The following is a 56050-nucleotide window of genomic DNA, read 5'->3' as shown; positions in this document are numbered from 1 at the left end:
GCACCTGGTGGTAGATCTCCTCGCTGGTACGCATCCGTCCCTCACACCCCGTCCCATTCGGTACCGGGGTCCTCGGTCGCCCCGGCGCCCCGGCCGGCCCGCCGGCGCTCTTCGTTCCCCTCGCCCCGCACGTCACCGCGTTCCCCCGCGTTCCACGCGCCCGGGACGTCCCCGTCGATGCCGCCGGCCCGGTCCGCGACCGTCCCGCCCGGTCCGACGTACCAGGTGCGGTGCGCCCGGCCCGGGTAGGGCGGGGCGTAGCGGCGCAGCTGCCGGTCCAGGACCGCGGCCGGTACCGGATGCGGGCGGCTGCCGTTGCGTCGCACCAGTTCGTCCTCGTCCACCACGGTCACGACCTGCGTGACCAGCGCGTCCCTGCGTCGCGCCGCGTCGAGCACGGGCAGCCGCTGCCGTTCGGTGAGCGAGGTCGCGTCCCACACCACCGTCCCGCCGGCGGCCAGGGCCGCGTCCAGCCGGTCGAGGCCGGCGCGGAGCACCGCCGCGTTCTCGGACTGGTCCGTCCGGTCGCCGCGCGCGGTGCGCAGGTCGTCCAGGGACACGCACACCGCACCGGGAACCGCCCGGGCCAGCGCGGCCGCGACGGTGCTCTTGCCGCTGCCGGCGGGCCCGACCAGCTGCACCAGCCGGGGGAAGGCGCCGTCCCGCCACCGCCACGTGGCCGCCACCGCCTCCTCGGGGGTCGCGATCCGGCCCGCCGCGTACGCCTCCCGGGCCTGGGCCCAGCACCGGTCCGCGGCCGCGCCCGTGACCCCGGCCGCGGCCAGGGCGGTGCGCAGCCCCGTGCGCAGGGGCGCGAGCGGGTCCTCGACCAGCAGGCCCGCGTCCTCCGCGTACAGCGCGGACCACTCCACCTGCTCACGGCCCTCCCCGGAACGACCCGCCGGGACCGCGGCGGCCACGGCGTGCAGCACACCGAGGTCGGCCGCGGCCGCCAGGCGGAGCAGCCCGCAGCGCCGGTCGGCGTCGGGGAAGGGGAGGTGCAGCAGCGGGTGCAGCCCGACGAGGTCGGCCACGCGCCGCCCGAGCGGCAGCCCGAGGGGCCCGGCGGCGAGCCGCGCCAGCAGCGCGCCGCGGGGGAGCCGGTGCAGGGCCGCCGCGAGCACGCCGACGAGCCGGGCGTCCCCGGTGCGCCCGAGCACGTCGAGCCGCCCGGCCGCCTCCCGCGCCCCCGCCTCGGCGGCCTCCTGCTCCGATGCGGACAGCGGGCCGACTCCCCTCCCCGGCACGGACGGTCCGCCGGCCCCCCTTCCCGTCACGGCGGGCCCGCCGACCTCCCCGCCCCGCGGTCCGCCGGTGCCGAGGGCGGCCAGCAGCGCCGGGACGTCGGGTGCGGCGCCGGAGCGGACGGCCCACAGGGGCGCGGCCGGCCCGAGCCCGTTCTCCACGACGGCGGCGTGCATCCAGTGCGTGTCCGTCCGCACGTGCCCGGCGCGCACCCACTTGGCCACCCGCCGCCCGAACTCGGCCTGCGGGAAGCCGTCGACGGTGCGCACCACGTACCCCTCGTGCCGGGCGGTGTCGATCCGCAGCCGGCGCAGCGCGCGCTCGTCGAACGTGCCGCGCCACAGCACGCGCGGTACGGGCACGCCGAGCCGCCGCAGGAAGCGCACGGTCCGGTCCCAGTCGAGGCAGTGCCCGGTGTCGTCCCAGACGGAGAACCCGTAGAACCAGCTGTCCAGGTCGTCGTAGGCGAGCGAGTGCCGGGCGTACATGTTCTCGCCGCACACCCGCCAGCCGGCCGGGATCCCCGCGCCGACGCGCCCCTGGAGGGCCTTGACCCAGGCGCGCGAGGGATGGTGCCCGGAGTCCAGCGAACGGGCGTGCAGCCCGTCCGCGTAGAGCGTGGTGTTCTCGCCGTCGAGCTTCTCCGTGACCACGACCTCGCGCCCGACCAGCCCGCCGAGCTCCGCGCCCGCCCGCACGTCGTCCGAGGTGGCGCCGGGGGACCAGGGCAGGTGAGGGGTCCGGGGATAGTGCGTACGCATGGCATGTCACCCTACGTAACGACCTTCCCCGCGGCGACCGAATAACCCGCCCCTCGACCGGCGCGGTGGCGGGGACGCCGGCCGGCGCCGCGGCTCACGCCCCGGGCCCGTCGCCCGCGATCGTCACCACCGCCTTCCCGCGGTTGTGCCCCTCGCCCAGGCGGCGCAGCGCCTCGGGGACCTCGGCCAGGCCGTACGCGCGGTCGATGACCGGGCGGATCGTGCCCGACGCGGCCAGGGCGGCGAGTTCGCGCAGGTCCGACGCCCGGTCCACGGCCACCAGCGGCCGCAGCCGACCGCCGGAGAAGGACGGCAGCGAGGCGCGCAGCTGCCGGTGCAGGGTGCCGAACACGTGGCCGCCGCCCTCACCTCCGACCACCACCAGCGTGCCGTCCGCGGCGAGCGCACGGCGCAGTTCCGGGAGCGGCCGGCTGCCCGCCATGTCCAGGACGAGGTCGTGGCCGGTGCCGACGGCCGCGAAGTCCTCCCGCGTGTAGTCCACCACGCGGTCCGCGCCCAGGGTGCGGACGAGCTCCGCCTTGCCGGTGCTGCACACCCCGGTCACCTCTGCGCCACCGGCCTTGGCGAGCTGGACGGCGTACGAGCCCACCGCCCCGCCCGCGCCGATCACCAGCACCCGGCGGCCGGGCCGCGGCGGCCCGCCCAGTCGCAGTGCCTGCAGTGCGGTCTGCCCGGACACCGGGAGCGCCGCCGCCTGAGCCCAGCCGACATCGGCCGGCCGGGCGGCGATCCGGTCCTCGCGGGCGCACGCGAACTCGGCGAAGGCCCCCGCGCAGACGCCGAACACCTCGTCCCCGGGCCGGAACCCGGTCACCCGCGCCCCCGCCGCCTCGACCCGCCCCGCGAACTCCAGCCCGCGCACCCGCGCCCGCGGTCTTCGCAGCCCGAGCCCCAGCCGCGCCACCGACGGCAGCCCGGTCATGACGTGCCAGTCCCCGATGTGCACTCCGGCCGCCCGTACCCGGACCAGCACCTCGCGGGGGCCGGGCACCGGTACCGGGACGTCCGCCAGCGCGAGCACCTCGGCCGGTCCGTAGCGGTCCTGCACGATCGCCTGCATGAGGCCGCGCTCCCCTCTTTGCCCGGCTGCCCGCCGTCGCCCGCGTTGCTGTGATGCCGGGTGGATGTGATGCCGTGTGGATGTGATGCGTACGCTACGGCCGCCGCGGCCGCGTCCGGATCGTACGGAGGGACGACGTCGCCCCGGACTTCCAAGGTTGCCCGGGTCGGGGCCTGGTCAGGGAAACCTCGGGGTGCAGGTGCGATTGGGCGGCGCTGCCCCCTGAGCGGCGGTGGTGCGGGGCGTTCCCCAGGCCGGGGGAGCGTCGTTGGGACGGTATGGGTATGGACGCACTGCCCCTCAAGGGCGCTCCCGGCGTGGGGAACCGGGCCGCCGAGCTCGCGGAGGCCGCCTGCCACCTGCACGACGCGGTGGGCGCCGGACCCTGGAGCCACGAGGCGGCCGAGGACGCGGTCGAGGCCGTCGAGACCATCGTGCTCGCCCTCGGCGGGATGCACCGGGAGGCCGAGGCCGTGCTGGCGCCGGTCCACACCGCGCTCGCGGACCTCCGCCGACGGCTCGGCATGCGCCAGCCCGAGCTCCTGACCGGTACCGAGGCCCTCCCCGCCCCCCGCCCCTCCGTCAGCAACCCTCGCCGCTCCCGCCTGACGGGCTGACCCCGCCCCGGCCCGTGCACGCCCAGGCCGGCCCGCTGACCGGGGGTCCCGGCCGGCTGGCCGGCGGACCGCTCGGCCGGCTGACCGGGGGTCCCGCCCCCCTGACCCCCCGGGGACCGCCCGGCATCGTCAGCCGGCGTCGCCGGGGAGGAACTTGGCCGCCTTGAGCTCCAGTTGGGCCTCCAGGTACGCGGCGGCGTCCGGCCGCATCCGGGCGAGCGCCACCATGCCGGTGATCACCACGTCGGCCACCTCGGCGTGCACGTCCTCCCAGGTGTGCGAGTGCCCCTTGCGGGGGTTGGTCCCCTTGGCGCCGATCACCGCCTGCGCCGCCTCGCCGAACTCCTCGCCGATCTTGAGTACTTGGAGGACGTGGCTCTCCTCGGCCCGCATCCCCTGCGCCTCGTCGGCGGCGTCGAAACGGTCGGCCAGGGCGGCGATCGTGCTCCAGGGCCGGCGCGTCAGTGCCGCAAGCGAGCCGGACGCGATCGCCGTACGCAGGGCGCCGGCCGCGCCGGGCGGGAGGAGCTCGACGCCGTCCAGGGCTTCCGGGACGAGCGGTACCTCGACGAGCTCGTACGTGCCGCGGTCGGTTCGGGCGAACTCCGCTCCGCTCCTGGCGTCCCAGTCCCAGCCGGCGACGGTGCACACGTAGAAGTCGTGCCGGCCGCCCTCGCGGGTCGGCTCGGTGTGCAGCAACCCGTGGATCCGGACGCCGTGACCGGCGATCTCCTCGTGGATCTCCCGCAGCAGGGCGGCGCGCGGACCGGGATCGGTGTCCTCGACCCCGCCCCCGACGAAGACGAGGTACGGGTCGACGCCGGGGCGCGTGCGGCGGATGAAGAGCAGGCGCCCCTCGGGGGTGACGAGGACGCCTCGTACGCGGTCGGTCATGCTCGCTCCCTGCACTCGTGCGGTCGTGTCCCGGACATTCGAGCACCTACGCGACGGCGAGCGGGCCCCGGGCCCGCGCCGGCCCACTCGTCCGGGTGGAGGTCGGCGGGGCCGTCTTGGCAAGTGCCCCCGATCCGGGCACGGTTGGGCTGACCGACACCGGAACCGGCAGCACTGCGACGGGAGCAGCCCATGGCAGCGAAGGTCCTCATCGTCACCGGCGACGCGGCGGAGTCGCTCGAAGTCCTCTACCCCTACCAGCGGCTCCGCGAGGAGGGGTACGAGGTCCACATCGCCGCCCCCTCGCGCAAGAAGCTCCGCTTCGTCGTCCACGACTTCGAGGAGGGCTTCGACACCTACACCGAGAAGCCCGGCTACACCTGGCCCGCCGACCTCGCCTTCACCGAGGTCGACCCGGCGCAGTACGCGGCGCTCGTGCTGCCCGGCGGCCGGGCGCCCGAGTACCTGCGCAACGACCCCGAAGTGCGGCGCATCCTCGCGGCCTTCACGGACTCCGACCGGCCGGTGGCGCAGATCTGCCACGGGCCCCTGATCACCGCCGCGATCGGGGCCCTCGGCGGGCGCCGCGTGACGGCCTACCCGGCCCTGGAGACCGACATGCGCACGGCCGGCGCCGCCTACGAGGACTCCGAGGCGGTCGTCGACGGCACGCTCGTGTCGGCCCGCGCCTGGCCGGACCACTCGGCCTGGATGCGGGAGTTCCTCACCGTGCTCCGCAGCAAGGCGCCGCTCGCCTGAGCGGCCCGGCGACCGGAAAGAGGGTGGCGGCGGCGGGCCGTGGCGTGCATATGATCGACTTACGGCATCGCGTGTCGGTCACCGACCGGGTGAGGCATGGAGGTGCCCGTGAGATTGCCCTCTGGAGCACTCCACACATGTCAGTCGAGCTGAACCACACGATCATCCACGCCCACGACAACCACGCCGCCGCCGCGTTCCTCGCGCGGATCCTCGGACTCGAGGTCGGCGCGGAGTGGGGCCCCTTCGTCCCGGTCGCCACCGCCAACGGCGTCACGCTGGACTTCGCGACCGTCCCCGACGGCGTCGAGGTGACGCCGCAGCACTACGCCTTCCTGATCTCGGAGACGGAGTTCGACGCCGCCTTCGGGCGCATCCGCGAGCTCGGCCTCACGTACTGGGCCGACCCGCACGGCCGGCACCCCGGCGAGATCAACCGCAACGACGGCGGTCGCGGACTGTACTTCCGGGACCCCTCCGGACACGGCATGGAGATCATCACCGTGCCGTACGGCGGCTTCCCGGCCCAGGACCGGCCCGCCAGCGCCTGACGACCAGACCCGGCGCCCCGACCTCCCGCGCCATGGAGGTCGGGGCGCCGGTCTTCGCGGTCACCGCGAGGAGACCGGTCGTCCGTCGTCGCCGATGGGCGGGCGGCAGGACCCGGGTGGATCCTGGCGGTGGACCGCGGGGGGCGGCCGCCGGCCCACCGCCTCACCACCGGGAGACCACAGATGAGCAGGATCCTCGCCGTCGTCACCAACCAGGCGACCTACGGACCGGACCCCCACCGGACCGGACTGTGGATCGCGGAGCTCGTGCACTTCCACGCGGGGGCCCGCCGGGCCGGCTTCGAGGTCGACATCGTCAGCCCGGCAGGGGGCCGGGTGCCGCTGGACCCGCGCAGCACCAGATGGGTCGACAAGGAGGTGCGCGGCTACCTGGACGACCGCGCCTTCATGTCCGCCCTGGACAGCACGGACGCCGCGGCAGACGTTGACCCGGACCGCTATGCCGCGATCTTCTACACCGGCGGGCACGGCGTGATGTGGGACTTCCCGTCCAGCGCCGCGCTCCAGCGGGCCGCGCGCCGGATCTACGAGAACGGCGGCGTGGTCTCCTCGGTCTGCCACGGCGCCAGCGCGCTGCTGAACATCACGCTCTCCGACGGCTCCCTGCTCGTCGACGGCCGAACGGTCACCGGGTTCTCCACCGCGGAGGAGCGGGTCGCCCTGGTCAAGAAGCGGGTGCCGTTCCTACTGGAGGACGAACTCCGCAGGCGGGGCGCGCGCTACGTCCGCGGCGCCATCCCGATGACCCCCTTCGCCACCGCCGACGGCAGGCTCGTGACCGGGCAGAACCCGTTTTCCACCAAGGCCGTCACGACGAAGATCATCGAGACGCTGCACCGTCCTTGAAGCCGACCTGACGGTCGTGCCACGGGCCGACGCGGCCCCGAACGAGCCGGCCCACGTCCTTGTGACGCAGGCCACGCACCCCGATGTCACGTCCCGCACCGCCCGCCTGTCCCCTCTACGGCACCGACGGAAGCGAAGGGAACGCACCCGCCGGAACCGACGGAAGACCACGAGGCGACGACGGAGAGGAGCAGGGGCCATGAGGATTCTGTTTGCGGGAGCCAGCGGCGTACTGGGGCAGCGGGCGGTGCGGGAGCTGACCACCGCCGGCCACGAGGTCATCGGTCTCGGCCGGGGTCCGGCCAACGCCCTCCGCGCCGACCTCCTGGACCGCGACGCCGTCCTGCGCGCGGTCGACGGCCGGGCCTTCGACGCGGTGGTCCACGCGGCCACCGCCCTGAACGGCAAGGCCATGCTGCGCCACCGGGACATGGCCGGCACCAACGTGCTGCGCACCAAGGGCACCGAGAACCTCGTCGCCGCCGCCCTCGAGACCGGCGCCCGCCGCTTCGTCGCCGAGTCGATGATGTTCGGCTACGGGTACGGCGACCACGGCGACCGGACCGTCGAGGAGGACCGCGCCCCGTTCGGCCCGCCCGGGGCCGACCGCCACCTGGAGGAGCACGTCGGCGCCATGCGCCGCAAGGAGGAGCTGACCTTCACCACCGGGGGCCTGGACGGCGTCAGCCTGCGCTTCGGCCTCTTCTACGGCGCCGGCGTCACCGACACCACCCTCCTGCCGATGCTGCGCAAGCGCGCCCTGCCCGTGGTCCCCGACCGCGGCCGGGCCCTGTCGTGGGTGGAGGTGGGCGACGCCGCCCGCGCGGTGGTCGCCGCCGTCGAACTCGGCCGCCCCGGCCGGGCGTACAACGTCTGCGACGACCACCCGCTCGCCTGGGGCGAGCACATCCGGACCGCCGCCGAGGCCTTCGGGACCCCCGCCCCGCGGACCGTACCGCAGTGGCTGCTCCGCGCCGCGCCGCTGGCCCGCGCCCTGATGACCACCAACCTGCGCATGTCGAACGCCCGGGCCCGGCGGGAGCTCGACTGGACCCCCACCCACCGCAGCACCGCCGACGGCCTGAGGGCCCTTGCGGCGGGCGCGACCCCGCTGCCACGCTGACCAGAATGATCAACAAGCCATCCGCCGAGCCGGACGTCCTCGCCCCCTTCACCGAGCACCGCCGCCTGCTGTTCGCCACCGCCTACCGCATGCTCGGCAGCGTCGCCGACGCCGAGGACATCCTCCAGGACGCCTGGCTCAAATGGGCCCAGGCGGACCGCGGTTCGGTCCAGAACCCGCGCGCCTACCTCGTCCGCACGGTCACCAACCTCGCCCTGAACCGGCTCACGTCGGCCCGGGCCATCCGCGAGGCGTACGTCGGGCCCTGGCTCCCCGAGCCCCTGCTCACCGAACCCGACGTCGCCGAGGAGGCGGAGTTGGCCGACACCGTCTCCACCGCGATGCTCGTGGTGCTGGAGAGCCTCAGCCCGCTGGAGCGGGCCGTGTTCCTGCTGCGCGAGGTCTTCGGATACTCGTACGCCGAGATCGCGGACGTCCTCGACCGCGCCGAGGCGAGCGTGCGCCAGACCGCGCACCGGGCGCGCGGGCACGTCCAGGCCCGCCGGCCCCGCTTCGACACCGACGCCGAGGAACGGCGCGAGATCACGGAACGCTTCCTGGCCGCCTGCGGCGGCGGGGACCTGAACGCCGTCATGGAGATGCTCGCCCCCGACGTCACGGCCTGGTCCGACGGCGGCGGCAAGGTCTCGGCGGCCCGCCGCCCGCTGCACGGCCCCGACCACGTGGCCCGCTGGCTGCTCGGCGTGCTGGCCAAACCCGTGTCCGCGGACGCCCACGCCCGGCTCGCACAGATCAACGGCGAGCTCGGCCTGCTCTGGTACGTCGGCGACGCCGTCATCGGCGCGGTCACCTTCGACCTCGCCGACGGCCGCATCCAGAACCTGCGCCTCCAGGTCAACCCCGACAAGCTCGCCGGGGTCCAGGAGGGGCACACTGGAGGGACGGAGGCCCCCACGGCGCCCTGACGGGACCGCCGACCGGGGCGGCCCCGGCGCGGCAGGCCCCGCCCGCGGTGGCCACGGTACCCGCGGGGCGCCCCCACCGGCGCCGGACGGCACCGGCGCACCCGGCTCCCGAGACCCGCCTGGGAGGCCCGGTCGTGGCCACGGAACGAGCGGAACAGCAGGTCGGCATCCCCATCGGCGGCGGCCTCGCCGTCGACGGGGACCTGGCCCTGCCTCCCGGCGCCCGCCTCGTGGTCGTCTTCGCGCACGGCAGCGGCAGCTCCCGGCACAGCCCCCGCAACCGCGCCGTCGCGGCCGCCCTGCGCACCGCGCCGCTGGGGACGCTGCTGCTCGACCTGCTCACCCCGGGCGAGGAGGCCGTGGACGACCTGACCGCCGAGCACCGCTTCGACATCCCGCTGCTGGCCGGGCGGCTGGTGGCCGCGGTCGACTGGCTGGCGGCCCGGCCCGGCCTCGCCGACCTGTCCGTCGGGCTGTTCGGGGCCAGTACGGGAGCGGCAGCGGCCCTCCGGGCGGCGGCCGACCGGCCCGACCGGATCCGGGCCGTCGTCTCCCGCGGCGGCCGGCCCGACCTGGCCGGCGACGAGGCACTGGAGCGGGTCCGGGCCCCCGTCCTGCTGCTCGTCGGCGGCCTCGACACCGAGGTGCTGCGGCTCAACCGGGCCGCGGCCGGCCGCCTCACCGCCCCGCACACCGTGACCGTGGTGCCGGGAGCCACCCACCTCTTCCCGGAGCCGGGAGCCCTGGAGCGGGTGGCGGACGCGGCCCGCGCGTGGTTCCTGCGACCGGGCGGCACGGCGGCGGAGGAGCGGCCCAGGAGGACACCATGACCACACGGTTCACCAACCGGCACGAGGCCGGCCGCCTGCTCGGCGACCGGGTGGCCGAGCTGGCCGCCGCACAGCACTGGAAGCACCCCCTCGTCCTCGGCCTGCCGCGCGGCGGGGTCCCGGTCGCCGGGCCCGTCGCCGAGGCCCTGGGCGCCCCCCTCGACGTCCTCGTCGTCCGCAAGATCGGCGTGCCGGGCCGCCCCGAGGTCGGCATCGGTGCCCTGGTCGGCGACGGCCCGCCGCTCTTCGACCGGCACGCCCTGGAGTACCTCGGCCTCACCGAGGACGAGCTCGCCGAGGACGTGGCGCGCGAGCGCGCGGAGCTGCACCGCCGCGAGACCCTCTACCGCGAGGGCCGCGACGCGCCCGATCCGCACGGCCGCACGGTCGTCCTCGTCGACGACGGCCTGGCCACCGGGGTCACCGCCCGCGCCGCCCTGCGCCACCTGCGCGGGCGCCACGCCGACCGGCTCGTGCTCGCCGTGCCCGTCGGCGCCCCCGAGTCGGTCGCCGGACTGCGCTCCGAGTGCGACGAGCTGATCTGCCTGCGCAGCCCGGCCGGCTTCACCGCCGTCGGCCTCTGGTACGGCGACTTCGAGCAGACCACCGACCGCGAGGTCATCGACATCCTGCACCGGCAGGCCGTGCCCCACTGACCGGGCGCGCCCGCCCCGCGACCGCGCTCCGGCTCACCCGGCGTCCCCCTCCCGCGGCGACTCCAGCGGCGGCACCGCCACCGAGCCGTGCACCCGGCACTCCGGGTGGCAGCGGTGCTCCGGCGCGGTCCGCACGGTCGTCCAGGCCGTCACCGCGCCCACCACCAGCAGCCCCGCGCACCACGCCATCGCCCGTCCGAACGCCGCGTCGAACGCGGTCGCCGACCGGTAGGCCTCCGGTCCCATCCCGGCCAGCAGCGGCAGCGCCGCCACCGCGATCAGCCCCGCGGCGCGGGCGGCCGCGTTGTTGATCCCGCTCGCCAGCCCTGCCCGCCCCGGATCGACGGACGCCAGCACCGTCGCCGTCAGCGGCGCCACCAGCGTCACCATGCCGAGCCCCAGCGTCAGCATCGCGGGCAGCACGTCCTGCGCGTACGAGGCGCCCGGCCCGGTCCGCACCATCAGCAGCATCCCCGCGGCGCACAGCAGCGGCCCCACCGTGAGCGGCAGCCGCGGGCCGATCCGCTCGCCCAGCGCCCCCGCCCGCGACGAGAACAGCAGCATCAGCGCGGTCGTGGGCAACAGGGCCGCTCCCGCCCCCAGCGCCGAGTAGCCCACGACCACCTGGAGCTGGAGCACGGCCAGGAAGAAGAACCCGCCGAACGCCGCGTACACGCACAGCGTCACCAGGTTCACGGCGGTGAACTGCCGGGACGCGAAGATGTCCGGCGGCAGCATCGCGTTCGGCCGACGCCGTTCCACCCACCAGAACGCCACCGCCGAGCCCAGCCCCGCCGCCCCCGCCGCCACCACGGCCGCGGTCGCCTGCGCCGCCTCGATCAGCGCGTACGTCAGCAGCGCCAGCGAGACCGCCCCGAGGGCAGCGCCCAGCACGTCGAACCGGCCGTGCGCCGCCGGGTCCCGCGACTCGGGAACGTGCCGCACCGACACGGCCGTGCACAGCGCCGCCACCGGCACGTTGATCAGGAACACCCAGCGCCAGCCCGGACCGTCCACCAGCCAGCCGCCGAGGAACGGCCCCACCGCGGCGCCGACCCCGCCGAAGCCCGACCACAACCCCACGGCCCGCGCCCGGTCGTCGCGGTGCAGCGAGGCCTGGATCAGGGCCAGGGACCCCGGGGTCAGCAACGCGCCCCCGACGCCCTGCAGGGCCCGGGCCGCGACGAGGACGCCGATCGAGGGCGCCAGACCGCACAGCAGCGAGCCCGCCGCGAACCACACCACGCCCAGCACGAACACCCGGCGTCTGCCGTACCGGTCGCCGAGCGCGCCGCCGACCAGGATGAGGCCGGCCAGGGTCACCAGATAGGCGTTGACGGTCCACTGCAGACCGGCGAGTTCGGCGTCGAGGTCGCGGCCGATGGTGGGCAGCGCGACGTTGACGACCGTCGAGTCGAGCAGGGCCATCGACGAGCCCAGCACGGTGGCCAGCAACACCCACCGGCCGCGGGCCGTGCCCAGCCGTACGTCCTCCGCCATGGGACCAGGGTGGCCGTCAGGGGCGCGTGTGGCCAACGGACATCGCAATGGGTAACGGATCGATCACGTCATGTGACGCATCGGCATATGCCGCGTGGATACCGGGCACGGACCGTTCGGTTCCGGTCCCGTCGACACACGAGGAGTGGGAATGCCCAAGACGCCCATGGACCCGCCCCCGGACCTGATCGAGCGACTGCGGCGGCTGCTGCGGGTGCCGGGCCCGCGCCGCCGCCCGCGCCCCGGCCCCGACCGACCGGGCGGCGGCCCCCAGACACCGGGCGACGGGCCCGAACGCCCCGGCGGCGCCGTCCCCCGCTTCACCGCCGACTTCGCCTCCACGACGCAGTGGGTGGCCGGCCGCTCCTGGGCCTATCCCGACGGCGGACCCACGAACCACGGCGACAACAAGCTCGACCACCTCGTCGCCGACCCCGCCTACAGCCGGTCCGGCACCTTCCTCGCCACCCGTCGCACCGACGGGGACTGGAGCACCGGCCTGCTGACCACCGAGGGCAGCGCGGAGGGCTTCATGGTCCGCACCGGGGACGTCCTGGAGGCGCAGGTGAGGCTGCCCTCCGAGCTGGGCGCCTGGCCGGCGATCTGGACCTGGTACGAGGGCGGCTCCGAGGTCGACGTGTTCGAGTACCACCCGGACAACCCCGACCTGCTCGAGCTCACCAACCACGTGCGCGGCGGCCAGGCCTACCACCGGGATCCGGCCATCGGCCCGGGCCAGTGGGTGGACCTGCGGGTGGAGTTCGGGTCCCGCTCGGTCACCTGGTGGGTCAACGGCCGACGGGTCTTCTCCGACGGCCGCGGGGTGGGCCGCCGCTGGCGCGCGTACCTGATCGTCAACCTCTCGGTCTGCGCGGGCCGCTACCACCCGGCCCCCGAACCCGGCGTCACCGAGATGTCCTACGAGGTGGCCCACCTCCAGGTGTTCGGACCCGCGCGCTGAGCCCCGCGGGGAGGGCGCCGACCGCGCGGTCAGCGCCCCGTCCGCCGGGGGTGCGCTACGGCCGAAACACGCACCGCGCCGAGGGCCCGCCGGACCCTAGGATCACCGAGGCGGTCCGCTAGCGAACGGAGTCCACGGCACATGCGCTACCTCCCCCTCGGCACGTCCGGCCTGCTCGTCTCGGCGGTCGGCCTCGGCTGCAACAACTTCGGCGGGCGCCTCGACGCCCGCCGTACCCGCGACGTCGTCGACGCGGCCCTCGACGCCGGCATCACCCTGCTCGACACCGCCGACATCTACGGCAACCGCGGCGGATCCGAGGAGTACCTCGGCCAGGCCCTCAAAGGCCGCCGCGACCGGGTCGTCCTCGCCACCAAGTTCGGCGCGACCGCCGACATGGGGTACGGGCCCGCCGCCGGCGCCCGCGGCGGCCGGGCCTACGTCCGGCGGGCCGTGGAGGCCTCGCTGAGCCGTCTCGGTACCGACCACATCGACCTCTACCAGCTGCACAGCCCCGATCCGGCCACCCCCGTCGCCGAGACCCTGGCCGCCCTCTCCGAGCTCGTCGCCGAGGGCAAGGTCCGCTATATCGGCCACTCCAACTTCACCGGCTGGCAGCTCGCCGAGGCCGCCCACGTGGCCCGCGAGCTGGGTGCGCAGCCGTTCGTCTCCGCCCAGAACCACTGGTCGCTGCTGGACCGGGGCGCCGAGGACGAGCTGGTGCCGGCCGCCCGTCACTACGGTGTCGGCGTCCTGCCGTACTTCCCCCTCGCCAACGGCCTGCTGACCGGCAAGATCCGGCGCGGCGCCCCCGTACCCGAGGGCGCCCGACTGGCCGGCCGCACCGAGTACGTCGAACGGCGCATCGACCGCGTCGAGGCGCTGGCCGCCCTCGCCGAGAAGCACGGACGCACGCTGCTGGAGGTGGCCGTCGGCTGGCTGTCCGCGCAGCCCGGCTGCGCCTCCGTTATCGCCGGCGCCACCTCGCCCGAGCAGGTCCGGGCCAACGCGGCCGCCGCCGACCGGCTCCCGGACGCCGAGCTGCTGGCCGAGATCGACGCCGCCGCGCCGCGCTGACCCCCGACGCACGGAGGGGCGGGGTGCGGACCACCGGCCCGCACCCCGCCCCTCATGTCCCGGTCCCCGCTACGGGCCGAAGGTCAGCACCAGTTCCGGAGTGCCCTCGTTGGCCCCCGCCTCCCGGGCCCACAGCCAGAGCGCGTCACTGCCCGAACCGGTCAGCGCCACGGCGTAGCTGCTGCCGAGCACACCCGCCACGGCAGCGGTGTCCAGCGGGATCGAGGCCACCGCCGAGCCGTCCGGGACGCCGGAGACCGAGCCGAGGGCCGGACCGCCCAGCGCCGGGCGGCTGGTGTACGTCGTCCCCGCCTCGGTCCACGCGCCGGTGACCGGCACCACCGAGACGGTGTCCGCCGTGCCGGCACCGCCCAGCGTGTTCGTCTTGACCCTCAGGACGGCTGACTTGAGGACCGTGCCCGCCGGGGCGGCCGGCAGGCCGAAGCGCAGGTACGCCTGGTAGAGCCCGCCGCCGACGGCCAGCGAGCCGGAGCTCCCGAAGACGGTCCCGGGCGCGGCCGAGTTGACGTACGTGTCCTCGCTCGCCTGCACCGTCGCCACCGAGTCCGAGGGGGCCTTGGCGAGGGTGAAGTGGTTCTGCACCTGCGCCGCGGTGAGCACCGACGGGTACACCGCGGTCTCGTCGATCTGACCTGCGAAGTAGTTGCTGGTGGGCCGGTTGGGCCAGTTGTTGAGGTTGTCGCCGCCCACGTGCCAGTAGCCGGCGATGTTCTGGTTGGTGGTGTGCGGCAGGGTGCCCTTGTTCTGGCCGTCGACGTACAGGACCATCCCGCCCGGTCCCTGGGCGGCGACGACGTGGTGCCACTTGTTGTCGTTCAACGCGTCCGGCGTGGTGATGGTCCGGGTGGCGCCGTTGTAGATGCCGAAGACGATCCGGCCGTCGTTCGTCATGTAGATGTGCTTGTCGTAGGAGCCGCTGTTGCGGGCCTGGTTGTTTCCGAAGCCGAGCAGCTTGCCGCCGCGGACGGTGTTCGTGCGGAACCACGTCTCCAGGCTGTAGGGCCCGGTGACGGTCTCCCGCCGGTCGCTGTAGACCTGCTGGATCGCGCCGTCGAAGCCGACCGCGGTGCTCGCCCCGGTGATCGCGCCGGGTCCCTGCCGCAGCGCCGGGTTGTTGAGGAAGACGCCGCTGGTGTCGCCCGAGACCGAGGAGTCGGCGGCGTACGGCTGCACCGTGTCGTCGTAGCGCCAGTACAGGCGGGCGCCGTCGGACCGGACCCGGTCGGGGTAGGACTGCACGCTGGTGGGGACGGTCACGCTCGCGGTGGCCGACAGGGCGCTGGTGTTGCCGGCGGCGTCGGTGGCGGTCACCCGGTAGGTGTACGTCTGGCCGGCGGTGACCGCGGTGTCGGTCCAGGAGGCCTGGGGCCGGAGGAAGAACAGAGAGTCCGCGGTCATCGTGCGGACCGGGCTCGCCCCGCCGTTGCGGTAGATCCGGTAGGTCAGCCGGCTGTCGTCCAGGTCGAGGCTGGTGCGCCAGCGCACCTGCACCGCGTCGGGCCGTACGGCGGAGGCGCTGGCCACCGGGGTGGTGGGCGCGCCGGTGTCGTTGGCGGAGGCGAACCGGGTCAGGCCCTGCTGCGCCTTTCCGTTGACGGTGGTGTACTCGCCGCCCACCCACAGGTACTGCACTCCGCCCTTGGGGGCCACGGTCATCACGCGCGGGCCGATGCCCTCGCCGATGCCGTCGTTGGTGTCGGGGGCCCAGCCCAGCTTGCCGGTGCCGGTGACGGGCTGGGCGAGCAGGTGGTGGCGCTGGCCGTCGGGGTACTCCCCGACGGAGGAGCAGTCGTGCGCGTGGGAGGCGCTGTAGAGCACGCCCTGGTAGTCCAGTACGGCCTGGGTGGCGCCCAGGCAGGTGTCGCGCCAGCGCTGGTTGAAGTCGCTGAGGTTGAGCGCGATCCGGCCGTCGAAGCCGCCGGTGCCCTCGTTGGCCGTGAAGAAGCCGGTCGCGTCGGAGGTGAGGTCCTTGACCACCGACTGCGACTGGATGAAGCCCAGCGGGTAGTTCTTGACCACGGCTCCGGTGACCGCGTCGACCACGGCGAGGGCGTGGCTGTCGGCGCCGTTGACGCGGAAGAAGTCGCCGCCCAGGATCGCGTTCCTGCCGTCCGGGGTCAGCTCGATCGCCCGGCCGGGCTCGTCGGCGTCGGCGGTGAAGGGCTTGAGGGCCCCGGTGGCCGCGTCGATCGAGGCGAAGCGCTGCCGGGGCTGGCCGGCCACGGTCGGGAAGTCACCGCCCACCCACAGCGTGTCGGCGGTCGCCGCGACGGCCCGTACGGTGGCGGGGAAGCTGGGCCGGAAGCCGGGCTTCGGGGTGCAGGTGGCGACGTCGATCGCCGCCATGCTGTTGACCGGGAGGCCGTTGACGGCGCCGAAGTAGCCGCCGGCGTACAGGGTCGACTTGTCGGGGGAGAGGGTCAGGGCCCGGACCGTGGCGGTGCCCGAGGGCACCGTGAAGGACAGCTTGCAGGAGGTGGGTGCCCCGGTCGCGGCGTCGAGGGCGACGAAGTTCACGGCGGACTGCTCGGAGCCGGCTGCGCCGGCCGGGGGCCGCACGGTGGAGAAGGTGCCGCCGACGAACACCGTCCCGCCGGCCTCGGCCAGCGCCCACACCACGCCGTTCGTCTGCCAGGTGGGGAGGTCGTCGGCGGTGAAGGCGACGGGCGGGGTGATCGCGGCGGCCCGCGGTACGAGGCCCGTGCCGACCCCGGCGGCGGCCAGGGCGACGGCCAGCCCTGCCGCGGCCAGACCCTTGACCCCACGCCCGCCCGGCAATCCGGGCATTCTCCGTGCTCTACGCAATCCGTGCACGTTCTGCATGAACCCCCCTGTGGTAGGCGCTGCCCGACGGGCCCCGGCCGCGCGGTCGGGGTCCGGGCTCGGGTTACGGGCGCACCCTAGGGGCAAAACACGCCGGAGGCACCCTGTTTCGCACATTCGGTGCACGGCGGCTGTGGATCTCCGGTGAAGATCGTGAAGCACTGAAGATCTTTCGGCGCGGCCGGATCGTTATCCTCAAATTTTCCTCAGATCTAGTGACCGCATGCCGAGATGCTCTTAGCTTCCTGCGGGGCGCCCTCATCGCGTCCTGCGCAGCGAACCGTGAACCGTGCCAAGGACCTCCTTCGTAGCTCCATGCACCACCGACGCCCGCGTCAAGATCGTTTCCTCGGAGGATGTTGAGCATGAAGGTTTCCAAGGCTGCCGGAGCCGTCGTCGCGGTGGTCACCCTGACCCTGTCCGCCAGTGCGTGCAGCGTGATCGGCGGGGGCGACGAGAAGGAGACCATCTCGATCGGCGTCAAGTTCGACCAGCCCGGTCTGGGCCTGCGGGCCGAGGGCGGCAAGTACTCCGGCTTCGACGTGGACGTCGCGACGTACATCGCCAAGCAGCTCGGCTACGGACCGGACCAGATCGAGTTCAAGCAGGTCTACAGCTCGGACCGCGAGCTCATGCTCCAGTACAACGAGGTCGACTTCGTCGCCGCGAGCTACTCGATCAACGACAAGCGCAAGGCCAAGGTCGACTTCGCGGGCCCGTACTTCAAGGCGCACCAGGACCTGCTGATCCGCGCCGACGAGAAGGACATCGCCAAGGCGTCCGACCTCAACCGCAAGCGGCTCTGCTCGGTGACCGGCTCGACCTCCGCGCAGAACGTCAAGGACAAGCTGGCCCCCAAGGCCAGCCTGCTGGAGCTCGGCGGCTACTCGGAGTGCGTGGTCGCCCTCCAGGACGACGTCCTCGACGCCATGACCACGGACAACTCCATCCTCGCCGGCTACGCCGCCCAGGAGCAGAACCGGGGCAAGTTCAAGCTCGCGGGCCTGCAGCTGAGCGACGAGTACTACGGCATCGGCATCCGCAAGGGCAACACGGAGCTCCAGACCAAGATCAACGCAGCCCTGCGCAAGATGGTCGAGGACGGCTCCTGGGCCCGCTTCGTGCAGAACAACTTCGGCGCCGCCCACTACAGGAGCGAGCCCGCCCCGGAGATCACCGAGGGCAAGTGAGCCACGGCCGCCGCCAGGCCGTCCCTTCCGGATCCTGCCCGACCGCAGGTTCCGAACGAGACGGCCTGGCCGGCGGCCGTGCTTCCGGAGCGACGGGGCGCACGGCCGTGCGGGCCGCGCGCCGCGTCCTCGTGGACGGACCGCGCGCCCCGTCCCCGGTACGTCCCCGCCCGGGGCCTACAGCGGTACGGCCACGATCGTCGACGTCATCGCCGGGTCGCTCCAGTCGGCGTCGAAGGCGGCGTTGACCACGTACAGCCTGCCCCCGTGCACGGCGGCCGTGGTCGGCTCGTCGAACCGCGGGTCGGTGATCCGCTTCAGGAACACGGCCCGCCGCCCGTCACCGCTGAGTGCGAACACGTCCACGGCGTAGGACCAGTTCCGCACGACGTACAGCGTGCGGCCCCGGACCACGAGCCCGTCCCCGTTGGAGACCGACCCGGCGCCCTCCAGCATCGTGCGCGTCGCGCGCCCCGTCCGGGGATCGACCCGGTAGAGCGCCTCGGCGGTGTCGTGGACCACGAGCAGGGCCTTGCCGTCGGGGGTCCGCTCGATGCCGTTCGAGCCCCAGTACTCGCCACCGGGCGGGACGGGCGCCCACTCGCCCCCGAGGGCGAGCCGGGTCGGCCGGGCCCCCGGGGCGAGCGGCAGGTGGTAGAGGGCGTCGTTGAACGAATCCGTGAACCAGGCCCCGCCGCAGGCCACGACGACGTCGTTGACGAACGTGCTGCCCGTCGCCGCCTGGTGCACGGCCAGCACCTTCCCGGTGCCGGCGTGCACCACCCGGATCTCCCCGCTGTCGCCGCCGGCCACCAGCAGCCGCCCGAACGGGTCCAGCTTCAGGCCCACCGACCGCGCCCCGGTGCCCGCGGTGATGATCCTGCCGGTGCCCGTGGCCAGGTCGGCACGGTAGATGGAGCCCTCGATGATCGAGCCGGTGTACGCGGTCCCGGACGGCGACACCGCAATGCCCTCCGGCTGGAAGCCGGCCGGGGTGGTGAGGGAGAGCGGCGCCGAGGTCGGGCCGCGCCCGGCCGGCGGCGGACCGGCCGCGGCCGCGCCCGGGGCGAGCGGGCCGCCGAGGGCGGCGGAACCTGCGAGGGCGGCGGCGGCCCCCAGGAGGCCGCGTCGTGCGAAGGAGGCGGTCACGGTGCGTTCCTTCCGAAAAAAGCGGGCATGACGAGTCGGGTACCGCACACACCCCACCACACGACTCCCGTTCCGTTCGATCCGTATTCGACCCCTTCACAAGGGAATGGGGAGCCTCCCCTTCGACGACGCCCTCCCCGGCCGCCGCCCGGTGCGCAGGAGTACCGTGGCGATCATGAGCGGGCGGGGCGGCGCGACCCCGGCCCGCGGGCGGCCCCGCCCGCCCGACCGAGGGGAGCCCCATGGACCACAGGGTCACCGTCGTCACCGGCGGAAGCCGCGGCATCGGCGCCGCCACCTGCCTCCGCCTGGCCGACGCCGGACACGACCTGGCGCTCGGCGGCATCCCGCTGCGCCGCCCCGGCGCGCCCGACGAGGTGGCGGCCGCGGTCGCATGGCTGCTGTCGGCGGAGGCTTCGTACACGACGGGCACGGTGCTGCGCGTCGCCGGCGGCCGCTGAGCCCCCGGGAGCACGCCGGCACCGCGCAGTGCCACCTGTGTCAGGGCACAACAGGACCGTGCCACAAGTGTGTTGATGTTCTGTCACTGAAGGTCGCAGCGCCGGAGGCCGGTGCCATCATCGGGGAATGACGCAGGAAACCGAGTCGTACCGTCCCGGTCCCCGGTCCATCGACACCGTCACCCGGCTCTTCGAGCGCTGGGCCCGGGACACCCCCGACGCCCCCGCCCTCATCACCCCCGGAGCCCGGCTGAGCTACGGAGAACTCGCCCGGCGGGCCAACCGGCTGGCCCACCACCTGCGCGCCGGAGGCCTGCCCGCCGGCGGCACCGTCGCCGTGGCGCTCACCCGCCCCGCCGACCTGCTCACGGCACTGCTGGGCGCCCTCGAGGCCGGCGCCGCCTACACGGTGCTCGACCCAGATTCCCCGCGCACCGCGACGGGCCGTCTGGCGGCCGCCCGTCCGCACACCCTGGTGACGACCGGCCGGCACCGCATCCGCCTCGAGGACGGGGCCGCGACCGGCGACCGGGCCGCGACCGGCGGCGGCCTCCGCGTCGTGGCCCTCGACGCGGAGGCCGGGGCCGTCGCCGCCCACCCGGCGCACGCGCCGGACGTGCCGGCCGCCGTCGCGTCGGACCCCGCCGCGGTGCTGTTCCCGGCGGACGGGGGCACCCGGGCCGTCACGGTCACCCACGCCCGCCTGCTGGCCGCCCACGAGGGCTGGGCCGAGGTCTGCCGGCTCACCCCCGAGGACCGCCACCTCATCACCGCCCCGGCCGACGTCGTCCCCTTCGCCGCCGGCTGGACGCGGGCGCTGTGCACGGGCGGCGCCCTCGTCGTGCCGTCGGACGACCGCGCCTTCGACCGGGCCGGTCGGGCGGACAGGGGCGCCGACGCCGCGGGCCCGCTGCGCCGCCTCGTCGCGGACGAGGAGGTCACCCTCCTGCACACCGACCCGGAGGCCGCCCGCCTGCTGTTCACCCGGGGGTCCGGGGGCGGCCCGGATCCCGCGCTGTGGCCGCTGCGCGTGGTCACCGTCACCGGCGACCGCCTCTTCCTCGACCAGCAGGCCGCCCTCCAGCGCGGCCTCCACCCCGGCGTACGGCTGCTGAACGTGTACGGAACCGCCGAGACGGCGGGCGTGGGCACCCGGTTCGAACTCGGCCAGCTGGCCGGCCCGGTCGCCGACCCGGAACGCCTCAGCCTGCTCGGCACGCCCTTCCCGGGCTGGACGGCCGACACCGCCGACGGCCTGCTCCGCCTCGCCCCGCCCGACGGCGGCGACGCGATACCCACCGGCGACCACGCCACGCTCCGCGGGGACGGCCTGCTGGAGTACCGCGGCCGCGACCGCGACCGGATCCGCGCGGGCCGCCGCACCGTGGACACCTACCGGGTGGAGTCCGCGATCCGCGGGCACCACGGAGTCGGCGACGTGGTCGTCACGACCACGGACGAAGGGGTCCTCGCCAAGAGGCTGACGGCGTACATCGCCCCGGCCGGGCCTCCGGGCATCCACTGGATCGGCCCGCCCGACCTCAAGCGGCTCCGCGCCCACCTCGACGGCCAGGTACCCGAGGAGGACGTCCCGAAGGCGGTCGTGCACGTGCGCGAACTGCCCCGCAACCGGGCGGGACAGGTGGACCGGGGCGCGCTCCCGCAGCCGCCCGCGAGCCAAGTGGGCTCCACCGGGGGCAAGTACGGGAGCGTGGACAGCGGCACGTACACCGCCCGCACCGGCGAACGCACCTCCCGTGGCTGCCTGGTGGGCTGCGCCTTCGTCGCCTTCGTCGTCCTGATCGCCCAACTGACCGACGTGTTCTGGCCCGGCTCCACCGACCTGACCTACGTGCCCTGGCACTACGCCGTCCTGTTCCGCGGCCTGTACGCCTTCGAGTGCCTCGCCTTCACCACGGGCCTGCTCTTCCTCTTCACCGGCCGGTCGCGGATGCTGCGCACCGGGCGCCCCCGGCGGCTCACCACGGCCGCGCACCTGGCGCTGGTGTGGCTGCTGGCCTCGTGGTGGCCGCAGGACAACTTCTACCGGCTGGCCGCCAAGAACGACTGGCCCCAGCAGGCCGCACTCGTCTACACGTTCAACGTCCCGCTGATGATCGCGGCCGCGGTGGTCGCGGTCTGGGCCACCAGCCCGCCCGTGGGCGGGTACGAGGACCGGTTCGACGCTTGACGACGGGGCCCGGGGGTGCGCGCCCCCGGGCCCTCAGCGCAGCTCGGGCTCGCCGAACATGCCGCGCAGCGCCGCCGACTCCGCCCGGACCAGGTCGTCGGCCGCCTCGAGGTCCCGCCACGTACGGGCGGCCAGCAGCATCCCCAGGAAGGGCGACGGCTCGAAGGCGGCCGTCGCGATCGCGGGGACGGCGACCACCCCCAGGCCCTCGCAGCCCCGGGCCAGCGCGCCGAGGTGGGCCATCAGGTCGGCCTCGGGCAGCCGTGCCCCCAGGGGCACCTGGTCCATGATCCGTACCAGGTGGTCCCCGCCCCGCAGCGCGTCGAGCCGCGCCTTGACCATGAACGCCACCGACGGGCCGGTGAGCCGCAGGTTCGTCTCCGTCGGCGCCAGCAGCCCGTCCGACCCGGCGACGAAGTCCACGTCGAACCAGCCCCGGTAGCCGTCCGCGGCCAGCTCCCGCCCGACCGCCGTGCCGAAGCCGGCCGCCGCCTCCGACTGGGCCCGGGGAACCGCGCCCGGTCCCACCGTCGCCCCCCGGTACGCCGTGCCCGCCACGTCCATGACGGCCGTCCCCACCGCGTGCACCCGGCCGTCCTCGGCCACGAACCCGTCCCAGGTCAGGTCCGCCCCTTCGCCCCACCCGGGTACGAACTCCTCGACGAGCAGCGGACCCCGCGGCAGCACGCCCACCGCCCGGCGGACCCCGCCGGGGGCGCGCACCAGCTCGGCCGGCACCACCACCGTGCCCGAACCACCCACCCCGTGCTCGGACTTGAGGACGCTGTCGGCCCCCGAGCGGGCCCGGGCCCGCAGCAAAAGGGCCGCGGCGCGGCGGGTCGGGGCGTACCACTGGCGCGGCACCCGGACGCCGGGGTGGGAGCCGTCGGCCGCGAGCCGGTGGAACAGGGCGCCGGCGGCCGACTTGGACTCGTACCGCAGGGCCGCGCCGGGCCCGGTGCGGCCCCACGGGAGCAGCGGCAGGCCCGCGTCCCGCAGGTGCGCGGCCAGACGCGGGTGGCCGGTGAGCGCGGCGGACGGGCCGCGGCCGTCCTGGGCGAGGCCGTCGTACAGCTCGACCCCCTCCCACTCGAGCGCCTCGGACACCATCCGCAGCCAGTCCCGCGGCACGGTCAGCGGCAGCAGCAGGGCGGCCGGGTGCGGGGAGTGGAAGGCGGCGAGACCGGCGTAGTGGTGGGCGGCCCGCTCCCGGTGGTCGGGGCCGCGGCCGCCGCGGCGCGGCCAGGCCGTCGCGAACTGGGCGTTGTACTCGGCCACGTTGCCGATGTGGGCGCCGCGCCGGCCCCCCGTCCAGGCGCCCACCCAGGCGGGCTCCGGCCGCAGCTCCACCTCGAAGCGGGGCAGCGCGCCGTCGCGTCCGGCCGGGCGGGCGCCCATCGCCGCGTAGAACGGGGCGGCGTGCGGGTCGGAGGCGATGCGCAGGCGCCCGAACCCGAGCTCCCGGGCCCGGGCCAGGACGTCCCGGTACAGGGCCCGCCCCACCCCGCGCCGGATCGCCTCCGGGGCGACGAACAGCAGCCCGAGGCGCGCGGTCCGGACGGCGCGGCCGTCCCGGGCCCCGCCCGTGGTGGCCGGTCCGGGGGCTTCCGGCGGCCCGTCCGGCGTTCCTTCCGGCAGCCCCTCCGTCCCCCGCAGGGGCTCGTACCGTTCGTCCCCCCGTTCGCCCCCCGGCTCGTCCTCCAGCGAGGCCAGCCCGAGCACGCCGCGCCCGTCCTCCGCCACCCGCACCCGTCGGGCCGCCACGTCGCCCGGCCGGATCCGCAGCTCCTCCGCGCAGGCGGCCAGGAAGGCGGGGTCGTAGCCCCAGTACCCCTTGGAGCGCAGGGCCAGGTCGCTCAGCTCCGCCGCCTCGGCCTCCCGGGCCGCCCGGATCCGCACCGTGGGCTCGATCATCCCTGCAGCGTACGGGAGTTGACGTGGACCGGGGCGGACGTCACCGGCCCGCAGGCAGCCGTCCGGCCCTCTCGCGCCCCGTCGAGGGGCGCTGACTAGGCTCGTGACCCACGCCAGCCGACCGCCCGGAGCGTCACCCGTGCGCCGGGCGCCCGTCCACGGGAGCCGCATGTCCGCCACCGCACCGCTGACCGTCGCCCTCGTCCAACCCGCCTGCCCCGGGCCGGACATCACCGCCAACGCCCGTCGGCACGCGGAGCTGCTGCGCACCGCCGGCGCACGGCTCACGGTGTTCCCCGAGCTTTCCCTGACCGGCTACGACCTGGCCGGCGAGGCGGTCACCACCGACGACCCGAGGCTGGCCCCGCTGGCCGGAGCCTGCCGCGAGACGGGTTCGACCGCGCTGGTGTGCGTCGCGCTGGCCGAGCCCGGGGGCGTCGAGTCGCTGGCGCTGCTGGCCCTGGACGGTACGGACGTCCGGGTCGTGCACCGCAAGATGCACCTGCACGGGGCCGAGGCCGACCGCTTCACCCCGGGTTCGCGTCCGAGCGTGCTGGAGGTCGGCGGCCGCCGCATCGGGCTGGCGATCTGCGCGGACGCCTCCGTCCCCGGGCACGCGGCGGCCACCGCGGAGCTCGGTGTCGACGCCTACCTCGCCAGCGCGCTGTACGGCGCCGCCCCCGAGGCCCTGGCGCGACGCGACAGCCAGGTGCGGGACGCGGCCGCCGCCCACGGGGTGTGGGGGCTGCTGGCCGCCAGCGCCGGGCCGAGCGGCACCTACCCGGTGACCTCGGGCGGGTCGGGCGCCTGGGCACCGGGCGGCGCGCTGGTCGCGCAGGCCGGCCCGGACCCGGACGAGTTCGTGACGGTCACCCTCTGAGACCGGGAAGGTGCACATCCGCAGTCCGCCGACCAGCCCCTCGGCCATGAGGCCCTGTTGCGCCGGCCGAGCAGGAACGCGATGGCCCTGCGGGAGCGCTCGTCCGCCGGCCGTCATGGCGTGCTCCTCCGGGTGCGGCGGGTCGCCGGCGGCCCCCGGGTGGGCCCGCCGGATCGGACGCGGTGATGACCGTCCGACGGCCCGGAACCCATCGGTCGGTGCCCGAAGGGCTACGCTGCCGTGTATGACCGAGAAGTCCACTGTCGACCCGTTCGTCCGGACCTGGGAGATCCTGCCCAGCCGCGGTTACGAGACGGCGTGGATCGACCTCGGGGAGACGGGCCTGAGCGCCCGGGGCAGGGCCGTCGGGCTCGCGCCCGAGCCGTACTGGGTCGCGTACGAGCTCGAGACCGGCCCCGGGTTCGTCACCCGGCGGCTGGCGGTGACGATCGAGACGGCGTCGGCGGTGCGCACTCTGGACCTGCGGCGCGACACGGAAGGCCGGTGGACGGCGGACGGCCGGCCGCGCCCGGAGCTCGCCGGCGCGCTCGACTGCGACCTCGGGATGAGCCCGCTGACCAACACCATGCCGGTGCTCCGGCACGGCCTGCACCGGGGATCGGGGGAGGGGCCGAGGCGGTTCACGACGGCCTGGGTGTCGGTGCCGGAGCTCACGGTGCGGTCGCCCGTCCAGACGTACACGCACCTGGCGCGCGCCGAGCACGGGGCGCGGATCCGCATCGAGTCCGGCACCTTCCGCAGCGATCTGGAGGTCGACGAGCACGGCCTGGTGCTCGACTATCCGCAGATGGCGACCGCCCTGACCCGCTGAACGCCCGGCGGGCCCGCCCGGTGGAGGCCGGGGTCAGGCGGCCGGCAGCCGCGGCCCCGCGGGCGCCGGGCCGAGCGTGGTGGTGCCGGGGGCCGCCCGGTGGCCGAGGCCGGTGCGGTAGGCGTCGAGGGCCGCCTCGATCCGGCCCGAGCGCCGCAGCAGGTCGCCCAGCAGCCGGCACAGGTCCGCGAGGTCCCCGGTCGCCCCGCTGCGCTCCAGGAGCGCGAGCGCCTGCACGTAGTGCTCCTCGGCGCCCTCGGTGTCCCCCCGCTCCTCGTGGATCAGGCCGAGCAGGCGGTGGGCGCCCCCGGCGTGCACCGCGCCGTGACCGGCGTCCAGGTCCAGCAGCGCCGACAGGAGGCCGGACGCCTCCTCGTGGCGCCCCAGCCGCCTCAGCACGTCGGCCAGTTCCACCTCCACCTGGGCGGCGAACAGCACCGCCCGCTTGGCGGTCAGCATCTCCCGGGCGGTGCGCAGCTCGCGCTCGGCGGACTCGAGCTCGCCGTGCTGGGCGTGGACGTAGCCGCGCATCCAGTGGCAGTGGGCCAGATCGGTGCGCAGCCGCAGCTGCCCGTAGATCTCCTGGGCCTTGGCCAGTGAGGCGTCCGCCTCCGCGACCCGGCCCTCGGCCAGGAACGTACGGGCCACCTGCCGGTGCATCCCGGCCACCAGCGCCGGGTCGGCGACCTGGGGGGCGAGCGCCAGGGCCAGTTCGGCCGCGTGTGCGGCGCGGGCGTGGGCGCCCATGTCCATGTACGGGCCGATGACGGCCGCGTAGAGCAGGACCAGGGCCTCGGGGTCGGCCAGTCCGCTCTCGGTCAGCTCGTCGATGGCGGACTCGAGCAGGTAGCAGGCGTACCGCAGTTCACCGGCCAGCAGGTGGGCGACGGCCCGGCCGCGGACGGCCCGGGCCCGCCGCGGCAGCGGCTGGCCGGCCGTCACCAGCAGGTGCTCGGCGGACTCGAAGTGGCGCCGGGCGTCGGAGAGTTCGCCGGTCTCCAGGGCGCAGTCGCCGAGGCCGAGGAGCGCCTCGGCCTGTTCGGCCGCCAGGCCCAGGTGCTCGGCGTCGGTCAGGGCGCGCCGGTAGCGCACCGCGGCGTCGTCGGCGGCTCCGGTGGTGAGCTCCCGCTGCGCGTCGGTGAGGGCGAGGCGCAGTTCGGTGCCGAGCCGGTCGGGGCGGCCGGTGGCCAGTTCCTCGTAGGAGACGCCCAGCCGCCGGGCGAGGAAGCGCAGTGCCGCCTCGGAGGGGCGGACCCTGCCGGACTCCAGGGTGGAGATGTACGCCGGGGTGTACTCGGGGTGCGCCAACTGGCGTTGCGTCAGGCCGCGTTCGGCCCGAAGCCGCTGTACGCGACGTCCTATTTCGGTGGTTTCGTCCACGGCGCTTGCCCCTTCGCTCCCCAACTCCCCGTCCGCGTCCGGTTGGTGACGGAAAGTAGACCATTGCGCAGGGCTTCTGTGCCCCCTAGGTTAAGCCACCGGTTCATTGAACTTATCAAATGACTTAACTGCAGTACGGGGAAAGGAACACATGCGCGCAAACCTGCGCAGAGCCATTGCCGCCGCCGGTGTGGCCGCGACCACGGCCGCCCTGCTCGCCGCCACTCCGGGCGCCGCCAGCGCCCGCCCGGAGGAGTCCGGCGCCAAGGCCCCGGGCACGCCGACCGTCGAGGTCGAGATCCCGGGCCCGGAGTTCGGCAAGACCGCCGGCTCCGGCCACACCGAGGTCCCGGCCGGCTCGACCGACACCAAGCCCGCCGCGCCCCTCTCGCCGGCCGCGGCGGCCCTGGACGGCACGGTCACCAAGCTGATCAACCACGGCCGCACCTCCGACCGCCTGGACGTCGTCATCATCGGCGACGGCTACACGGCCTCCCAGCTCGGCACGTTCCACACGCAGGCCAAGGCCAAGTGGGCGAACATCACCGCCGTCGAGCCGTACAAGACGTACAAGAACCTCTTCAACGTCTGGACCGTCGACGCCGTCTCGCACGACTCGGGCGTCAGCGGCGACCCGAGCAAGGGCGTCCACCGCAACACCGCCCTCGGCTCGTACTTCTGGTGCGACGACATCGAGCGGCTGCTGTGCGTCGACCAGACCAAGGTCGACAAGTACGTCGCCAAGGCCCCCGACGCCGACCTGGTGATCGTCCTCTCCAACAGCAAGAAGTACGGCGGCGCGGGCTACAACCAGCGCAGCGCCCGCTACGGCTACGAGGGCATCTCCACCGCCTCCGCGGGCAACGAGCAGTCCGGCCAGGTCGCCATCCACGAGACCGGCCACTCCCTGGGCAAGCTCGCCGACGAGTACGACTACCCGTACGACCGCTACACCGGCCCCGAGCCCGGCGACAGCAACATCTCCAAGCTGACCGCCGCCCAGCTGAAGGCCAACCGCGCCAAGTGGTACCGCTGGATCGGCGAGAAGTCGCCCGACGGCGGCAGGGTCGGCTCCTTCGAGGGCGCGGGCTACTACGTCCACGGCCTGTACCGGCCCACGGACAACTCGCTGATGCGCATCCTCGGCGTGCCCTTCAACCTGCCGGGCGTCGAGTCGATGATCGGCGGCTTCTACCGCCACGCCCGCATCGCGACCCCGGGGACCCGCACCGACCTCACGCTGCGCACGGGTGCCACCGCCAAGGTCACCGTGCCGACGATCTACACCGCCAACGGCCGCAAGCTGAAGGTCCGCTGGTTCGTCGACGGCAAGGAGGTCACCCGCCTCGCCGGCCGCACCGCGGTCAAGGTCACGGACGTCAAGGCCGAGCTGGCCGACCGCGCCGTGCACAAGCTGACCGTGCGCGTCGAGGACCGCACCCCGTCGGTGCGCGACCCGAAGGTCGCCAAGACCCTGCGCACCTCGGTGAACTGGAAGGTCCGCCTCTGATCCGGTCCGCCGGACCGAGGTGACGACGACACGGAGCCGGTACCCCCTCGAGGGGGTACCGGCTCCGCCGCGTTCCGGTCGGACGGTCCGGGCCCGCCGTGACCCGTGCGGGACCTCGGGGACCGGACCGCCGTCAGGGGGGTCAGGCCGGGCCCGGGCCCCCGTCCTCGACGGGAATCGGGGTACGGGCGGTGGCCTCCGCGGCGGCCGGGCGGGTCCCGTTCGCCCGCCGCGCCTCGGGAACCTGGTCGGCCCCGCCCTGGTTCATCGTGGCCAGCAGCTGGCGCGCCAGCCCCAGCCCCGTGCCCCCCATCGTCAGCGCCTTGGCGAACAGCTCCGACATGCCCTCGGCGCCGTTGAGCAGCACCATGTGCTCCACGTTGCCGAAGGCCGAGGCCCCCGCCTCCACGATCTTGGGCCAGTTCTCCGCCAGCTGCTGCGCGACCACGGCCTCCTGGTTCTCCGCCAGCGCCGACGCCCGGGCCTTGATCGCCTCGGCCTCGGCGAGGCCCTTCGCCCGCGCCGACTCCGCCACCGCCAGACCCTTGGCCTGCGTGGCCGCGGCCTCTGCCTCACCGGTGGCCCGGGTCGCCGTCGCGGCGGCCAGTCCGCGCGCCTCCGTCGCCTGGGCCTCGGCCGCCGCGGCCGCCTTCACCCGCGTCGCCTCGGCCGCCGCCGCCAGCTCGGTCTCCCGCGCCTTGGCCTGCGCTCCGGAGATGCGCGCGTCGCGCTCCGCCTCGGCCAGGGTCCGCTTCTCGTACGCCTTGGCGTCGGCGGGCTTGCGTACGTCGGCCTGGAGCTGCTGCTCGCGCCGGTGCGCCTCCAGCTCGGCCACCCGCGTCTCCTGGACCACGACCTCCTGGCGGGCCGCCGCCTCGGCCAGCGGGCCGGCCTGCCGCGCGGCCGCGGCGGCCTTGTCCCGCTCCGCCTGGTAGCCGGCCTGCAGGATCTCGCTGTCCCGGGTCGCCTCGGCCATCCGCGCCTGCGCGGTCTGCTCGGCCTCCGTCGCCAGCCGGTTCGCCTCGGCCTGCGCGATCCGCGCGTCCCGCTGGACGGCCGCGGCGTGCGGCATCGCGAGGTTCTTGATGTAGCCGGTCGGGTCCTCGATCTCGTGGATCTGCAGCGAGTCGACGATCAGGCCGAGCTTCTCCATCTCCGTGCCGCAGGCCGCCCGGGTCTGACCGGTCAGCTTCTCGCGGTCGCGGATCATGTCCTCGACCGTCAACCCGCCCACGATGGACCGGAGATGACCGGCGAAGACGATGTGCACCCGCTCCGGCATCATCTTCTGCTGGTCGAGGAAGCGGCGCGCGGCGTTCGCGATCGACACGTAGTCGTCGCCGACCTTGAAGATGACCACGCCCTTGACCCGCAGCGGAATGCCCTGCTGGGTCACGCAGTCCACCGACAGCTGGGTCTCGTTGAGGTCCAGCGACAGCTTGCGGACCGCCTGCACGCCCGGGATGACCAGGGTTCCGCGTCCGGTGACGATCCGGAACCCCATGCCCTCGCCCAGTCCTTCGGTCTTGTGGGCCGAACCGGAGATGACGAGTGCCTCGTTCGGCTCGGCCACCCGCCACATGAGCTTGAACAGGCCGATCAGAACCAGTAGTGCGGCGAGCACCATGCCCGCCACGACGCCGACGACCATCGGCAACGCCCCCTTAGTGCGGTGCCCGTTCGGCACCGGTGAGAGGGGAGTGTGCTCCTCGGCGGGGGCGGGGTGAAGGGGCCGCGCGATCTTTAGCGCAATCTTGATACATACAGGTCGGCGCGGTCGGCGCGGTCGGCGCGGTCGGCGGTCGGCGGCCGCGGTCGGGTGGTGGGCCGGCCCGCGGCGGAGGACGGACCGCTCAGATCCCGTACGCGGCGCTCACGTACACCGTCCGCGGCGGCAGGTACTCCACGATCGTCACGACCGTGCCCACCTCGATGCGCTCGCTCCCCAACGCCGGGTAGGCGAGGAAGTGCTCCGCCCCGCCCCGGATCCGTACGATCACCTCGCCCACCAACCCCGGCCCGACGGTCCCGGTCACCCGTCCGGTCAGGCCCACCATGCTCATCTCCGCGTCCATGAACGGAGCGTACCCACGGCGGGCCGCGGTCCGACCGGCCGGGAAAAGCGTTTGACCGCCGCCGGCGGCCGGGATCGGATGGGCACCCGTGAGCACAGGACAGATGCACCCCGGTCAGTACCCCGTCGACGAGGACCTGGTGCGGCAGCTGGTGGCCGGACAGTTCCCCCGCTGGGCCGCACTGCCGGTGACCCGGATCGCTTCCGGCGGCACGGTCAACGCAATGTTCCGACTGGGCGGCGACATGGTCGTACGCCTGCCGCTGCTCGAAGGCGGCGCGGGGGACGTGGTGCTGGAACGGGAATGGCTGCCCCGCCTCGCTCCGCTGCTCCCCACGGAGGTCCCCGAGGTGCTGGGGGAGGGCCGGCCGGCCGCGGGCTACCCCTGGCCGTGGTCGGTCTACCGGTGGCGGACCGGGGAGAACCCCGTCGCGGGCGCGCTGACCCGGCCCGAGGCGCTGGCCGCCGACCTGGCCGCCTTCGTGGTGGCGATGCGCGGGCTGACCCTGCCGGGTGCTCCCGTGGCCCACCGGGGCGGTCGCCTGGCCCTCCTGGACGCGGCGACGCGGGCCGCGATCGAGGAGTTGCGCCGGATCCCGGAGGAGGGCGTGGACGGCGACGCCGTCACCGCGGTCTGGGAGGACGCACTGCGGGCCCCCGGCGGGGACGGACCGCCCGTGTGGCTGCACGCCGACCTCATGCCGGGCAACCTGCTGGTGGCGGACGGCCGGCTCCGCGCCGTCATCGACTTCGGGTGCGTCGGCGCCGGCGACCCCGCCTGCGACCTGTTCCCGGCGTGGAACCTGCTGCCGCCCGGCGCCCGGGCGGTGTTCCGCGAGGCCGTGGGCGCGGACGAGGCCACCTGGCGCCGGGGCCGGGGGCGCACCCTCTCGCAGGCGCTGATCGCCCTGCCGTACTACCGCACGACGAACCCGACCATGGCGGCCAACGCGCGGCACGTCGTCCGGGCGGTGCTGGCCGAGGTCCGCGCCGCCTGAGCGGACCCCGGCCGTCCCGGCCGTCAGCCGGTGCGGGTCAGCTTCGTGCCGAAGGACGGCGCGACCAGGTCGGTCCGCACGGCCACCGGTACGACGGTCGCGTCGCCGGCCGGGCCGACCGTGAGGCTGCCGACGACCGTGCCGGCCTTCGCCTCGTGCGGGAGGCCCTTGCCGCCCGTACCGAGGGTGAGGGCCAGCTTCTGGCCCGGGACGCCGATCACGGTGGCGTCCCGGGTCGCCACCAGCGGCGTCCGGCCCCCGAGTCGGTCGTCCAGGTAGCCGACGACCTGCCCCTTCTTGACGACCACGGCCGAGGCCAGCGCCCCGCGCACCGCCTCGATGATCTTCTTGCTGTTGTCCTTGACCAGGGTGAGGCTGTTGCCGCCGTTCGGGTCCGGGCCCGAGACGTGCTGGTCCATCAGGGTGCCGAGGATCAGCGGCGTCCTGTCGCCCACCGTCTTGTACGCCGCCCACATCAGGGCGCCGCCGGCCGGCGTGCTCGACCCGGTCTTGATGCCCTTGATGCTGAGTCCGGCCAGCAGCAGGTCGCCGTTGTTGTTGATGATCGGCTCCGCCAGGCCCTTGATCCTGGCGCTCGGCATCGCCACGATCTGCCGGAACACGTCGAACTCCATGACGGCCCGGGCCAGCTTGAGCTGGTCGGTCGCCGTGCTCACGGTGGTGGAGTCGAGGCCGCTCGGGTCGGTGTACGTGGTGCCGGTCATCCCCAGCTCCTCGGCGGCCGCGTTCATCTTGGCCACGAACGCCGTCACGTCGTCGCTGCCGGTGTCCCAACGCGCCAGCAGCCGCGCGACGTTGTTGGCCGAGGGGATCATCAGCATCTTGAGCATGTCCTGCTCGCTGAACTCGGAGCCGGCCTCGAGGCCCACGATCCGGGACTCGTGCTCCGCCGTGCCGTCCTGGACGGCCTTGGCGTCGACCTCGATCTGCGGCCCCTCCTCGTTCTTCTTGAGGGGGTGGTTCCTGAGGATGACGTACGCCGTCATCACCTTGGCCACGCTGGCGGTCGGGACCGGCTTCTGCGCGCCGAAGGTGCCGATGGTGCCGGAGCCCTGGACGCGCACCGCGCCCTGGCCGGCCTTCGGCCAGGGCACGTCGAAGCGGCCGTCGAGCGTGACGGAGGACGCCGCGCCGTCCGTCGTCAGGTGGGGGTCGGGCAGCGGGCGCACCGCCTGTACGACCGCGAAGACGCCGACGAGGAGGGCGAGGAGCGGGGTCCAGACCTTGACGCGCCGGACGAGGGTGCGGGTGGTGGTCTCGGCGGGCGGCGGGGTGTTCGTCAGCTGCGCCAGCAGGTCCAGCGGTGGCAGCGGCTGCTCCGTCGTGGCCTCCGGCACGGCGGCGGCGACGGGCTCCCGCGACGCGGGCGCGCGCCCGACGGCCGGACGACCCGTGTCGTCCAGCGGCCGGAGCGGGACGAGCGTGCTGGTCCGCTCGACGTCCCGCTCGACGGCACCGGTACCGGCCTTCCCGGTGCCGACAGCGTCAGCGGCAGCGTCGGTACCGGTGTCGGCACCTGCGTCGGTGTCGGTCTTGGTACCGGCGTCGGTGTCGGCACCGGGGTCGGCCTCGGCACCGCCGTCGGCACTGATAGCGGTGGCGGTACCGGCATCGGTGTCCGTGTCGGTCCTGGCGTCGGCACCGGCGTCGGCACCGGCGTCGGTGTCGGTGTCGGTGTCGGTACCAGCGTCCACGGCGTCGCGCGGGGTGTCCGCGACGGTTGCGGTCGTGGCGTCCGCAACCGCCCCGCCCCCGGCCTTCCGGGCCCAGGAAGGGGTCGGGGGCGCGTCGCCCGGGGGCTCGTCGTCGGCTTCCGGCGCGGTGCCGGCCGGCGTGGCGTCCGCCGCCGCGGCCGGCTCGGGCTCGGGCTCGGGCCCGTGCTCGGCCTCGGGCGAGGCGTCCGAGTGCGCCTCGGCGGCGGCCTCGGGCTCGGAGCCCGTCCGGTCAGCGGCCTCCGGGTCGGTGCCGGCAGTCGGGGTCGACGCCCCGGCGGGGGAGTCCGGCGAGGGGGCCTCCCGGTCCCCGGCGGCCCCGCGGTCGGCGGGCTCCGGTCCGGTGGTCGTCCCGTTCTCGTCCTCCGGGGTGTCGGGCCTGCCACCCTTGACCGGTACCGCCGTCATCTCTCGCGCCGCCTCGTTCGCCGTCCCACACTCGTGCGACCTGCAAGACGTCCGCAACGGCCCCCGGGTTCCGGGCCGCATGATCTTGTGCTGCGCGTCACCGGCAGGGAGCGACCGCCTCGGCCGCGCAAGGCGCCGCGACCGGGCACGGAACCCGCTCCGTCCGAAGAACGCGCCTCGCCGGCGTCCGGCTGCAGGTGAGGGGGCGTCAGCCCCGGGCTCCCGAGGTCTCCAGGGGGCGGGCCGCCGGCGGGGAGGCGGGCGTGGAGGCGAGGGCCGCCTCGAGGTCGTCGAGGGTGCGGCGGGCCGCCGCGATGCGGGCGTGCAGTTCGTCGGGGTCCGCCACGGCCGCCGCGCCCCGCCGCCGCGCCTCCTCGGCCCGGTTCGCCTCCGCCTCCAACTCCCGTGCTTCGTCGAGGGAGTTGAGTACGACGCCGATGAGGACGTTCACCAGCACGAAGGACGCCAGCAGCACGAAGGACGCGTAGTAGAAGAGGGACAGCCGCGAGATCTCCAGCCCGGCGTGCACCGCGTCGCCCAGACCGTCGAGCGTGGTGAGCAGAAACAGCGTCAGGGCGGCCCGGCCGATGGACCCGTAGTGCGCCGGGTCGGGTCCGGCGAAGCAGACCCAGCCGACCATCGCGTACACGTACAGCACCAGCGCGCCCACGAAGAGGAAGCTCAGCGTGCCCGGCAGGCTGCGCCCCACCGCGATCAACAGCACCCGCAGCTGCGGCAGGAACCGCGCCGTGCGCAGCACGCGGGCGAGCCGCAGCAGTCGCAGCACGGTGGTGTTCTCGCGGATCAGCGGCACGAACGCGGACAGCACCACCGCCAGGTCGAACAGGTTCCACGGGTCCCGGAAGAAAGCTTTTGGCCGGTCGGCGTGGGCGCCCATGCGCACCAGCATCTCCAGTGCGAAGACCGCCAGGCAGCACCGTTCGGCCGCCCGCAGCGCCGGCTCGTACGCCGTGACGAGTCCGCTGTACGTCTCCGCCCCCAGCAGGGCGGCGTTGAAGAGGATCACGGTGAAGACGACGGCGCCGAAGGCCGGGTCCTCGGTGATCGTGCGGCAGCGGGCGGCCAGTCGCGTGCGGCCGAGGCCGGCCGGCTTCGGGACCGTCATGGTGCTCCTTGGTGCGGGGGGATCCCCGGGCGGCGGGCAGCGCGGAGCGCCCGCTCGGGGGGAGGGGTGGTGCGCGGGGGGCGCCGAGGGGCGCGTGTCGGCCGGTCGATCATGGCAGGGTCGAATGCCCTTCCCCTTTGACGCGGCCCGATAACAACCCAATTGAGTGATCTTCGTTCGCGACCCGTACCCCTGGCCACTACCACCCCTGAAGGCACGTGCGCCCCACCCCTCAGCTGCGCGCGAACCGGGCCGTCGGGCCGCGTTCTTCCGCAGGTCGTGAGCTATGTTTGAACGCGAGCGCGCGGGGATGAGAAGGAGGCCCACCGGTGCCAACCGATCAGCAGGCACGCGCACAGGCGGCCGCGATCACGCCCGGCGGGGATCCGCCGGAACACGAGCGCGCCCCTGCCGACCGCGTGCGTGCGTTGTTCGACGGGCACAGCCTTTCGCCGGGTCAGCGGCGTATCGCGCAGTACCTCATCGACCACCTCACCGAGGCCGCGTTCCTCTCCATCACCGAGCTCGCCGAGCGCGTCGGGGTCAGCCAGCCGTCCGTGACCCGGTTCGCCACCGCCCTCGGTTTCAGCGGCTACCCCGCCCTGCGCGAGGTGCTCCAGCCGATGGCCCTCAGTGCCGTGGCCGGCACGCCCGAGACCCGCGAGGAGCTCCGCCGCAACGAGCTCCAGGCGGCCGTCGACGCCGAGATCGACAACCTGGAGAACCTGCGCCGGGTACTGGCCGACACCGACCAGGTGCTCGACATCGGCCGCGAGCTGGCCCGCTCGAAGCCCCTGACCGTGCTGGGCCTGCGCATCTCGGTCTCGCTCGCCGAGTACTTCGCGTACGCCGCCCGCCGCATCCATCCCGACGTCCGCGTCGTCACCCGCGGCGGCAGCGTCGCCTACGACGCCCTGCTGCAGTCCCGCTCCGCCGGGGGGACCTGGGTGCTGGCCTTCGCCATGCCCCGGCACGCGCACGAGACCCTGGCTGCCCTGCGCGCGGCCCGCCGCACCGGGCTCAAGGTCGCGCTGATCACCGACCTCACCCTCGGGCCGCTGGTCGACGAGGCGGACGCGGTGCTGACCGCCGGCACCGGTTCCCGGCTGGTCTTCGACTCGTACGCGGCCCCCGGCATGCTCGCCGCGGCCCTGCTGCAGGCGATGGTGGACGCCGACCCCGAGCGGACGCAGGCTCGGCTGGAAAGCTACGAGCAGGTCGCTGACCAGCACAACTTCTTCCTCTAGGCCCTGAAAGGCCGGATTCGCCCTGCCGGACCCTGGCGGCGCGGGCGTATTTTCATGTCCGAGATGTGCATGAAATTTTTCATACTCTTGCGTACTCGACGGTATATATATTTACTGCTCATCGGCGCTCGGATCATCCGATGCCAGGAGGCCGCCCCCTATCGGCCTCCGGAACGCCCCACGGCGACGCTCCCTCCTCGCGCCGTCCGCGCGGCGTTCCATCCGGCTCCCGCATCCGGCAGAGCGCTCATCGGTGGCCCCGACCGACCCCTGGGTCGGGGCCGCCGCCCCCTCTCGATCAGAGTTCGGCACCCCTCTTGGAAGCTACGCGAATGCCTCAGATGGTCCTCACCTCGCTCAGCCCGGACTGGCCGTGTCAGGTCAAGGCCCCGGGCACCCACGACTGGGAGCGCACGGCGACCCGCTGGCTGCGGGACCTGCTGCCCGCCCGGTACGCCGGCTACTCGACCCTCACCCGCCACCACGTGCTCCTCGCCCGCCACGCCCAGCTCCAGCTCCAGCACGAGATGCGGGCGATCCGGGTGGCCCTGGAGACCAGCCGCGTGGAGCTGCCCGCCCTGGGCGTCGTGGACGCCGTCATCGAGAACACCATCCGCATGTACGCCGTCGAGCTGGAGCAGCTGGGCCGGCTCGCCCGCGGCGTCCGCCTGGTCGGCGACGCCCTCCTCGTGAGCTCCGGCGTCCCGGGCCGCCGCCGCTGAACCCGCCGACCTGACCTGACCCAACCCGACGCGACCCGACCCGACGCGACCCGCCCTGACCCGGACGCCGCGGTCGCGCGGCCGGCCCCGCAGCACCGCGCCCCGCCCGGCGGGAGGCAGGGCGGGGCGTCGGAGGCGGGAAGGGCGCGACGGTCGCCGTACGACCGGCCCCGCCTCAGGCCCGGTGGTGGCGCATCGGCGTCAGCTGCTCGATGTCGTAGCGCCGCCGCAGGGACTCGATCGCCTCGTGGTCGATCTGCCCCGGCGCCTCCAGGATCTCGAACAGCTCCTCGAAATAGCGCTCGTGGTCGGGCGGCGGCGATGCCTGGAAGAACATCCGCGCCGGTGTGTCCGAGCGGTTGGCGAAGGCGTGCGGACAGCCCGGCGGAACCACGATCACCGTGCCCGGCTCCGCCCGCACCGGCCGCCGGCCGTCGCGCGAGTCCCACAGCCGCCAGTCGCCGCCCTCGCGCACCCGCGGCTCGAACGCCATCACCTCCAGCTCGCCGTCCAGGACGTAGAACAACTCCTCGCTGCGCGTGTGGACGTGGGCGCCGACGTCGAACCCGGGCGGCACCACCACCTCGAAGCTCGACGACACCCGTGAGTGCTCGCCGGTCACCTTGAAGGTGACGTGGTGCGCCGTCGAGCGCAGGTTGCGGCCGTGCCCCGGCGGCACGAGCAGGCCGCTCACCACACCACCGGCAGCGCCTCGGGGCCGCGGATCAGCGCCCCTGGCCGCCAACTCAGCTCGTCCTCCGCGACCGCCAGCCGCAGATCTGGCATCCGCTCCAGCAACGCCCCGACCATCAGCTCCTGTTCGAGCCGGGCCAGCAGGTTGCCGGGGCAGAAGTGCGGCCCGTACCCGAACGCGACGTGCGGGTTGGGGCTGCGGTCCAGGTGCAGCTCGTCGGGGTCGGGGAACACCTCGGGGTCCCGGTTGGCCGCGAGGTAGGAGACGTACACCGCCTCACCCGCGCGGATGTGCTGGCCGGCGATGGTCATGTCCTCCATCGCGATGCGCGACAGCCCCACCGAATTGCGGTGCGGGATGTAGCGCAGCAGCTCGTCGATGGCGGTCGGGCGCAGTGCGGGCTCGGCGCGCAGCCGCTCCCACAGGCCGGGCCGGCTCAGCAGCAGGTAGAGCATGTTGCCGGTGTTGTTGGTGACGGCCTCACCGCCGATCTGGAGCAGGAGGGCCACGCCCACCGCCTCCGCCTCGGCGACCTCGCCGGCGGCCACCGCCTGGCTCAGCAGCCCGATGACGCCCTCACCGCCCGCGCTGCCGCGCTCGCGCAGCGCGGCCTCGAAGTAGCCGCACATCCGCTGCTTGGCCTCCTCGCTGCGCTCGACGCCGGCGGTGGAGGAGAGGATCAGGGCCGTCCACTCGTGGACCCTGCCGCGGTCCTCGGCCGGAACGCCCATCAGCTCGCACACGACGGCGAGCGGGAAGGGTGCGAGCAGCCGCTCCGTCAGGTCCGCCGGTGGGCCGTCCGCGAGCAGCCCGTCCACCAGCTCGTCGAGCATGCCCCGCGCCTTCTCGCGCAGGGAGTCCACCCCGCGGGTGGTGAAGGCGGGGGCGACCGCCCTGCGCAGCCGGGTGTGGTCGGGCGGGTCCTCGAACCCGACGGCCCCGGGCACCGGGATGAAGTGCGGCGCCAGCCGGGTGACATCGGCCGCGACCACGGCCTTGCGGCTGAAGCGCGGATCGTTGGTGATCAGCCGGACGTCCTCGTAGCGGGTGAACAGCCAGGCCCAGCCGCTGCCGTTGTCCAGTCTGATCCTGGTCACCGGGCCTTCGCGCATCAGGTCCGCCAGCACCGGGTCGAAGTCGGTCCCCGACAGGTGCTGGGCGGGCCATTCGCGGATCGGCCGCAGTTCGTCCGAAGGGGCGGTCGCCTCCAGCATGGTCACTTCCTCCTGGACACGAAGGCCGGGCGGGTCGCTCCCACACCGCCGGCGGTCACCGGTGCCGCGGAGGCGGCGGGCGAGCCGGGGGAGTGGGAGGTGGTCCAGCGGCCCAGCACCATCTCGGCCGTGATGCCCGGGCCGAAGCCCGCCATCAGCCCGCGGGCCGCGGGCGCGGTGCCGCCCTCGTCGAACATCCGCCGCAGGGCGTCGAGTACGACGGCACTGGCGATGTTGCCGTACTCCGTCAGGGTGGCCCGGCTGAACCGGAAGGCCTCAGGGGGGACGCCGAGGTACTTGCTGAGGTCGTCCAGGATCCGGGGGCCGCCCGCGTGGATGATGTAGAAGTCCAGCGCGTCGGCGCTCCAGCCGTGCTGGCCGGCCAGCTCCTTCAGCGCGGGCGCGAGCGGCTCCATCGTGCCGGGCACGCGCTTGTCGAGCTTGAAGTGGAAGCCGGTCGAGCGGACGTCGTACGCGATCCAGTCCTCCGTGTTCGGGACCAGGTAGGAGCCGTTGCGCTCCAGCTGGACGCCCGTCCCACCCTCGCCGCGGACCACTGCGGCCGCGACGCCGTCGCCGAAGAGGCCGTTGGAGAGCAGGTTGCCGACGCTGAGGTCGGTGGGCTGGTAGCACAGCGAGCAGAACTCGCAGGCCACGATCAGCGCGTTCGACCCCGGGTAGGCCGTGCAGAAGTCGTGCGCCCGGTTGATGGCGGCACCGCCGGCCGCGCAGCCGAGCTGCGCGATCGGGACCTGGCGGGCGTCCGTGCGGAACCCCATGGTGTTGATCAGCCAGGCGGTCAGCGACGGCATCATGAAGCCCGTGCAGGACACGTAGATGATCACATCTATGTCTTCCGGCCCGAGTTCGGCCGAGGCCAGTGCCTCCCGGATCACCGCGGGCACGCGCTCCTTGGCCGCCGCCTCGTACGTCGCGTTGCGGGCGTCGAGCCCGGGATGGCGCAGGGTCTCCTCGATGGGCTGGAGGATGTGCCGTTTCTGTACGCCCGTGTTCCGGATCAGCCGCAGGGCCAGTTGAAGCTGGGGGTGGTCCTTGTGGACGGACCGGGCCAGTTCGAGAGTCTGCTCCATCGTGATCACGTGCTCGGGTACGGACACCGCGGGTCTACACAGAGTGGCCATGAGGGTGCGCCTTTCTCTCGCTCCTTCGCACAGGCTCACCGACGCCTCCCCGTCCCGCTCGTCGAGTGGACGGCGGCGCTCACCGGCGGCGATCCGGCCCGTCACCCGCCCGGCGGAACCGGCGAGCCGCCCGGCGGGCCCGGTGACATGCTCAAAGGCGCTCGTCCGGGCGACCCGGACGGCACGAGGAGGACCCGATGACGCTGACAACGACCCAGGGGCGGGGTCCGGCGCCCCAGCCCCGCGCCGACACCGTGCGTGAAGGCTTCGCCAAGGGCCCGGACCGGGGGTCCGCCCTCCGGCCCGGAGCCCCACGGGCCGGCGGCACGGATCGACGAGCCGCGGTCCGCCGTACGGGTGACGCCCGCGGCGCAGAAGGGGAATCGCGGCGCGCCGCCGTTCCCCTGAGGGGGGCGCGGTGATAGGGCACCACCGGCTCCCGGACCCCCACCTGCGCGTGGTGCGCGGCATGCCCGACGAGCTGGAACTGGCCGCGCTGCTGCTGGCCGTCACGCTGCTCGCGCGGAGCGGCGACGCCGCCCACCCGGCCCGCCACCGGCGATCCGGCCGGGCCCACTGGGACCGGCCCCGGCTCGGCGGCTTCCACCCCTGCCACTCCTGGCGCGCCGGGCACCCCCACTAGCGGGTGCCTTCCGCTCCGGTACCGGCCCGCCTCGGGGCGGGCCGCGCCGGGAGCGTGTATCCAGGAGGGATGGACCTCCGGTCATTGGCGGCGAGCCGGCACCCGTCCCCCAGGGGGCGGAACGCGCTGCTGGCGGTACCGATCGCACTCATCGTGGTCGTGACCGTGGGGGACGTGCTGTCCCCGCCGGACGTGCACCTGGGGCCGTTCCTGGCCGCCGCCCCGGCCCTGACCGCCTCCTTCCGCGGCCCCCGCGCCACCGCCCTGGTCGGGCTGATCGCCGTGCTGGCCCAGGCCACCGTCGCGGCGTCCCGCACCACGGTCAGCGACCTCAACCACACCCTGCAGCTCGTCGCGCTGGTCCTGATCTCGGCCTTCGTGACCGGCTTCGCCCACCTCCGCGAGGTCCGCGAGCGCGAACTCACCCAGCTGCGCACGGTGGCGGAGGCGGCCCAGCGGGTGGTGCTGCGGCCGCTGCGCGACCAGGTCGGACCGCTGCGACTGGCCTCCGTCTACCTCGCCGCCGAGGCCGAGGCGGAGATCGGCGGCGACCTGTACGCCTGCGCCCGCACCGCGCACGGCACCCGCCTGATCATCGGCGACGTACGGGGCAAGGGGCTGGAGGCGGTCGGCGACGCGGCGCTGGTGCTCGGCGCCTTCCGGGCCGCGGCCCACCAGGAGACCGACCTGCCCGGCCTGGTCGCCTACGTCGAGGGCACGGTCTCCGCGGACCGCGAGGACGCGATCACGGCCGACCGGGACGCCGGCCCGGACCCGGGCGACGACCCAGGCGAGCGCGTCGAGGCGTTCACCACCGCCGCCGTCATCGACGTACCCGACGAGGAACGGGTGCTGCGCATCCTCAACTGCGGCCACCCACCGCCCCTGCTGCTGCGGGCGGGCCGCGTCCAGCAGCTGGAGGTCGCGGACCCGGCCCCGCCGCTCGGGCTCACCGAGTTCGTCCCCGCCACCCTCGACCCGCAGACCTTCGCCTTCGAGCCGGGCGACCTGCTGCTGCTCTACACCGACGGCGTGGTCGAGGCCCGCGACGCGCACGGCCGCTTCTACCCGCTCGCCGAGCGGGTGGCGGCAGCGCCCGGCCACGCGCCCCGGGCCCTGCTCGACCACCTGTGCGCCGACCTGCTGGCCCACGTGGGCGGCCGCCTGGGCGACGACGCGGCCCTGGTCGCCGTCGAACGCGTGGCCGAGGAGCCGTCCGGGGCGTCCCGGGCCGTCCTGGCCGAGGAGCCGTCCGGGGCGCCCCGGGCCGTCCTGGCCGAGGAGCCGTCCGGGGCGCCCCGGGCCGTCCGGGACCGGCCGTGACCGGCCCCGGACCCGTGCGTCCCTAGAAGAAGAGGCCGTACACGTTCCAGCCGGACGCGATCTTCACGCGGGGCCGGAGCGTGGCGGTACCCGAGCGGCCCGTGGAGCTGTAGCGCCAGACGTCGCCCGCGGCGTCGCGGGCGACCAGGTCGCTGCGGCCGTCGCCGTCGAGGTCACCAGGGGTCACGACCGCGTTGTAGCCGCTCCAGTCGCGAGGGCCGGCGACCTTCACCGGGCGCTCGAAGGGACGGGCCGCGGAGCCCGTCCCCTTGTAGAGGAAGAGCCCGGCGGCGCCGCGGGCGAACAGGTCGGCCCGGCCGTCCCCGCTGTAGTCGCCCGCGCCGAACAGCGCGTGGCGGTACGGGCCCCAGCCGCCGCCGACCTTGATCCGGGCGCCGAGGCGGGTCTGGTACGCCCCGTCGCCCGGGTAGAGCCACAGGATCCCGTCGGCGCCGAGGGCGAGCAGGTCGCCCTTGCCGTCGCCGGTCAGGTCGCCGGGGCCGACCGTGGTGTCGTACGTCCAGGACGTGCTGGCGACGCGGCCGGCGATGGTCAGCTTGCTGCCGTACTGGGTGACGAAGCTGGCGTGGTTGCGGTGGTGCAGCGCGGTGGCGTACGCGAAGCGGCCGCCGGCCGCGGGCTTCGTGCCCGGGTCCCAGTCGATCTCGTCCGGGTCGTCGAACCGGCCGTTCGCCGTGTTCTCCAGCTTCCACCAGCTCCGGTCCGCCGCACGGACGGCGAGCGCCTGGCTGCGTCCGTACACCTGCGTGGTGCCGGCCCCGATGAGGAAGCAGGTGCCGTCCCAGCCGCTGCCGCCGCGCCGCGGAGCGGCGAACGTGCCGCCGCCCTTGGCGTCGTACGTGTAGACGTAGCCGTTGCGCTTGCGCGCGTACAGGTCGGCGAGGCCGTCGCCGTTCTGGTCGTCGGCGGCGACGATCTGGTTGTACGTGTTCCAGCCCGTGCCGACCTTCGTCCGGGTGCGCAGCGGTGCGGTGGCGGAGCCGGTGCCCTTGAAGAACCAGAGCGTGCCGTCCAGCGACCGGGCCAGCACGTCGCCGACGCCGTCGCCGTCCACGTCGTTGGCCCCGATGAGCTGGTCGTACGCTCCCCAACCGGTGCCGACCCTGACGCGCGGGGCGAACGGGGTGCCGGTCAGGCTGCCCGTGCCCTTGTAGAGGTAGAGGTCGCCCGAGAAGGTGCGGGCCAGCAGGTCGGGCTTGCCGTCCTTGGTGAGGTCGCCCGGCGCGACGACCTTGTTGTAGGCCTGCCAGCCGCGTCCCACCCAGTACGGCGTCGTCGTGCGGTCGGGGATGGCCGAGTACAGCGAGAGCCGGCCGTCGGAGGACAGGGTGAGGAACTCGGGGAAGAGCTCGGCGCCCAGGTTGCCGACCGGGATGAAGTCGACGAACTGCTCGGCCGGGTCGGTGGACTTGACGGTGAACGGCTTGGGCTCGCTGCCCGTGCGGGTCGGCCACGCCCAGGTCGAGCCGTCGTTCTCCTGGGATATGAGGTCGCTGACCCCGTCGAGGTCGATGTCGTGAAGCGGCTTGGCCCTCGCCCTGGCGGCGGCGTGGGAGTCCTGGGGCCGCACGGCCGGTCCGAAGGCGTGCTCGAAGAGTCTGCCGCCGGGGCCGTGCGGCCGCGCGGCGCTCGCCGCGGGCCCGGTCGGCGTGGCGAGGGCGGTTCGGGCCGGCGCGGTGGCGGCGGCCGCGCCGGGGCCCGCGAGGAGCAGGCCGGCGGAGAGTGCGAGGGCCGTGCCGGCCGCGAGCAGGCCGGTGCGCGTGATGGTTTCCGTGACGGGTCTGTGGAACAAAGGTCTCCCCCTGCGAGAGCTTCGCGGGAGCCCGGACAGCACGTGTGTCGCGCCCCCGCACGTCCCGTGCACCCTACCGTCACCCCTCTTTCCCGCCAGGGCAGTTGGGGTGCGGGTGGCGATGCGCGCCCGTCCCGTCCCCTCCCGTCCCCTCCCGTCCCCGAACCGGCGGGTAGCCGAAAATCATCGTTCACGGCACTGGGCTCCTGCAGGGGCGGTGGCTACCCTCCGCGCATGATTCCCACGGTTGTCTGGGGCACCGGCAACGTCGGCCGCGCGGCCATCCGTGCCGTCGAGGCCCATCCGGCCCTGCAGCTCACCGCAGTCCTCGTCCACGATCCCGCCAAGGTCGGCCGGGACGCCGGCGCCCTCGCCGGCCTCGACCGCGCCCTGGGCGTGGCCGCCACCGACGACGTCGGCACCGTGCTCGACGCCCGGCCCCGGGCCGTGGTGTACGCCGCCTCGGGTGACATCCGCCCCGACGAGGCCCTGGCCGACGTGGTCCGGGCGGTCGCCGCCGGGGCCGTCGTCGTCACCCCCGCCCTCTACCCGCTCTACGACCACCGGGGCGCGCCGCCGGAGTTCCGCGACCCGGTGGCGGCCGCGGTGGCCGAGGGCGGCGGCTCGCTGTTCTCCTCCGGCGTCGACCCCGGCTGGGGCAACGACGTCCTGCCGCTCCTGGTGAGCGGACTCGGCTCCACCGTCGAGGCCGTCCGCTGCCAGGAGGTCTTCGACTACTCCACGTACGACCAGCCCGACTCCGTACGCCACCTCGTCGGCATGGGCCACCCCATGGACTACGAGCCGCCCATGCTCTTCCCCTCCGTCCCCACGATGGTGTGGGGCGGCCAGATCCGCATGATGGCCCGGGCCCTGGGCGTCGAACTCGACGACATACGCGAGACCCTGGAGCGGCGCCCGCTGGAGCGCACCGTCACCACCCGGACCATGGGCGGGTTCGAGGCCGGCACCCAGGGGGCCGTCCGCTTCGAGGTCCAGGGCATCGTCGCGGGGGAGCCCCGCATCGTCATCGAGCACGTCACGCGCATCCACCCCTCCTGCGCCCCCGACTGGCCGCAGCCGCCGGACGGCTCCGGCGCCCACCGCGTGATCATCGAGGGCCGCCCGCGCATCGAGGTCACCGTCGAGGCGTCCGACGAGGGCGAGAACCGCTCCGCGGGCGGCAACGCCACCGCCGTGGGCCGCCTGGTCAACGCCATCGACTGGCTCGTCGACGCCGAACCGGGCCTCTACGACGCCCTCGACGTCCCGCTGCGCCCCGCCGTCGGCAAACTCGGAAGGACCGAACGGACATGATCATCGACATCCCCGAGGGCCAGGAGCCCATCGGCTACGTCTGGGGCGACATGGTCCCCGGCATCGGCATGGCCGCCGCCAACTTCTCGCTGTCCGTGTACGCCCACACCACCCTGGGACTGCGCGAGTTCGAGGCCGCCCGGCTGCGCATCGCGCAGATCAACGGCTGCCACTTCTGCCTCGACTGGCGCACCGAGCGCGACGGGGAGAAGGTCGAGGAGGAGTTCGCCGGCGCCGTCACCGAATGGCGCACGACCGACCGCTTCGACGAGCGCACCCGGCTGGCCGCCGAGTACGCCGAGCGGTACGCGCTCGACCACCACAACCTCGACGAGGGGTTCTGGGAGCGGATGACCGCCCACTACAGCCAGGTCGAGATCGTCGAGCTGAGCATGAGCATCGGCTCGTGGCTGGCGTTCGGGCGGCTCAACCACGTGCTGGGGCTCGACTCCGTGTGCGTCCTGCCCACGCACTGACGCGGACCGGGGCCGACCGGCCGCACCGGTCGCACCGGTCGGCCCCGTCCGTGCCGTCATGCGCGGCGGCGGTGGTGCGTGCGCCTCACAGGTCGGTGGCGATGATCTTCTCGATGTTGCGCTCGGCCAGGGCCGTGATGGTCACGAACGGGTTCACGCTGGTGTTGCCGGGGATCAGCGCGCCGTCGATGACGTACAGGCCCGAGTAGCCCTGCAGGCGGCCGTGGTTGTCGGTGGCCTTGCCCAGCACCGCACCGCCGAGCGGGTGGTAGGTCAGATGGTCGCCCCAGATCTTGTAGGCACCGAACAGGTCGGTCCGGTAGATCGTCCCCTCCTTGGAGTTGATCCTGTCGAAGATGGACTTCGCCATGTCGATGGCGGGTTGCTTCCAGGAGGTCTGCCAGTTCAGCTCGGCCGCGCCGGTCGTCGGGTTGTAGGTGAACTCGGCCCGGTTGGGGTTCTTGGTGATCGAGAGGTAGAACGAGGCGTACGTCTCGATACCCGTGGGCAGCGGGGCCACCTCGGCGAAGGCGCCCCCCGCGTCCCAGTTGTCGATGCCCGAGCAGGGGATCGTCGACTGCAGCTTGCCGGTCGGGTCCCACAGGTGGTTGGCCCGGCCGCACATGACGTTGCCGTTGTCGCCCCAGCCCTTGCCCACCTCGCCGTTGAGCTGCGGCAGCGCGCCGGTGGCCTTGAGCTTCACCAGCAGCTTGCTCGTCCCGACGCTGCCCGCGGCGAAGAAGACCCTGGCCGCCGTGACGCTCTTGGTCGCGACGGTGGCGCCGCCGGTATCGAGCTGGTCCATGACGACCGTGTAGCCCCCGCCCGCGGCCGGCCGGACCGAGGTGACCTTGTGCAGGGCGGAGACCGTCACCCGGCCGGTGGCCCGGGCGGCTGCGAGGTAGGTCTGCTGGAGGGACTTCTTGCCGTGGTTGTTGCCGTAGAGGATCTCGCCGTCGAGGGCGGACCTGGTGGCGGTGCCGGCGGCCTCCTGCTCCATGTAGTCCCAGTCGTACACGTCGGGCACGAACGTCCAGGGGAAGCCCGAGCGCTGGGCGTGCTTGCGGCCCACGCGCGAGAATTGGTAGCAGTCGGCGGTCTCGAACCAGTTCGGGTCGACCAGACCCACGCCGAGCCCCGCGTTGGCGCGGGGGTAGTAGACGCCGTACATCTCGTCCGGGTCGACGGTCGGCAGGATCGTCGGGAAGTTCTGCCGCTTGGGCGTGACGGCCATGCCGCCGTTGACGAGCGATCCGCCGCCGACGCCGCGGCCCTGGTAGACGGTGATGCCGCCCATCTCCTCGGCGTCCAGGATGCCGGTGTAGCGGGAGATGTCCTTGTCGATCGGGTAGCCGAGGAAGTAGTTGAGCGGAGCCTTGGTCCGGGTGCGCAGCCAGTACGAGCGCTGGTCCGGGTTGAGGGTGTTGCAGAAGATCTTGCCGTCGGATCCCGGCGTGTCCCAGGCCATGCCCATCTCGACCATCTGGACGTCGACCCCGGCCTGGGCGAGCCGGAGCGCGGCCACCGAGCCGCCGTAGCCGGTTCCGATGACGAGCGCGGGGACCTGCGCCCCGTCGGCGACCGGTGCGTCGGCGGCGGTGGGGAACGCCGCGGCGCGGGCCGACGGGGCGGCCAGGGCCGCGCTGCCAAGAATGGAACCTGTTCCAACGAGGAATCCGCGGCGCGAAACACCTCTGGAACCCTTGCTGTGGGGGGGATTTACGGTCATTGAGGTTCCTCACTCTCTGGCGGAGTGGGAACAGGTTCTACGCGCCAGGGCATGCGAAGTCACTACATACTGATAAGTAACTTATGTCCGTACCTGGCGTGAAACCGCCCCGTCTCGGGCCCGCAGCGGTCTCCCGTGTGGGGGAGACCGCTGCCCGCCCACACGGGAGACCGCCGTCCGCCTACTCCTCGATCGCGCCGCCGATCCGGCGCAGGTGCGCGCGGAAGGTGTAGGACGGGTCCGCCGCCCGCCGCTCCAGGTAGCCCGTGAAGTCCGTCTGGTCGCGCAGCGTGCGACCGGCACGGATCAGTCGCGCCTGCTCGCGCTCGGTGCGGTGGATGCCCCGCGCGGTCTCCAGGACCTCCGGCACCCGGTCCGCGGCCACGAACAGCACTCCGTCCGCGTCCGCGAACACGGCGTCCGCCGCGTCCACCGCGTGCCCGCCGAAGCGGGCCGTGGTCAGGGCCTCGGGCTCGCGCGGGTCCACCCGTACCGGACCGGCCGGGCAGGCGCCGTAGCTGAACACCGGCAGCCCGATCTCCACCAGTTCCGGGGTGTCCCGGTGCAACCCCCACACGACCAGCCCCGCGACGCCCGCCGCCCGGGCCTCCAGGACGGTCAGGTCGCCGATGCAGGCCTCGTCCGTGCGGCCGCCGTTGTCGATCACCAGGACGTCACCCGGGCGGGCGGACGCGTACGCCTCCAGGAACACGTCCACGCTGCCGTAGTGGCGTGCGGGCAGGGCGCGGCCGGCCAGCCGGGTGCCCTCGACCACGGCCCCGATCCCGGCCGGAGCAGCCCGCAGCGGGACGCCCAGCCGCACGCACGCGTCGGCCACCAGTGGCGTGGACAGCTCCTCGAAGGCCTCGTACATCGCTTTCCCTCCCGGGTGTCGGTCGCCGGTCGCCGTCGGCGCGGCGCCGGCGTGTGCCTCGGCGCCGGCCCGGCGGGCGTACGCCGTACGGGGCGCCCGGACGGCTGTGTAGAGTGCGCGCGCGTACAGTGCCCGTTCCCGAGCGTGTCATGAGATGGAACCCATGAGTGCAATCAGCGTCGGTCAGGCCGTGATCCTCGGCGTCGTGGAGGGCGTGACCGAGTTCCTGCCGGTCTCCTCCACCGGCCACCTCAAGATCACCGAGGGGCTGATGGGCATCCCCGTCGGCGACGACTCGGTCGTGGGCTTCACGGCGGTCATCCAGGTCGGGGCGATCGCGGCGGTGCTGGTGTACTTCTTCAAGGACATCGTGCGGATCGTCAGGGCCTGGGTGCGCGGGCTGGCCGACAAGGAGGAGCGTTACCACCACGACTACCAGTTCGCGTGGTGGGTCATCTTCGCCACGCTCCCGATCGTGGTGGTGGGGCTGGCGGCCAAGCCGCTGATCGAGGGCCCGCTGGCCTCGCTGTGGGTGGTGGCCGGATCGTTGATCGTCGGCTCCGGCGTGATGTGGGCGGCCGACCAGATGGGCCGGCACAAGCGCGGCGAGGACGACACCGGTTTCAAGGACGCCATGCTGGTCGGCTGCTCGCAGATCCTGGCCCTGCTCTTCCCCGGCTTCTCGCGGTCGGGTGCGACGATGTCCACCGCGCTGATGCTGGACCTGGACCGGGTCGCCGCCACCCGGCTGTCCTTCTTCCTGGGCATTCCGGCGCTGACGGGGGCCGGCCTGTACGAGCTGAAGGACGCGGTGGGTGCGGGGGTCGACCCCGTTCCCCTCCTGGTCGGCACGGCCGTCTCGTTCGTCGTTGCGTACGCCTCCATCGCCTGGCTGCTGAAGTTCGTCGCGCGCCACTCCTTCAACGCCTTCGTGATCTACCGCATCGTCATCGGCCTGTTGCTGTTCGGGCTGCTGGGTACGGGCGTCCTGTCGGCCTGAGGCACGGATCGATCGAAGGGCTCGGGAGCTGCGGCTTCCGGGCCCTTCGGCGTACCGGGGGCGCGTCCGGGGTTCTCGGTGGAGCGGACCGGACCGGACCGGAGCCGACCGGAGCGGTGCGGTCGTGCGTTCGCGTGGCGGGGGCCGCCGTTCGGGGCACTGGGGCGCGTCGGTCCCCGGGGTGCGCGGGGGCGGTGCCCACAGTGTCGTCGGGTGCGGCCCTGCGCCCGGGGCTCGTCCCGACTGAGGGTCCGTCGTCTGGGTGGAGGGGGTTACCGCAGGTCAAAGGGGGTGTGGGTGGATGTGAACGGCAGGTGACGGGTTTCGGACAGATGCCGGTCCGGGGTTCTGGAGAGGTATAGACCAATGCTAGGTTTGGTCGCGTATCCCGCACATCCCGTCACCGTTGGTGAGCTTGGAGGTCCTGTCGTGTCCCGCTCACTGCCGTCCACCGCCCGTGCGTCCGCAGAGCGCGCCGGTCCGCGACCGCAGGTTCCGGCGTACCTGCGCATCGCCGAGGAGATCCGCCGGGACATGGACGCCGGCCTGCTCCCGCCCGGATCGAGACTTCCCGCCGAGCGGATGCTGGCCGCCCGCTTCGACGTCAACCGCCAGACGCTGCGCAGCGCGCTCCAGCAGCTGCGCGAGGAGGGCCTGGTGGTGACGGACAAGCGCGGATCGTTCGTGGCGGACGCGGAGCACCCGCCGCCGGCCGGCCGACGCCCCGCACACCTGCCGGTCTTCCCCGGCGGTGCGGGCGCCGGCGGCGCACGCACGGACGCCAGGCTGTACCTGGCGGGCGCACCCGCGGCGCTGGCGGACCTGCTCGCGGTCGACCCCGGAGAACCCGTACTCGCCCACCGGCACTGCACGTTCGGGGCGATGGGGGAGGTGCTCCAGGAGGCGCTCACCCACTTCTCGCCCGTTGCGGTGGACGAGATCCCCGAACTGCGGCGCTACCGCGCCCGGCTCCGCGGCCACCAGCCGGACCTGCGGCTGCTCTACCACTGGATGGACCGGGCCGGGCTGCGGCCCGCCATGCGCGAGTCGATCACCCTCTCGCGCAGGTCCGCCCGGCCGGCCGTACGGCGGCTGGTGCGCGACGGCCGCGGCCGGGTCCTGGAGGTGACGGACCTCTCCTTCACCCCGGTCTGGGACGAGCTGGTGTTTGAATACCAGGGTCCCGGCGTGACCGCGGCCCGCACCGCGGGCCGCGGGCCGGGCAGTTGACCTACTGAACCACCGTCAGGAGAACCCGCCCGTGCGCCGTGCCCCCACCCCGTCCCCGCGTCCGCTGCGCACCGCCGCCCTCGGTGGTGCCCTCGCCCTCGTCCTGCTGACGGGCGGTGCGGGCACCGCCGGGGCCGAGGTCCCCGCGCCGGCACCGGGGCAGGGCGCCAAGGTGCCGGCCTGGTCCGCCGCGGCGGCGGATGCGGCGGCGTTCTGGACGCCCGCGCGCATGGCGTCGGCGATTCCGGTCGACGCCGCGGCGGGCCCCGGTGCGGCGCCGGGTGCGGGCTCCGGGTCCGCGGCCATCCCGGACCCGACGCCGACGCCGGCCGCCACGCCCACGCCGGCGCCCGGCCTCCTCGGCGTCGGCCGCGACTTCGACGGGCTGCCCCAGGTGGGCCGGATGTACCTGACGCGGGGCACCCGGGCCTACTTCTGCACCGCCAGCGTCATCGCCTCGCCCCGCCGCAGCCTCGTCCTCACGGCCGCGCACTGCCTCGGCGGCACCACCCGCGACGCCCGGATGGCCTTCGTGCCCCGCTACACCAAGGCCAACCCGCAGCCGTACGGGCTCTTCCCCGTGGCCCGCACCGCCGGCGCCGCCAACCGCATCTGGATCGACCCCCGGTACCGCACCCAGGGCGCCGACCGGGCCGCCTTCCTCGACGTCGCGTTCGTCGAGGTCGGCCCGCGGACCGACGGCCGCCGCGTCCAGGACGTCGTCGGCGCCGACCGGCTCCTGACGCACGCCGGGTACGCCCACCGCTCGGTCCGGCTCGTCGGCCACCCCGGCAGCGCCGCGCGCCCGCGCTACTGCGTCAACCACACCACGAAGTTCACCAGCACCGACCGGGCCATCCCGGGCTCGTTCCTTCGCATCGACTGCACCGGATACCCGGGCGGCACCAGCGGGAGCCCGTTCATCGCCCACTACGACACCGCCACCCGCACCGGCGACGTGGTGGGCATCATCGGCGGCTACAAGACCGGCGGCGAGACCCCCGACACGTCCTACAGCCCGTACTTCGGGACCTCGGTGCAGCGGCTGTACGACCAGGCGGTCGCGGCGCGCTGAGGAGCGGGTCGCCCGGATCGCTTGTCGGGCCGTGGGTCTGCTTCGGTCGAGCGGCGGCTGCGTGGGGTGCGGGTCCCGTGGTGTGTTCTCCTCGGCGCTTGACCGAGGGGAGTGACACCGGGGGACAGCCCGGACGGACGGCCGTGTTCGTCACCGGATGCGGGGCCCGGTCGTTAGGGTGCAGGCAGCCGCGCACCCGCGGCGTGCCGGCGGACGTCCGGCGGGCGGGGTGCGCCCGGGCCGCGTCCGCCCGCCCGCGAGGAAAGGGCCTCCGAGGATGTCCGTACCCCTGTTCGCCGCCGTCCCGCAGTCGCTCGCGGTCAACCTGCTCGACGCGCACGATCTGCTGGCCGCCTTCGGCGTGATCGGCGTCGGGCTGGTCATGTTCGCCGAGACCGGGTTGCTCATCGGGTTCTTCCTGCCCGGCGACTCCCTCCTCTTCACCGCCGGCCTGCTGTGCACCGGCCGCACCGACGGCCCGCTCCGGCTGTCCCTGCCGGCGTTGCTCGTCGCCGCCGTCGTCGGTGCCCTGGCCGGGTCGGAGTGCGGCTACCTGATCGGGCGCAAGGCCGGCGGGGCCCTGTTGGAGCGGAGCCGCTCGGCCAAGTTGCGGGAGGGGGCCGCGCGGGCCCAGGAGTTGCTGGAGCGGTACGGACATGCCAAGGCGATCGTGCTGGCCCGGTTCGTGCCCGTGGTGCGCACCGTGCTGAACCCCGTGGCGGGCGCCCTGGGCGTACCCGCGCGCACGTTCACGCTGTGGCAGGTGGCGGGCGGGCTGCTGTGGACGGTCGGTCTGATCCTGGGCGGCTACGCCCTGGGCTCCTCGGTTCCCAACGTCGACCGCTACCTGTTGCCCGTGATCGCCCTGGTCGTGGCGGTCTCCCTGATGCCCGTGCTGTTCGAGGTCCTGCGCGCCCGGCGCAGCGCCGCCGCGCGGACCACCAGTGTCCGACGGTGAGGCCGACGGCCCCCGGGCCTGCTCCGGAGCGGGGGCGGGGCGAGGGCGGGCGTACGGGTGTGGCCGGGCCCCTGGGGCTCGTCGCGCTCGGTGCCTTCGCCGTGCTGACGGCCGCCGTGGCGGGTCGCCGGGGTGCCCTCCTGCCGGGTGACGCCCGGTTGCACGCCTGGTCCCAGGCACACCGGCCGGAGACCGCCGTGGCGGTGGCGCGGGGGATCACGTACACCGGCGTGGGCGTGGTCCCGTACGCGGTGGCCGTCCTGGGCGGGCTGCTGGCCGGTCGCACCGGGCGGCAACGGGCCCTCGTGACAGCGCTGTTCGTGGTGTGCCTGGCCACCGGCCAGGCCCTGCGCTACACCGCGATGCGGTTGATCGCCCGGCCGCGTCCGCCGCTGGCGGACTGGGCGACCCGCGCCACCGGCTGGTCCTTCCCGTCCGGCCACGCCACCACCTCCGCGCTCGCCGCCGGGCTGTTGGCGCTGGGCGTGCTCGTCGGGCTCCGGCGCGGCCGCCTCCCGCTGGTGCTCCTCGCGCTGTGCTGGGGCGCCGCGGTCGGGCTCACCCGGGTCTACCTGGGCGTCCACTGGTTCAGCGACGTCGTCGGAGGGTGGCTGCTCGCCCTGGCGTGGCTGTCACTGTGGCTCTGGGCGGTCCGCCACTGGCTACGCGGCCGCCCTCCGCCCGCCGCCCCCTCCTGACGAGGTGATCGCGGACGGCGCCTACCTGGTCACCGGCTGGTCGTCCCGCACCGCAGACGAGCCGGTCCGCCCCTCCTGCGCGGGCAGGAGGAGGACAACCTAAACCGTCAGCCATGGTCATTCCGAGGCGAAGGCGCTCATCTCCGTACGGCCGAGGCCCTGGGCTCACCCACCTGGAGCCCCTGGCTCCCCAGTTCGCGCGATTCGATGACCGCTCCTCCGTACACGTCCGAGCTGGATCGAAGGAGCGGTTCACGAGAGGTAGCCCGCGGTTCGGCTGATGCGACTCGTGCGGCGAACGTCAGAACGACGCCTTCGTCCCCGCCTGTACCTCGGTCTTCGGCGGATCCACGGGCCCGCTGTTGCCTGCATCGCCGGCGCCGTTACGAGGGGGCGCGACGTCCGTGGCCACAGGGGTGGTCTGGGTCGGTGTGTTCGGCAGAACCGGGTTGGTGGCCTCGATCGGGTACTGGGGAACCGGGGGGCCGTCGGGCGGGACGGAGCCGGGCGGGTTCGGCGTGTTCAACGGAGGCTCCTCGTGTGAGCCGCCCCGCTGCCGGAAGCACGCCGGATCGTTCGGGGTCCATCCGTCGGGCTCGGGGCAGACCCGAGGGGGCGGCGGCTTCGATTCGCTGCCCGGCGGGACGTCGGGCAGGCGCACCTCCGCGCACACGACTTTGGTGGGCGGTCCAGGCTCCACCGTGCACGTGCTCCGCGGTACCGCCTCGGCACTCCCCGCACCCAGCATGCCGAGAAATGCGGTGGCGGCGAGGGACAGGCCGAAGACTCCCGAAACACGCTTCCGGATGACGGGTTCCATGATGATCTCCTCTGGAATGGGGCGGTTCTCCAGTAATCTCGCGGGTCGAGTGGTTCGACCGCCCGGCTGATCCGTCCAGCCTGCCTGCCGCCCGGTCACCCGTGTCAGTGCCGGACATTCGGGGCTTGACAGAGCAGCTGCACGGCCGCACGGCAGCAGGGCTGCGCGCTCCGCCGACCCGTCCCGGGCCGTACGGAACGACCGCCGCCGCTGCCCGCGCCCCGCGCGGAGGCTGCGGCGGCCCGCCCGTCAGCGGGCGGCGGCGGGTCCGCCCGTCCGGTGGCCGGTCGTGGTGCAGCCCCGTCAGATGGTGTAGTGCCAGGCGGTCAGCATGTAGGCGCCGTACCAGCAGCCGAAGAGGGCGGCGGCCGTGAGGGTGAGGGCGACGGTCCGGGGGCGGCAGCGGGCGAGGGTGCGGACCGCGTGCAGGACCACGGCGACCGCGAGGGCCGCGGCCACCGCGGCGGCGGCCGGCCGGGTGAGGCCGGCCAGCATCGCGAGGACTCCGGCGGTGAGCCAGGCCTTCCGGTGCGCGGCCAGCAGGGTGGCGGCGGCGAAGGCGAGGAAGAGGGACTCGCTGTACCCCATGAAGAAGACCAGGGAGGTCGGAGGCGTCCTGCGCGGCCCGCCGCAGGGCTGCCGCGAGGGGGTCGTTGCTGTCAGGCATCGCAGGTCTCCCCTGTGGATCCGGCGGTGAGGTCGGTGAGGTCAGTAGGGTCAGTAGGGCAAGTGGGGTCAGTGGGGTTGATGTGGCGGGAGAGTGCGGCGCGCGCCCGCGAGAGGTGGGTCTTGACGGTGCCGGCCGCCATCCCCGTCTCCGTCGCGATCGCCTCGACGGGCAGGTCGCCGACGTAGTACAGGGCGGCGCACAGCCGCTGCCGCGCCGGCAGCCGGCGCAGCGCGGCCGTCAGGTCCACCGTGCTCGGGTCCGGGCCGGGCACCGAGACGGCGTCGAGCCGGCCGGCCCAGGCCTGTTGGCCCCGGCGCAACCGCCGCCACCGGCTGATCGCGAGCCGGCAGGCGACGGTGCGCACCCATGCCTCGGGGGCGTGGCCGCGGTCGAGGTGGCGGCGCTTGTTCCAGGCACGGACGAACGCGTCGTGGACGGCGTCCTCGGCTTCGTGGAGGTCTCCGGTGATCACGTACAGCTGGCCGGTGAGCCGGCGGACCGAGTGGGTGTAGAACTCGGCGAACTCCTCCTCGGTCGACATCGGCTCCTTGCGTGGTCGGTCTTCTGCCCCTCATACGCACGGCGCCCCCGGGCCGGTTGACAGGCGTAACGCACGCCACTCGGGCCGCCGGCGTACACGCCTCGGACGGTTCCATCAGCAACGGAAAGGTGCCCGGAAGGAGTCGGCCGTCCGCGGCCCCGCCCCGGCGCGCAAGGATCGGCCCCGTACCACGGGACCCACCCCCGAAGCGGGGGGTGCGGGCGCCCGGGGTTTCCGGAGCGTCCCTCCGGGGCAGCCTTCCGGCCCCCGCCGTACAGGGGTGCAATCCTGGACGAATGATCTCTGATGGTGCGAACGAGGGTCCCGTCGTGGTGGCCGTGGACGGATCCGACCACAGCCTCAAGGCCCTGCACTGGGCACTCCCCGCGGCGCGCGCGGCCGGCACGGAGCTCGTGGTCGCGCACGTGCTGCCCGACCACGCCCAGCTCTGGCAGGCCAGGCGCGAGGCCGTGGTGGGAACGCCGGCCGAGGCGGCGGCCGACCCGGTCGAGGCGTACGTACGGGAGCACGTGGACGTGGACGCGGAGGAGGAGCTGCCGCCGCTGCGGTTCGAGTCCCTGACCGGCGAGGTGGCGGGCGCGCTCAGTGCGCGGGCGGCGGGGGCGGCGATGCTCGTGCTGGGCTCGCGCGGGCGGGGCGGCTTCGCGAGCCTGCTGCTCGGATCCACCAGCCGGGCCTGCGCGACGACCGCGCCCTGCCCCGTGGTCGTCGTACCGCACGGGGCGCGGGAGGCCGGCCCGCCGGAGGACAGGGAGGAGGCGACCGGCGAGGAAGGTGCCGAACAGGAAGGCGCCGCGACGCGGGACTGGAACGCGGGGGGCCGGGTGGTGGTCGGGGTGAACCCGTCCGACACGTCGGACGAGGTGGTCGACTTCGCCTTCCGGCGGGCTGCCGAACGCGGCCTGGGGGTGCTGGCTGTGACCGCCTTCCTGGACCCGGTCGCGCCGCTGCCGCTGGTCGCCACGCCGATGCCCGTCGCCTCACTCTCGGAGGCGGACGTCGCGCCGCTGCTGCGCGAGATCGAGCGGGCCCAGCAGGAGCGGCTGGCGGCGGCCCGGGCCGCGTACCCGGACGTGCCGGTGGAGAACCTGATCGGCCCCGGCGACGCGGCGGGTCAACTGGTCGCGCTGTCGAAGACGGCCGCACTACTCGTGGTGGGGCGGCACCGGGTGCGGACGCAGTCGCTGATCATGGGCTCCGTCGCGAACGCGGCGCTGCAGCATGCGCAGTGCCCGGTGGCGGTGGTGCCGGGCAGCAGGTCGCAGAAGGCGTCCTGAAGCGCCTACCGAACTGCCGGGCCACCCG

The 56050-nt window shown here is 74.3% G+C and carries 50 protein-coding genes and 2 pseudogenes (1 of these 52 only partly in view); 30 read left to right on the top strand and 22 right to left on the bottom strand.

The genetic code is table 11. The features are described 5' to 3' along the window. The 3 genes from IF43_RS0107975 to IF43_RS0107965 form a co-directional block, all read right to left on the bottom strand. A protein-coding gene (locus tag IF43_RS0107975) for a poly(A) polymerase (RefSeq protein WP_030195960.1) crosses the window boundary here: on the bottom strand, window positions 1–34 show its start. Its footprint begins 2954 nt before the window's first position; the window shows 34 of its 2988 coding nt (coding positions 1–34); its start codon is at window positions 32–34; the stop codon falls past the left edge of the window. A gap of 7 nt (window positions 35–41) precedes the next feature. Beyond that, window positions 42–2006 (bottom strand): RNA ligase family protein, encoded by a 1965-nt coding sequence (locus IF43_RS0107970; protein ID WP_063753284.1) that lies wholly within the window; start codon window positions 2004–2006, stop codon window positions 42–44. Between the two features lie 94 nt (window positions 2007–2100). Beyond that, window positions 2101–3087, bottom strand: coding sequence for an NAD(P)-dependent alcohol dehydrogenase (locus IF43_RS0107965; protein ID WP_030195956.1), 987 nt, complete (start codon window positions 3085–3087; stop codon window positions 2101–2103). 284 nt (window positions 3088–3371) lie between these two features. Here IF43_RS0107965 and IF43_RS0107960 point away from each other — a divergent pair, with 284 nt between their 5' ends. After that, the gene (locus IF43_RS0107960) at window positions 3372–3704 is read left to right on the top strand and encodes a hypothetical protein (protein WP_051794877.1); all 333 of its coding nucleotides are present in this window, start codon (window positions 3372–3374) and stop codon (window positions 3702–3704) included. A 129-nt stretch (window positions 3705–3833) separates the two neighbouring features. Here the strand turns inward: IF43_RS0107960 and IF43_RS43670 are convergent, their stop codons facing one another. Then, a complete protein-coding gene (locus IF43_RS43670) occupies window positions 3834–4598 on the bottom strand; it encodes an NUDIX domain-containing protein (RefSeq protein ID WP_324605090.1) in 765 nt (254 codons plus the stop codon). A gap of 192 nt (window positions 4599–4790) precedes the next feature. Here IF43_RS43670 and IF43_RS0107945 point away from each other — a divergent pair, with 192 nt between their 5' ends. The 7 genes from IF43_RS0107945 to IF43_RS0107915 all read left to right on the top strand — a co-directional run bounded on the left by IF43_RS0107945 (window position 4791) and on the right by IF43_RS0107915 (window position 10310). After that, window positions 4791–5357 carry a DJ-1/PfpI family protein gene (locus tag IF43_RS0107945; RefSeq protein ID WP_030195951.1) on the top strand — a complete coding sequence of 189 codons (567 nt, stop codon included), beginning with the start codon at window positions 4791–4793 and terminating at the stop codon, window positions 5355–5357. A gap of 137 nt (window positions 5358–5494) precedes the next feature. After that, window positions 5495–5908, top strand: coding sequence for a VOC family protein (locus IF43_RS0107940; protein ID WP_030195949.1), 414 nt, complete (start codon window positions 5495–5497; stop codon window positions 5906–5908). A gap of 183 nt (window positions 5909–6091) precedes the next feature. Beyond that, entirely contained in the window at window positions 6092–6775 is a 684-nt protein-coding gene (locus tag IF43_RS0107935) for a type 1 glutamine amidotransferase domain-containing protein (protein WP_030195948.1), read from the top strand. Between the two features lie 199 nt (window positions 6776–6974). Further along, window positions 6975–7898: an NAD(P)-dependent oxidoreductase gene (locus IF43_RS0107930; protein ID WP_030195947.1), complete on the top strand. Its 924-nt coding sequence runs from the start codon at window positions 6975–6977 to the stop codon at window positions 7896–7898. Between the two features lie 5 nt (window positions 7899–7903). Next, entirely contained in the window at window positions 7904–8824 is a 921-nt protein-coding gene (locus IF43_RS0107925; RefSeq protein WP_030195946.1) for an RNA polymerase sigma-70 factor, read from the top strand. Window positions 8825–8958: 134 nt separating this feature from the next. Continuing rightward, complete coding sequence (locus tag IF43_RS0107920) at window positions 8959–9654, top strand: dienelactone hydrolase family protein (RefSeq protein ID WP_051794876.1); 696 nt, start codon at window positions 8959–8961, stop codon at window positions 9652–9654. Beyond that, window positions 9651–10310 carry a phosphoribosyltransferase gene (locus IF43_RS0107915; protein WP_030195943.1) on the top strand — a complete coding sequence of 220 codons (660 nt, stop codon included), beginning with the start codon at window positions 9651–9653 and terminating at the stop codon, window positions 10308–10310. Before IF43_RS0107920 ends, IF43_RS0107915 begins: the two co-directional genes overlap by 4 nt. A 33-nt stretch (window positions 10311–10343) precedes the next feature. On the opposite strand, the gene IF43_RS0107910 is transcribed toward IF43_RS0107915, so the two are convergent. Next, complete coding sequence (locus tag IF43_RS0107910; RefSeq protein ID WP_030195941.1) at window positions 10344–11810, bottom strand: MFS transporter; 1467 nt, start codon at window positions 11808–11810, stop codon at window positions 10344–10346. A gap of 151 nt (window positions 11811–11961) precedes the next feature. Between IF43_RS0107910 and IF43_RS0107905 the strand changes: the two genes are divergently transcribed. Together IF43_RS0107905 and IF43_RS0107900 are read left to right on the top strand one after the other, a co-directional pair. Then, on the top strand, window positions 11962–12771 hold the full coding sequence (locus tag IF43_RS0107905) for a beta-glucanase (RefSeq protein ID WP_234332007.1): 810 nt from the start codon (window positions 11962–11964) through the stop codon (window positions 12769–12771). A gap of 141 nt (window positions 12772–12912) precedes the next feature. After that, a complete protein-coding gene (locus IF43_RS0107900; RefSeq protein WP_030195937.1) occupies window positions 12913–13848 on the top strand; it encodes an aldo/keto reductase in 936 nt (311 codons plus the stop codon). Window positions 13849–13917: 69 nt separating this feature from the next. Here the strand turns inward: IF43_RS0107900 and IF43_RS0107895 are convergent, their stop codons facing one another. Further along, window positions 13918–16656 carry a LamG-like jellyroll fold domain-containing protein gene (locus tag IF43_RS0107895; RefSeq protein WP_030195935.1) on the bottom strand — a complete coding sequence of 913 codons (2739 nt, stop codon included), beginning with the start codon at window positions 16654–16656 and terminating at the stop codon, window positions 13918–13920. Window positions 16657–17057: 401 nt separating this feature from the next. On the opposite strand from IF43_RS0107895, the gene IF43_RS0107890 reads away from it, so the two are divergent. Further along, window positions 17058–17882: a glutamate ABC transporter substrate-binding protein gene (locus tag IF43_RS0107890; RefSeq protein WP_030195931.1), complete on the top strand. Its 825-nt coding sequence runs from the start codon at window positions 17058–17060 to the stop codon at window positions 17880–17882. 177 nt (window positions 17883–18059) lie between these two features. Here the strand turns inward: IF43_RS0107890 and IF43_RS0107885 are convergent, their stop codons facing one another. Beyond that, a complete protein-coding gene (locus IF43_RS0107885; RefSeq protein WP_037887629.1) occupies window positions 18060–19031 on the bottom strand; it encodes an SMP-30/gluconolactonase/LRE family protein in 972 nt (323 codons plus the stop codon). 341 nt (window positions 19032–19372) lie between these two features. Here IF43_RS0107885 and IF43_RS39060 point away from each other — a divergent pair. Further along, a pseudogene (locus tag IF43_RS39060) lies at window positions 19373–19492 on the top strand (SDR family oxidoreductase); the annotation flags it as partial. 127 nt (window positions 19493–19619) lie between these two features. Next, window positions 19620–21683, top strand: coding sequence for an AMP-binding protein (locus IF43_RS0107875; RefSeq protein ID WP_030195922.1), 2064 nt, complete (start codon window positions 19620–19622; stop codon window positions 21681–21683). Window positions 21684–21716: 33 nt separating this feature from the next. On the opposite strand, the gene IF43_RS43395 is transcribed toward IF43_RS0107875, so the two are convergent. Beyond that, complete coding sequence (locus IF43_RS43395) at window positions 21717–23597, bottom strand: GNAT family N-acetyltransferase (RefSeq protein ID WP_051794873.1); 1881 nt, start codon at window positions 23595–23597, stop codon at window positions 21717–21719. Window positions 23598–23766: 169 nt separating this feature from the next. On the opposite strand from IF43_RS43395, the gene IF43_RS0107865 reads away from it, so the two are divergent. Then, on the top strand, window positions 23767–24477 hold the full coding sequence (locus tag IF43_RS0107865) for a carbon-nitrogen hydrolase family protein (RefSeq protein WP_030195918.1): 711 nt from the start codon (window positions 23767–23769) through the stop codon (window positions 24475–24477). A 244-nt stretch (window positions 24478–24721) separates the two neighbouring features. Continuing rightward, window positions 24722–25309, top strand: a complete 588-nt coding sequence (locus tag IF43_RS0107860) for a putative glycolipid-binding domain-containing protein (protein ID WP_030195916.1) — start codon at window positions 24722–24724, stop codon at window positions 25307–25309. Between the two features lie 33 nt (window positions 25310–25342). Here the strand turns inward: IF43_RS0107860 and IF43_RS0107855 are convergent, their stop codons facing one another. Next, on the bottom strand, window positions 25343–26689 hold the full coding sequence (locus IF43_RS0107855; protein ID WP_030195915.1) for a tetratricopeptide repeat protein: 1347 nt from the start codon (window positions 26687–26689) through the stop codon (window positions 25343–25345). 151 nt (window positions 26690–26840) lie between these two features. Between IF43_RS0107855 and IF43_RS0107850 the strand changes: the two genes are divergently transcribed. Further along, window positions 26841–28199, top strand: a complete 1359-nt coding sequence (locus IF43_RS0107850; protein WP_030195914.1) for a M64 family metallopeptidase — start codon at window positions 26841–26843, stop codon at window positions 28197–28199. A gap of 142 nt (window positions 28200–28341) precedes the next feature. Here IF43_RS0107850 and IF43_RS0107845 read toward each other — a convergent pair whose 3' ends face one another. Further along, on the bottom strand, window positions 28342–29850 hold the full coding sequence (locus IF43_RS0107845; RefSeq protein ID WP_234332006.1) for a flotillin family protein: 1509 nt from the start codon (window positions 29848–29850) through the stop codon (window positions 28342–28344). Between the two features lie 202 nt (window positions 29851–30052). Then, entirely contained in the window at window positions 30053–30274 is a 222-nt protein-coding gene (locus tag IF43_RS0107840) for a hypothetical protein (RefSeq protein ID WP_030195910.1), read from the bottom strand. Window positions 30275–30362: 88 nt separating this feature from the next. On the opposite strand from IF43_RS0107840, the gene IF43_RS0107835 reads away from it, so the two are divergent. Further along, a complete protein-coding gene (locus IF43_RS0107835; protein ID WP_030195909.1) occupies window positions 30363–31271 on the top strand; it encodes an aminoglycoside phosphotransferase family protein in 909 nt (302 codons plus the stop codon). Between the two features lie 23 nt (window positions 31272–31294). Here the strand turns inward: IF43_RS0107835 and IF43_RS42450 are convergent, their stop codons facing one another. Further along, window positions 31295–33412, bottom strand: coding sequence for a D-alanyl-D-alanine carboxypeptidase (locus tag IF43_RS42450; RefSeq protein ID WP_234332005.1), 2118 nt, complete (start codon window positions 33410–33412; stop codon window positions 31295–31297). A 208-nt stretch (window positions 33413–33620) separates the two neighbouring features. Then, a complete protein-coding gene (locus tag IF43_RS0107825) occupies window positions 33621–34538 on the bottom strand; it encodes an ion transporter (protein WP_030195899.1) in 918 nt (305 codons plus the stop codon). Window positions 34539–34867: 329 nt separating this feature from the next. Here IF43_RS0107825 and IF43_RS0107820 point away from each other — a divergent pair, with 329 nt between their 5' ends. Together IF43_RS0107820 and IF43_RS0107815 are read left to right on the top strand one after the other, a co-directional pair. Then, on the top strand, window positions 34868–35785 hold the full coding sequence (locus tag IF43_RS0107820) for a MurR/RpiR family transcriptional regulator (RefSeq protein WP_030195896.1): 918 nt from the start codon (window positions 34868–34870) through the stop codon (window positions 35783–35785). A 332-nt stretch (window positions 35786–36117) separates the two neighbouring features. After that, window positions 36118–36507 carry a hypothetical protein gene (locus tag IF43_RS0107815; RefSeq protein WP_030195894.1) on the top strand — a complete coding sequence of 130 codons (390 nt, stop codon included), beginning with the start codon at window positions 36118–36120 and terminating at the stop codon, window positions 36505–36507. Window positions 36508–36682: 175 nt separating this feature from the next. Here IF43_RS0107815 and IF43_RS0107810 read toward each other — a convergent pair whose 3' ends face one another. From IF43_RS0107810 to IF43_RS0107800, 3 genes are read right to left on the bottom strand one after another with little or no spacing between them, the layout of a single operon-like run. Continuing rightward, on the bottom strand, window positions 36683–37204 hold the full coding sequence (locus IF43_RS0107810; protein ID WP_030195891.1) for a cupin domain-containing protein: 522 nt from the start codon (window positions 37202–37204) through the stop codon (window positions 36683–36685). Beyond that, entirely contained in the window at window positions 37198–38415 is a 1218-nt protein-coding gene (locus tag IF43_RS0107805; RefSeq protein WP_030195889.1) for a cytochrome P450, read from the bottom strand. The genes IF43_RS0107810 and IF43_RS0107805 overlap by 7 nt, the downstream gene beginning before the upstream one ends. Window positions 38416–38417: 2 nt before the next feature. Next, on the bottom strand, window positions 38418–39557 hold the full coding sequence (locus tag IF43_RS0107800; RefSeq protein ID WP_078909977.1) for a type III polyketide synthase: 1140 nt from the start codon (window positions 39555–39557) through the stop codon (window positions 38418–38420). Between the two features lie 418 nt (window positions 39558–39975). Between IF43_RS0107800 and IF43_RS36170 the strand changes: the two genes are divergently transcribed. Then, entirely contained in the window at window positions 39976–40200 is a 225-nt protein-coding gene (locus IF43_RS36170; RefSeq protein ID WP_037887622.1) for an acyl-CoA carboxylase epsilon subunit, read from the top strand. Window positions 40201–40269: 69 nt separating this feature from the next. Further along, complete coding sequence (locus IF43_RS0107790; protein ID WP_078909976.1) at window positions 40270–41523, top strand: PP2C family protein-serine/threonine phosphatase; 1254 nt, start codon at window positions 40270–40272, stop codon at window positions 41521–41523. Window positions 41524–41545: 22 nt separating this feature from the next. On the opposite strand, the gene IF43_RS0107785 is transcribed toward IF43_RS0107790, so the two are convergent. After that, window positions 41546–43336, bottom strand: a complete 1791-nt coding sequence (locus IF43_RS0107785) for a VCBS repeat-containing protein (RefSeq protein WP_051794868.1) — start codon at window positions 43334–43336, stop codon at window positions 41546–41548. A 234-nt stretch (window positions 43337–43570) separates the two neighbouring features. Here IF43_RS0107785 and IF43_RS0107780 point away from each other — a divergent pair, with 234 nt between their 5' ends. Both IF43_RS0107780 and IF43_RS0107775 read left to right on the top strand, forming a co-directional pair. Beyond that, window positions 43571–44653 (top strand): dihydrodipicolinate reductase, encoded by a 1083-nt coding sequence (locus IF43_RS0107780; RefSeq protein WP_030195879.1) that lies wholly within the window; start codon window positions 43571–43573, stop codon window positions 44651–44653. Beyond that, window positions 44650–45129 (top strand): carboxymuconolactone decarboxylase family protein, encoded by a 480-nt coding sequence (locus IF43_RS0107775; protein ID WP_030195876.1) that lies wholly within the window; start codon window positions 44650–44652, stop codon window positions 45127–45129. Before IF43_RS0107780 ends, IF43_RS0107775 begins: the two co-directional genes overlap by 4 nt. 85 nt (window positions 45130–45214) lie before the next feature. On the opposite strand, the gene IF43_RS0107770 is transcribed toward IF43_RS0107775, so the two are convergent. Continuing rightward, complete coding sequence (locus IF43_RS0107770; protein WP_030195875.1) at window positions 45215–46858, bottom strand: GMC oxidoreductase; 1644 nt, start codon at window positions 46856–46858, stop codon at window positions 45215–45217. A 181-nt stretch (window positions 46859–47039) separates the two neighbouring features. Further along, complete coding sequence (locus IF43_RS0107765) at window positions 47040–47732, bottom strand: RraA family protein (RefSeq protein ID WP_030195874.1); 693 nt, start codon at window positions 47730–47732, stop codon at window positions 47040–47042. 163 nt (window positions 47733–47895) lie between these two features. Here IF43_RS0107765 and IF43_RS0107760 point away from each other — a divergent pair, with 163 nt between their 5' ends. The 6 genes and pseudogenes from IF43_RS0107760 to IF43_RS43830 all read left to right on the top strand — a co-directional run. Further along, window positions 47896–48732 carry an undecaprenyl-diphosphate phosphatase gene (locus IF43_RS0107760; protein WP_030195872.1) on the top strand — a complete coding sequence of 279 codons (837 nt, stop codon included), beginning with the start codon at window positions 47896–47898 and terminating at the stop codon, window positions 48730–48732. 429 nt (window positions 48733–49161) lie between these two features. Then, window positions 49162–49962: a winged helix-turn-helix domain-containing protein gene (locus IF43_RS0107755; RefSeq protein WP_051794866.1), complete on the top strand. Its 801-nt coding sequence runs from the start codon at window positions 49162–49164 to the stop codon at window positions 49960–49962. Window positions 49963–49993: 31 nt separating this feature from the next. Then, complete coding sequence (locus IF43_RS36165) at window positions 49994–51037, top strand: serine protease (protein WP_051794865.1); 1044 nt, start codon at window positions 49994–49996, stop codon at window positions 51035–51037. Between the two features lie 277 nt (window positions 51038–51314). Next, a complete protein-coding gene (locus tag IF43_RS0107745) occupies window positions 51315–51995 on the top strand; it encodes a DedA family protein (RefSeq protein ID WP_030195864.1) in 681 nt (226 codons plus the stop codon). A gap of 59 nt (window positions 51996–52054) precedes the next feature. Beyond that, window positions 52055–52693: a phosphatase PAP2 family protein gene (locus IF43_RS0107740; RefSeq protein WP_030195862.1), complete on the top strand. Its 639-nt coding sequence runs from the start codon at window positions 52055–52057 to the stop codon at window positions 52691–52693. Window positions 52694–52697: 4 nt separating this feature from the next. After that, window positions 52698–52792: pseudogene (locus tag IF43_RS43830) on the top strand (IS5/IS1182 family transposase); the annotation flags it as partial. Between the two features lie 202 nt (window positions 52793–52994). Here IF43_RS43830 and IF43_RS41485 read toward each other — a convergent pair. From IF43_RS41485 to IF43_RS0107725, 3 genes are all read right to left on the bottom strand, one after another. Next, window positions 52995–53513, bottom strand: coding sequence for a hypothetical protein (locus IF43_RS41485; protein ID WP_158939202.1), 519 nt, complete (start codon window positions 53511–53513; stop codon window positions 52995–52997). Window positions 53514–53816: 303 nt separating this feature from the next. Continuing rightward, window positions 53817–54101: a hypothetical protein gene (locus tag IF43_RS42445; RefSeq protein WP_030195855.1), complete on the bottom strand. Its 285-nt coding sequence runs from the start codon at window positions 54099–54101 to the stop codon at window positions 53817–53819. Between the two features lie 71 nt (window positions 54102–54172). Further along, on the bottom strand, window positions 54173–54724 hold the full coding sequence (locus IF43_RS0107725) for a SigE family RNA polymerase sigma factor (RefSeq protein WP_051794863.1): 552 nt from the start codon (window positions 54722–54724) through the stop codon (window positions 54173–54175). 296 nt (window positions 54725–55020) lie between these two features. Here IF43_RS0107725 and IF43_RS0107720 point away from each other — a divergent pair, with 296 nt between their 5' ends. Further along, window positions 55021–56022 carry a universal stress protein gene (locus IF43_RS0107720; RefSeq protein ID WP_030195850.1) on the top strand — a complete coding sequence of 334 codons (1002 nt, stop codon included), beginning with the start codon at window positions 55021–55023 and terminating at the stop codon, window positions 56020–56022. Window positions 56023–56050: the final 28 nt, after the last annotated feature.

This window comes from Streptomyces sp. NRRL S-87 (genome assembly GCF_000719335.1).
In the GTDB taxonomy this organism is placed as follows: domain Bacteria; phylum Actinomycetota; class Actinomycetes; order Streptomycetales; family Streptomycetaceae; genus Streptomyces.
This window is presented reverse-complemented; position numbering and strand designations above follow the sequence as displayed.

Coding starts and splice junctions, on each gene's coding strand:
- IF43_RS0107970 (WP_063753284.1), bottom strand. CDS start 2,006: ATGCGTACGCACTATCCCCGGACCCCTCACCTGCCCTGGTCCCCCGGC.
- IF43_RS0107965 (WP_030195956.1), bottom strand. CDS start 3,087: ATGCAGGCGATCGTGCAGGACCGCTACGGACCGGCCGAGGTGCTCGCG.
- IF43_RS0107960 (WP_051794877.1), top strand. CDS start 3,372: ATGGACGCACTGCCCCTCAAGGGCGCTCCCGGCGTGGGGAACCGGGCC.
- IF43_RS43670 (WP_324605090.1), bottom strand. CDS start 4,598: ATGACCGACCGCGTACGAGGCGTCCTCGTCACCCCCGAGGGGCGCCTG.
- IF43_RS0107945 (WP_030195951.1), top strand. CDS start 4,791: ATGGCAGCGAAGGTCCTCATCGTCACCGGCGACGCGGCGGAGTCGCTC.
- IF43_RS0107940 (WP_030195949.1), top strand. CDS start 5,495: ATGTCAGTCGAGCTGAACCACACGATCATCCACGCCCACGACAACCAC.
- IF43_RS0107935 (WP_030195948.1), top strand. CDS start 6,092: ATGAGCAGGATCCTCGCCGTCGTCACCAACCAGGCGACCTACGGACCG.
- IF43_RS0107930 (WP_030195947.1), top strand. CDS start 6,975: ATGAGGATTCTGTTTGCGGGAGCCAGCGGCGTACTGGGGCAGCGGGCG.
- IF43_RS0107925 (WP_030195946.1), top strand. CDS start 7,904: ATGATCAACAAGCCATCCGCCGAGCCGGACGTCCTCGCCCCCTTCACC.
- IF43_RS0107915 (WP_030195943.1), top strand. CDS start 9,651: ATGACCACACGGTTCACCAACCGGCACGAGGCCGGCCGCCTGCTCGGC.
- IF43_RS0107910 (WP_030195941.1), bottom strand. CDS start 11,810: ATGGCGGAGGACGTACGGCTGGGCACGGCCCGCGGCCGGTGGGTGTTG.
- IF43_RS0107905 (WP_234332007.1), top strand. CDS start 11,962: ATGCCCAAGACGCCCATGGACCCGCCCCCGGACCTGATCGAGCGACTG.
- IF43_RS0107900 (WP_030195937.1), top strand. CDS start 12,913: ATGCGCTACCTCCCCCTCGGCACGTCCGGCCTGCTCGTCTCGGCGGTC.
- IF43_RS0107895 (WP_030195935.1), bottom strand. CDS start 16,656: ATGCCCGGATTGCCGGGCGGGCGTGGGGTCAAGGGTCTGGCCGCGGCA.
- IF43_RS0107890 (WP_030195931.1), top strand. CDS start 17,058: ATGAAGGTTTCCAAGGCTGCCGGAGCCGTCGTCGCGGTGGTCACCCTG.
- IF43_RS0107875 (WP_030195922.1), top strand. CDS start 19,620: ATGACGCAGGAAACCGAGTCGTACCGTCCCGGTCCCCGGTCCATCGAC.
- IF43_RS43395 (WP_051794873.1), bottom strand. CDS start 23,597: ATGATCGAGCCCACGGTGCGGATCCGGGCGGCCCGGGAGGCCGAGGCG.
- IF43_RS0107865 (WP_030195918.1), top strand. CDS start 23,767: ATGTCCGCCACCGCACCGCTGACCGTCGCCCTCGTCCAACCCGCCTGC.
- IF43_RS0107860 (WP_030195916.1), top strand. CDS start 24,722: ATGACCGAGAAGTCCACTGTCGACCCGTTCGTCCGGACCTGGGAGATC.
- IF43_RS0107850 (WP_030195914.1), top strand. CDS start 26,841: ATGCGCGCAAACCTGCGCAGAGCCATTGCCGCCGCCGGTGTGGCCGCG.
- IF43_RS0107845 (WP_234332006.1), bottom strand. CDS start 29,850: ATGGTCGTCGGCGTCGTGGCGGGCATGGTGCTCGCCGCACTACTGGTT.
- IF43_RS0107840 (WP_030195910.1), bottom strand. CDS start 30,274: ATGGACGCGGAGATGAGCATGGTGGGCCTGACCGGACGGGTGACCGGG.
- IF43_RS42450 (WP_234332005.1), bottom strand. CDS start 33,412: ATGACGGCGGTACCGGTCAAGGGTGGCAGGCCCGACACCCCGGAGGAC.
- IF43_RS0107825 (WP_030195899.1), bottom strand. CDS start 34,538: ATGACGGTCCCGAAGCCGGCCGGCCTCGGCCGCACGCGACTGGCCGCC.
- IF43_RS0107815 (WP_030195894.1), top strand. CDS start 36,118: ATGCCTCAGATGGTCCTCACCTCGCTCAGCCCGGACTGGCCGTGTCAG.
- IF43_RS0107805 (WP_030195889.1), bottom strand. CDS start 38,415: ATGCTGGAGGCGACCGCCCCTTCGGACGAACTGCGGCCGATCCGCGAA.
- IF43_RS0107800 (WP_078909977.1), bottom strand. CDS start 39,557: ATGGCCACTCTGTGTAGACCCGCGGTGTCCGTACCCGAGCACGTGATC.
- IF43_RS0107790 (WP_078909976.1), top strand. CDS start 40,270: ATGGACCTCCGGTCATTGGCGGCGAGCCGGCACCCGTCCCCCAGGGGG.
- IF43_RS0107780 (WP_030195879.1), top strand. CDS start 43,571: ATGATTCCCACGGTTGTCTGGGGCACCGGCAACGTCGGCCGCGCGGCC.
- IF43_RS0107775 (WP_030195876.1), top strand. CDS start 44,650: ATGATCATCGACATCCCCGAGGGCCAGGAGCCCATCGGCTACGTCTGG.
- IF43_RS0107770 (WP_030195875.1), bottom strand. CDS start 46,858: ATGACCGTAAATCCCCCCCACAGCAAGGGTTCCAGAGGTGTTTCGCGC.
- IF43_RS0107765 (WP_030195874.1), bottom strand. CDS start 47,732: ATGTACGAGGCCTTCGAGGAGCTGTCCACGCCACTGGTGGCCGACGCG.
- IF43_RS0107760 (WP_030195872.1), top strand. CDS start 47,896: ATGAGTGCAATCAGCGTCGGTCAGGCCGTGATCCTCGGCGTCGTGGAG.
- IF43_RS0107745 (WP_030195864.1), top strand. CDS start 51,315: ATGTCCGTACCCCTGTTCGCCGCCGTCCCGCAGTCGCTCGCGGTCAAC.
- IF43_RS41485 (WP_158939202.1), bottom strand. CDS start 53,513: ATGGAACCCGTCATCCGGAAGCGTGTTTCGGGAGTCTTCGGCCTGTCC.
- IF43_RS42445 (WP_030195855.1), bottom strand. CDS start 54,101: ATGGGGTACAGCGAGTCCCTCTTCCTCGCCTTCGCCGCCGCCACCCTG.
- IF43_RS0107725 (WP_051794863.1), bottom strand. CDS start 54,724: ATGTCGACCGAGGAGGAGTTCGCCGAGTTCTACACCCACTCGGTCCGC.
- IF43_RS0107720 (WP_030195850.1), top strand. CDS start 55,021: ATGATCTCTGATGGTGCGAACGAGGGTCCCGTCGTGGTGGCCGTGGAC.